Source organism: Candidatus Pelagibacter sp. HIMB1517 (assembly GCF_052047895.1).
GTDB lineage: Bacteria > Pseudomonadota > Alphaproteobacteria > Pelagibacterales > Pelagibacteraceae > HIMB114.
Window position 1 is genome coordinate 1 of sequence record NZ_JBNAIW010000009.1, and the last position, 57,671, is coordinate 57,671.

58 protein-coding genes (1 of these 58 running past the window's edge) are annotated in these 57,671 nt (G+C 30.8%); 23 read left to right on the forward strand and 35 right to left on the reverse strand.

What is annotated here, in order from left to right; translation table 11 throughout:
• Both ACTTAT_RS05020 and ACTTAT_RS05025 read right to left on the reverse strand, forming a co-directional pair.
• Positions 1-2,066 (reverse strand): tetratricopeptide repeat protein (locus tag ACTTAT_RS05020; protein ID WP_440679985.1); only part of this gene is annotated, 2,066 nt, incomplete at its 3' end.
• The gene (locus ACTTAT_RS05025) at positions 2,066-2,803 is read right to left on the reverse strand and encodes a competence/damage-inducible protein A (RefSeq protein WP_440679458.1); all 738 of its coding nucleotides are present in this window, start codon (positions 2,801-2,803) and stop codon (positions 2,066-2,068) included. The genes ACTTAT_RS05025 and ACTTAT_RS05020, both read right to left, overlap by 1 nt.
• Here ACTTAT_RS05025 and sfsA point away from each other — a divergent pair, their 5' ends adjacent.
• The 9 genes from sfsA to grxD are packed head-to-tail and all read left to right on the forward strand — an operon-like array spanning position 2,804 to position 10,009.
• Positions 2,804-3,499, forward strand: a complete 696-nt coding sequence (gene sfsA, locus ACTTAT_RS05030) for a DNA/RNA nuclease SfsA (protein ID WP_440679457.1) — start codon at positions 2,804-2,806, stop codon at positions 3,497-3,499.
• Positions 3,499-4,251, forward strand: a complete 753-nt coding sequence (gene map / locus ACTTAT_RS05035) for a type I methionyl aminopeptidase (protein WP_440679456.1) — start codon at positions 3,499-3,501, stop codon at positions 4,249-4,251. The genes sfsA and map overlap by 1 nt, the downstream gene beginning before the upstream one ends.
• 12 nt (positions 4,252-4,263) lie before the next feature.
• Positions 4,264-5,556, forward strand: a complete 1,293-nt coding sequence (gene purB, locus ACTTAT_RS05040; RefSeq protein ID WP_440679455.1) for an adenylosuccinate lyase — start codon at positions 4,264-4,266, stop codon at positions 5,554-5,556.
• Positions 5,556-6,338, forward strand: coding sequence for a phosphoribosylaminoimidazolesuccinocarboxamide synthase (gene purC, locus ACTTAT_RS05045; protein WP_440679454.1), 783 nt, complete (start codon positions 5,556-5,558; stop codon positions 6,336-6,338). Before purB ends, purC begins: the two co-directional genes overlap by 1 nt.
• A 1-nt stretch (position 6,339) precedes the next feature.
• Positions 6,340-6,579 carry a phosphoribosylformylglycinamidine synthase subunit PurS gene (purS, locus tag ACTTAT_RS05050; protein WP_440679453.1) on the forward strand — a complete coding sequence of 80 codons (240 nt, stop codon included), beginning with the start codon at positions 6,340-6,342 and terminating at the stop codon, positions 6,577-6,579.
• A complete protein-coding gene (gene purQ / locus ACTTAT_RS05055) occupies positions 6,579-7,256 on the forward strand; it encodes a phosphoribosylformylglycinamidine synthase subunit PurQ (protein WP_440679452.1) in 678 nt (225 codons plus the stop codon). Before purS ends, purQ begins: the two co-directional genes overlap by 1 nt.
• Positions 7,256-9,445, forward strand: coding sequence for a phosphoribosylformylglycinamidine synthase subunit PurL (gene purL / locus ACTTAT_RS05060; RefSeq protein WP_440679451.1), 2,190 nt, complete (start codon positions 7,256-7,258; stop codon positions 9,443-9,445). Before purQ ends, purL begins: the two co-directional genes overlap by 1 nt.
• 4 nt (positions 9,446-9,449) lie before the next feature.
• Complete coding sequence (locus tag ACTTAT_RS05065; protein ID WP_440679450.1) at positions 9,450-9,680, forward strand: BolA/IbaG family iron-sulfur metabolism protein; 231 nt, start codon at positions 9,450-9,452, stop codon at positions 9,678-9,680.
• On the forward strand, positions 9,680-10,009 hold the full coding sequence (gene grxD / locus ACTTAT_RS05070; protein ID WP_009360073.1) for a Grx4 family monothiol glutaredoxin: 330 nt from the start codon (positions 9,680-9,682) through the stop codon (positions 10,007-10,009). Before ACTTAT_RS05065 ends, grxD begins: the two co-directional genes overlap by 1 nt.
• Here the strand turns inward: grxD and rpsD are convergent, their stop codons facing one another.
• From rpsD to glmU, 7 genes are read right to left on the reverse strand one after another with little or no spacing between them, the layout of a single operon-like run.
• Complete coding sequence (gene rpsD, locus ACTTAT_RS05075) at positions 10,010-10,627, reverse strand: 30S ribosomal protein S4 (RefSeq protein WP_440679449.1); 618 nt, start codon at positions 10,625-10,627, stop codon at positions 10,010-10,012. It abuts the gene before it with no gap.
• A 38-nt stretch (positions 10,628-10,665) separates the two neighbouring features.
• Entirely contained in the window at positions 10,666-12,270 is a 1,605-nt protein-coding gene (gene cimA / locus ACTTAT_RS05080; protein ID WP_440679448.1) for a citramalate synthase, read from the reverse strand.
• Positions 12,267-13,613 carry a cysteine--tRNA ligase gene (cysS, locus tag ACTTAT_RS05085; RefSeq protein ID WP_440679447.1) on the reverse strand — a complete coding sequence of 449 codons (1,347 nt, stop codon included), beginning with the start codon at positions 13,611-13,613 and terminating at the stop codon, positions 12,267-12,269. The genes cimA and cysS overlap by 4 nt, the downstream gene beginning before the upstream one ends.
• Before the next feature lie 20 nt (positions 13,614-13,633).
• Positions 13,634-14,368 (reverse strand): NAD(+) synthase, encoded by a 735-nt coding sequence (nadE, locus tag ACTTAT_RS05090; RefSeq protein ID WP_440679446.1) that lies wholly within the window; start codon positions 14,366-14,368, stop codon positions 13,634-13,636.
• Between the two features lie 40 nt (positions 14,369-14,408).
• Positions 14,409-15,785, reverse strand: a complete 1,377-nt coding sequence (locus tag ACTTAT_RS05095) for a class II 3-deoxy-7-phosphoheptulonate synthase (RefSeq protein WP_440679445.1) — start codon at positions 15,783-15,785, stop codon at positions 14,409-14,411.
• Positions 15,786-15,830: 45 nt separating this feature from the next.
• Positions 15,831-17,651: a glutamine--fructose-6-phosphate transaminase (isomerizing) gene (gene glmS, locus ACTTAT_RS05100; protein ID WP_440679444.1), complete on the reverse strand. Its 1,821-nt coding sequence runs from the start codon at positions 17,649-17,651 to the stop codon at positions 15,831-15,833.
• 9 nt (positions 17,652-17,660) lie between these two features.
• Positions 17,661-18,956, reverse strand: a complete 1,296-nt coding sequence (gene glmU, locus ACTTAT_RS05105; protein ID WP_440679443.1) for a bifunctional UDP-N-acetylglucosamine diphosphorylase/glucosamine-1-phosphate N-acetyltransferase GlmU — start codon at positions 18,954-18,956, stop codon at positions 17,661-17,663.
• Positions 18,957-19,020: 64 nt separating this feature from the next.
• On the opposite strand from glmU, the gene ACTTAT_RS05110 reads away from it, so the two are divergent.
• Genes ACTTAT_RS05110 through ACTTAT_RS05125 form a run of 4 tightly spaced genes read left to right on the forward strand, consistent with a single transcriptional unit; the run spans position 19,021 to position 22,026 of the window.
• A complete protein-coding gene (locus tag ACTTAT_RS05110; RefSeq protein WP_440679442.1) occupies positions 19,021-19,707 on the forward strand; it encodes an HAD-IA family hydrolase in 687 nt (228 codons plus the stop codon).
• A 33-nt stretch (positions 19,708-19,740) separates the two neighbouring features.
• Positions 19,741-20,646 (forward strand): methylisocitrate lyase, encoded by a 906-nt coding sequence (gene prpB, locus ACTTAT_RS05115; protein WP_440679441.1) that lies wholly within the window; start codon positions 19,741-19,743, stop codon positions 20,644-20,646.
• The gene (locus tag ACTTAT_RS05120) at positions 20,646-21,758 is read left to right on the forward strand and encodes a bifunctional 2-methylcitrate synthase/citrate synthase (RefSeq protein ID WP_440679440.1); all 1,113 of its coding nucleotides are present in this window, start codon (positions 20,646-20,648) and stop codon (positions 21,756-21,758) included. Before prpB ends, ACTTAT_RS05120 begins: the two co-directional genes overlap by 1 nt.
• Entirely contained in the window at positions 21,748-22,026 is a 279-nt protein-coding gene (locus ACTTAT_RS05125; RefSeq protein ID WP_440679439.1) for a hypothetical protein, read from the forward strand. The genes ACTTAT_RS05120 and ACTTAT_RS05125 overlap by 11 nt, the downstream gene beginning before the upstream one ends.
• On the opposite strand, the gene ACTTAT_RS05130 is transcribed toward ACTTAT_RS05125, so the two are convergent.
• Genes ACTTAT_RS05130 through ACTTAT_RS05145 form a run of 4 tightly spaced genes read right to left on the reverse strand, consistent with a single transcriptional unit; the run spans position 22,016 to position 26,535 of the window.
• Positions 22,016-22,915, reverse strand: coding sequence for a DMT family transporter (locus ACTTAT_RS05130; RefSeq protein WP_440679438.1), 900 nt, complete (start codon positions 22,913-22,915; stop codon positions 22,016-22,018). The genes ACTTAT_RS05125 and ACTTAT_RS05130 overlap by 11 nt on opposite strands.
• Before the next feature lie 14 nt (positions 22,916-22,929).
• Complete coding sequence (locus ACTTAT_RS05135; RefSeq protein ID WP_440679437.1) at positions 22,930-23,601, reverse strand: class I SAM-dependent methyltransferase; 672 nt, start codon at positions 23,599-23,601, stop codon at positions 22,930-22,932.
• A complete protein-coding gene (locus ACTTAT_RS05140; protein ID WP_009360059.1) occupies positions 23,576-24,604 on the reverse strand; it encodes a ribonucleotide-diphosphate reductase subunit beta in 1,029 nt (342 codons plus the stop codon). The genes ACTTAT_RS05135 and ACTTAT_RS05140 overlap by 26 nt, the downstream gene beginning before the upstream one ends.
• Positions 24,595-26,535, reverse strand: coding sequence for a ribonucleoside-diphosphate reductase subunit alpha (locus ACTTAT_RS05145; RefSeq protein ID WP_440679436.1), 1,941 nt, complete (start codon positions 26,533-26,535; stop codon positions 24,595-24,597). Before ACTTAT_RS05145 ends, ACTTAT_RS05140 begins: the two co-directional genes overlap by 10 nt.
• Positions 26,536-26,721: 186 nt before the next feature.
• Between ACTTAT_RS05145 and ACTTAT_RS05150 the strand changes: the two genes are divergently transcribed.
• The gene (locus tag ACTTAT_RS05150; protein WP_440679435.1) at positions 26,722-28,179 is read left to right on the forward strand and encodes a phosphomannomutase/phosphoglucomutase; all 1,458 of its coding nucleotides are present in this window, start codon (positions 26,722-26,724) and stop codon (positions 28,177-28,179) included.
• Here the strand turns inward: ACTTAT_RS05150 and ACTTAT_RS05155 are convergent, their stop codons facing one another.
• The 7 genes from ACTTAT_RS05155 to ACTTAT_RS05185 form a co-directional block, all read right to left on the reverse strand.
• Entirely contained in the window at positions 28,180-28,575 is a 396-nt protein-coding gene (locus ACTTAT_RS05155) for an HIT family protein (RefSeq protein ID WP_440679986.1), read from the reverse strand. It abuts the gene before it with no gap.
• Positions 28,575-29,768, reverse strand: coding sequence for a CaiB/BaiF CoA transferase family protein (locus tag ACTTAT_RS05160; protein WP_440679433.1), 1,194 nt, complete (start codon positions 29,766-29,768; stop codon positions 28,575-28,577). Before ACTTAT_RS05160 ends, ACTTAT_RS05155 begins: the two co-directional genes overlap by 1 nt.
• Position 29,769: 1 nt before the next feature.
• Positions 29,770-30,549 carry an enoyl-CoA hydratase/isomerase family protein gene (locus ACTTAT_RS05165; RefSeq protein ID WP_440679432.1) on the reverse strand — a complete coding sequence of 260 codons (780 nt, stop codon included), beginning with the start codon at positions 30,547-30,549 and terminating at the stop codon, positions 29,770-29,772.
• Positions 30,550-31,833: a TRAP transporter large permease gene (locus ACTTAT_RS05170; RefSeq protein ID WP_440679431.1), complete on the reverse strand. Its 1,284-nt coding sequence runs from the start codon at positions 31,831-31,833 to the stop codon at positions 30,550-30,552.
• Positions 31,834-31,854: 21 nt separating this feature from the next.
• Positions 31,855-32,355, reverse strand: a complete 501-nt coding sequence (locus ACTTAT_RS05175; protein ID WP_440679430.1) for a TRAP transporter small permease — start codon at positions 32,353-32,355, stop codon at positions 31,855-31,857.
• Between the two features lie 46 nt (positions 32,356-32,401).
• Positions 32,402-33,391, reverse strand: a complete 990-nt coding sequence (locus ACTTAT_RS05180; RefSeq protein ID WP_440679429.1) for a TRAP transporter substrate-binding protein — start codon at positions 33,389-33,391, stop codon at positions 32,402-32,404.
• Between the two features lie 70 nt (positions 33,392-33,461).
• Entirely contained in the window at positions 33,462-34,637 is a 1,176-nt protein-coding gene (locus ACTTAT_RS05185) for a pyridoxal-phosphate-dependent aminotransferase family protein (protein WP_440679428.1), read from the reverse strand.
• Between ACTTAT_RS05185 and ACTTAT_RS05190 the strand changes: the two genes are divergently transcribed.
• Genes ACTTAT_RS05190 through ACTTAT_RS05200 form a run of 3 tightly spaced genes read left to right on the forward strand, consistent with a single transcriptional unit; the run spans position 34,638 to position 39,486 of the window.
• Positions 34,638-37,577 (forward strand): FAD-binding and (Fe-S)-binding domain-containing protein, encoded by a 2,940-nt coding sequence (locus tag ACTTAT_RS05190; protein ID WP_440679427.1) that lies wholly within the window; start codon positions 34,638-34,640, stop codon positions 37,575-37,577.
• 4 nt (positions 37,578-37,581) lie between these two features.
• Complete coding sequence (locus ACTTAT_RS05195) at positions 37,582-38,505, forward strand: nucleoside recognition domain-containing protein (protein ID WP_440679426.1); 924 nt, start codon at positions 37,582-37,584, stop codon at positions 38,503-38,505.
• Positions 38,506-38,511: 6 nt separating this feature from the next.
• A complete protein-coding gene (locus ACTTAT_RS05200) occupies positions 38,512-39,486 on the forward strand; it encodes a quinone oxidoreductase family protein (protein WP_440679425.1) in 975 nt (324 codons plus the stop codon).
• A gap of 3 nt (positions 39,487-39,489) precedes the next feature.
• Here ACTTAT_RS05200 and ACTTAT_RS05205 read toward each other — a convergent pair whose 3' ends face one another.
• Genes ACTTAT_RS05205 through dctP form a run of 6 tightly spaced genes read right to left on the reverse strand, consistent with a single transcriptional unit; the run spans position 39,490 to position 45,504 of the window.
• Complete coding sequence (locus tag ACTTAT_RS05205) at positions 39,490-40,329, reverse strand: sulfite exporter TauE/SafE family protein (RefSeq protein ID WP_440679424.1); 840 nt, start codon at positions 40,327-40,329, stop codon at positions 39,490-39,492.
• The gene (dusA, locus tag ACTTAT_RS05210) at positions 40,330-41,322 is read right to left on the reverse strand and encodes a tRNA dihydrouridine(20/20a) synthase DusA (protein ID WP_440679423.1); all 993 of its coding nucleotides are present in this window, start codon (positions 41,320-41,322) and stop codon (positions 40,330-40,332) included.
• Complete coding sequence (locus ACTTAT_RS05215) at positions 41,315-42,616, reverse strand: malonyl-CoA decarboxylase domain-containing protein (protein WP_440679422.1); 1,302 nt, start codon at positions 42,614-42,616, stop codon at positions 41,315-41,317. The genes dusA and ACTTAT_RS05215 overlap by 8 nt, the downstream gene beginning before the upstream one ends.
• Positions 42,603-43,934: a TRAP transporter large permease gene (locus ACTTAT_RS05220; RefSeq protein WP_440679461.1), complete on the reverse strand. Its 1,332-nt coding sequence runs from the start codon at positions 43,932-43,934 to the stop codon at positions 42,603-42,605. Before ACTTAT_RS05220 ends, ACTTAT_RS05215 begins: the two co-directional genes overlap by 14 nt.
• 17 nt (positions 43,935-43,951) lie before the next feature.
• Positions 43,952-44,446: a TRAP transporter small permease subunit gene (locus ACTTAT_RS05225; RefSeq protein WP_440679421.1), complete on the reverse strand. Its 495-nt coding sequence runs from the start codon at positions 44,444-44,446 to the stop codon at positions 43,952-43,954.
• 44 nt (positions 44,447-44,490) lie between these two features.
• A complete protein-coding gene (gene dctP, locus ACTTAT_RS05230; protein ID WP_440679420.1) occupies positions 44,491-45,504 on the reverse strand; it encodes a TRAP transporter substrate-binding protein DctP in 1,014 nt (337 codons plus the stop codon).
• Between the two features lie 63 nt (positions 45,505-45,567).
• Between dctP and ACTTAT_RS05235 the strand changes: the two genes are divergently transcribed.
• Complete coding sequence (locus tag ACTTAT_RS05235) at positions 45,568-46,713, forward strand: CaiB/BaiF CoA transferase family protein (protein ID WP_440679987.1); 1,146 nt, start codon at positions 45,568-45,570, stop codon at positions 46,711-46,713.
• Here ACTTAT_RS05235 and rpoZ read toward each other — a convergent pair.
• Together rpoZ and ACTTAT_RS05245 are read right to left on the reverse strand one after the other, a co-directional pair.
• Positions 46,710-47,165 (reverse strand): DNA-directed RNA polymerase subunit omega, encoded by a 456-nt coding sequence (rpoZ, locus tag ACTTAT_RS05240; RefSeq protein ID WP_440679988.1) that lies wholly within the window; start codon positions 47,163-47,165, stop codon positions 46,710-46,712. The two genes, ACTTAT_RS05235 and rpoZ, sit on opposite strands and share 4 nt — an antisense overlap.
• Positions 47,166-47,198: 33 nt before the next feature.
• Positions 47,199-48,359 (reverse strand): MFS transporter, encoded by a 1,161-nt coding sequence (locus ACTTAT_RS05245; RefSeq protein ID WP_440679990.1) that lies wholly within the window; start codon positions 48,357-48,359, stop codon positions 47,199-47,201.
• A gap of 81 nt (positions 48,360-48,440) precedes the next feature.
• Between ACTTAT_RS05245 and ACTTAT_RS05250 the strand changes: the two genes are divergently transcribed.
• Together ACTTAT_RS05250 and ACTTAT_RS05255 are read left to right on the forward strand one after the other, a co-directional pair.
• A complete protein-coding gene (locus ACTTAT_RS05250; RefSeq protein WP_009360023.1) occupies positions 48,441-49,313 on the forward strand; it encodes an NAD(P)-dependent oxidoreductase in 873 nt (290 codons plus the stop codon).
• Positions 49,314-49,317: 4 nt separating this feature from the next.
• On the forward strand, positions 49,318-49,935 hold the full coding sequence (locus ACTTAT_RS05255; protein ID WP_440679991.1) for a pyridoxamine 5'-phosphate oxidase family protein: 618 nt from the start codon (positions 49,318-49,320) through the stop codon (positions 49,933-49,935).
• 1 nt (position 49,936) lies between these two features.
• Here the strand turns inward: ACTTAT_RS05255 and ACTTAT_RS05260 are convergent, their stop codons facing one another.
• Positions 49,937-50,449 (reverse strand): gamma carbonic anhydrase family protein, encoded by a 513-nt coding sequence (locus ACTTAT_RS05260; RefSeq protein WP_440679993.1) that lies wholly within the window; start codon positions 50,447-50,449, stop codon positions 49,937-49,939.
• A gap of 30 nt (positions 50,450-50,479) precedes the next feature.
• Here ACTTAT_RS05260 and ACTTAT_RS05265 point away from each other — a divergent pair, with 30 nt between their 5' ends.
• Positions 50,480-51,031, forward strand: coding sequence for a thioredoxin family protein (locus ACTTAT_RS05265; RefSeq protein WP_440679995.1), 552 nt, complete (start codon positions 50,480-50,482; stop codon positions 51,029-51,031).
• A 1-nt stretch (position 51,032) separates the two neighbouring features.
• Positions 51,033-52,127, forward strand: coding sequence for a glycosyltransferase family 4 protein (locus ACTTAT_RS05270; protein ID WP_440679996.1), 1,095 nt, complete (start codon positions 51,033-51,035; stop codon positions 52,125-52,127).
• A gap of 224 nt (positions 52,128-52,351) precedes the next feature.
• Here the strand turns inward: ACTTAT_RS05270 and ACTTAT_RS05275 are convergent, their stop codons facing one another.
• Positions 52,352-53,272: a glycosyltransferase family 9 protein gene (locus ACTTAT_RS05275; RefSeq protein WP_440679998.1), complete on the reverse strand. Its 921-nt coding sequence runs from the start codon at positions 53,270-53,272 to the stop codon at positions 52,352-52,354.
• Positions 53,273-53,299: 27 nt separating this feature from the next.
• Between ACTTAT_RS05275 and ACTTAT_RS05280 the strand changes: the two genes are divergently transcribed.
• The gene (locus ACTTAT_RS05280; RefSeq protein WP_440679999.1) at positions 53,300-53,698 is read left to right on the forward strand and encodes a DUF6165 family protein; all 399 of its coding nucleotides are present in this window, start codon (positions 53,300-53,302) and stop codon (positions 53,696-53,698) included.
• Here the strand turns inward: ACTTAT_RS05280 and ACTTAT_RS05285 are convergent.
• The 5 genes from ACTTAT_RS05285 to ACTTAT_RS05305 form a co-directional block, all read right to left on the reverse strand.
• A complete protein-coding gene (locus tag ACTTAT_RS05285) occupies positions 53,695-54,492 on the reverse strand; it encodes a carbon-nitrogen hydrolase family protein (protein ID WP_440680000.1) in 798 nt (265 codons plus the stop codon). The genes ACTTAT_RS05280 and ACTTAT_RS05285 overlap by 4 nt on opposite strands.
• Positions 54,492-55,532 carry an adenosylmethionine decarboxylase gene (gene speD, locus ACTTAT_RS05290; RefSeq protein WP_440680001.1) on the reverse strand — a complete coding sequence of 347 codons (1,041 nt, stop codon included), beginning with the start codon at positions 55,530-55,532 and terminating at the stop codon, positions 54,492-54,494. Before speD ends, ACTTAT_RS05285 begins: the two co-directional genes overlap by 1 nt.
• Before the next feature lie 140 nt (positions 55,533-55,672).
• Positions 55,673-56,308 carry a class II aldolase/adducin family protein gene (locus ACTTAT_RS05295; RefSeq protein WP_440680002.1) on the reverse strand — a complete coding sequence of 212 codons (636 nt, stop codon included), beginning with the start codon at positions 56,306-56,308 and terminating at the stop codon, positions 55,673-55,675.
• Positions 56,308-57,357: an S-methyl-5-thioribose-1-phosphate isomerase gene (gene mtnA / locus ACTTAT_RS05300; protein ID WP_440680003.1), complete on the reverse strand. Its 1,050-nt coding sequence runs from the start codon at positions 57,355-57,357 to the stop codon at positions 56,308-56,310. The genes ACTTAT_RS05295 and mtnA overlap by 1 nt, the downstream gene beginning before the upstream one ends.
• Positions 57,358-57,671, reverse strand: partial view of an S-methyl-5'-thioadenosine phosphorylase gene (locus ACTTAT_RS05305; protein ID WP_440680004.1) — the 3' portion only. Its footprint extends 553 nt past the window's final position; only the last 314 of its 867 coding nucleotides appear in the window; its start codon lies beyond the right edge, outside the window; the stop codon is at positions 57,358-57,360.

The following is a 57,671-nucleotide window of genomic DNA, read 5'->3' on the forward strand; positions in this document are numbered from 1 at the left end:
TTATTTTCATTATTATATAATTTAAAACTATCCTTTAATTTCTCTCTAATTTTATTTAATTCCAAATTTTTTTCTGAATAGAATTTTATTTTATTTTTATAATCTTCAATCGAATTGGATATCAATTCATCCATATTTAGATTTTTTAAAAGGGAATAAGTGACTCTACTTGCATAAGAAGACCCTTGCATTGTTATTACTGGCACACCAGATCTTAGATTATCCAAAGAAATGGTATGACCATTATATGGAAATGTATCTAATGAAAAATCCATTAAACTTAATCTTTTTAAATAATCATCTCTCGTGTCAAGTCTTTGAAGAAAAAGAATCTTGCTAAAATCAAATTTTTTATTTTCACAATATTTTTTTAAATTATCTTCAACAATTTTTGAATTTCTTGGAATACATAAAAAAACATTTTTCAATTGATTTATAACACTCATCCAAATATCAAATACTTCGGGTAATAGTTTGTCTGTTCTGTTCATCGCTCCAATTAAAATAAATTTATCTGGTAAATTGAAATCTTTCCTTTTTAAATTATTAAAAAGACGCAAATCCCCTAAATCTGTAAAACAATTTTTAATATAAAGAATTTTTTCAAAATAAAAATTCTTAAAAGACTCAGGGATAATATTTGAGTCACACATAATATAATCATATGAATTTTTTGAACCCATTGTTCCAGGAAAGCCTAAATAGATAATTTTTTTCTTTGCTATTGGATATTGAAAAAATTTTGACATACTGTATTGGGTGTGACCAGCTAAATCAACGGCAATATCCAAACCTTCTTTGTCTAAAATTTCCAAAACTTCTAAATTGTTTTTGTCTTGAATGTCATAAAATTGATTAACGTTTTCTCTAATTATGTCTCTAAAATTATCTTTTCTTGAATAAGATGAAAAACACAAAACTTCAAAATTATTTCTATCATAATTTGTAAAGAGTTTTAAAGCATGGTGTGTAACAGCATGATCACCAAAATCTGGTGAAAAATATCCTATTTTAATTTTTTTATTTACTTTTTTTAAAAAGCTAAATTTAAAATTTTCATAATTATATCTTTTTTTCCAAAAAATTTCAGATGCCTTTGAGTGTATTTTTTCATCATCTATAATAAACTTTAGGCTTAATGGCTCTAGAGGAATTTCTTTTTTGACTAGTGTTGTTATTGTTTCAGAAAGACTTGCTAGCCCATCCCAATTGCAACAGTTTAATTTTGCTCTTAAAAATCTAATTGAAAGTTCAGAATAGTTTTCATCATCAAAATTTAAACTTCTTAATAAATCAATAATTTTTTCAAAATCTTTACTTTTTTTGAAGTATTCAGTGATTGCATTTAAAATTACAGGATTTTCAGGCTGTAATGTTTTGGCATAATTTAAATCTTTTTCTGCGTTTTCATTTTGATTTAAGTTTAAAAAAATATCTGCCCTTATAATCAATGCTTCAAAATCATTTTTATTATAAAAAAGAACTTTATTTATCACTTTTAAAGCATAATTATATTTTTTTAATTTATTCAAAACTAAAGAGTAATTTCTGTACAACTCATCATAAAAAATATTTTTAGAAAATATATTCTCAAACAAAGTTTCAGACTCAGAATACAGGCCATTTAAATAATATGACCATGCAAGACCATTTAATATTTTTAAATCATTATTATTTTTATTTAATTCTTTAAATAGATTTAACGCATTTTCAAACTTTTCAGATAGAATATAAACATTTCCCAAATTAATTTTGCTATCTAAAAAATTATTAATTTTAATATTTTTTTTAAAAAAAATTTCTGATTTTTTAAAATCTTTTTTATTTTTAAATAAAATTCCCAGGTTGTTTAATACATTTGGATTGTTTGAATTAATTTTTAAAGCTTTTGTTAAAAAAACCTCAGAATCATCAAATTTACCAGTTTGAAGATACAAGGTGCCAAGAAGTTGTAAGGTTTCAAAATTTTGCTGGTCTTTTTGCAAAATACCTAGGTATACTTTTTCAGCTTGAGTAAAATTTTGTTCTTTATGAAGTTTTAATGCTTGCTTTAGTTCTTCCAACATCAAGAATTTATAATATTTTCTTTAACCAGCAATCTAATTTCTTTTTCGCACAAATCTATGCTTTCTTTATTTGTTGATCTCATAACCAACACTGTTCCTGGTTTTTCTTTAAAATAAGGGTAACTCCCAACATCTACATCTTTATATTTTTTTTGAATTTCTTCCAATTCTTGAGCTATGGAACTTTCACGTAAAGAAGTATCTATTGATGCAGATAAAATTTTACTGCCAGATAAGATTAATTTATCTAAATTTACTACCATAGCCTGTAAAATTGATGGTACACCAGGTAATACAAAAACATTTTCAACATAAAAACCTGCAGCAAATGTTTTTGGATTTTGAATTAACTTGGCTTTTTCTGGCATCTTTGCCATTTTTTTTCTACCTTCATTAAAATCTTGATTTTCATAATATTTTTCTAAGATTTTATAAGCTTCTTGATGGTATTGATATTTTTGAGAAAACATTTTTGATATAGATTCAGAGGTAATATCATCATGGGTAGGGCCAATTCCACCAGTGGTAAAAACATATCCAAATGTTCTTCTTAAATGATCAACAGTGTCAATTATTACCTTTTCTTTATCGGGTATTATCCTTACTTCTTCAACGCTAATCCCCTTATCATTTAACCATGAGGATAAAAAAGATGTATTTTTGTCAACAGTCCTTCCAGATAAGATTTCATTGCCAATAATAACAATTGCTGCTGTAAACTCTTTTTGTAAATTCATATGAAAATAAGTCCTAAACTTCTACATGGTAAATTTATAAAAAGATATAAAAGATTTTTTGTTGATATTAATTTTAATAAAAAAAAAATAACAGCTCATTGCCCAAATTCTGGTTCAATGCTAGGTTTGTTAGATAGCGGTAATAATGTATGGATTTCGAAAAGTGATAACAAAAATAGAAAATTAAAATTTACATTAGAAATTATTAATGACAAAAAAAGCAATGTAGGTGTTAACACTCACAGGGCAAACCGTATTGTAGAAGAGTCTTTGATTAATAAAAAAATTAAAGAAATTAAAAACTACAACCTTTTAAAAAGAGAGGCAAAGTTTACAAAAGAAACAAGGTTTGATTTTTTATTAAATAATAAAAATAAAAAACTATTTCTAGAGGTAAAAAATGTTACTTTAAGTAGGAAAAAAAATATCTCTGAATTTCCAGATTCTGTTACAGCTAGAGGAAAAAAACATCTCGTTCATCTTCAAGAGGCAATCAAAAAAGGTTATGAAAGTTATTTACTTTTTTTAATACAAAGAGAAGATATAAAACTTATGAAAATTGCAGAGGATATCGACCCCGGTTATTTTAACGAAATTAAAAAAGCAAAAAAAAATGGTGTAAAAATTATTGCCTACTCTTGCAATGTAAATGAGAAAGAAATATCAGTCAACAAAAAGATAAAGGTCGTAATTTAATGTCTAAATTTAATAAATACTATCCAGATGAATTTAAGAAACTTAGAAACGCTGGGAGAATTTCCTCTCAATGTTTAGATTTTGTTTCAGACAAAATTAAACCAGGTATTAAAACTCAAGAGATCGATGATTGGTGTGTTAATTTTTTAAAAAAATATAATGCTGTATCAGCACCTCTTTTTTACAGAGGTTTTCCTAAATCTATTTGTACATCTGTTAACCATGTTGTTTGTCACGGAATACCTTCTGAAAAAATTTTAAAAGAAGGCGATATAATTAATGTTGATGTTACTTCTTTTGTTGATGGTTTTCATGGCGATACATCAAGAACATTTTGTGTTGGAAAAGTATCGGTTAAAGCAAAGAACTTAGTTGAAACTACAAAAAAAGCTTTGGACGAATCTATTAAAGTTCTTAAGCCTGGAGTTCATTTAGGCGATATTGGTTATGAAATTCAAAATTTTGTTGAGAAAAAAGGTTATTCTATTGTTAGAGATTTTTGTGGCCATGGAGTTGGCAGGAATTTTCATGAAGAGCCAAACATTCTTCATTACGGAAAAAGGGGGACAGGTCCAAAATTAGAAGAGGGAATGGTTTTTACAATTGAACCAATGATAAATGCTGGAAAATATGAAACTAAACTCTTAAATGATGGGTGGACCGCAGTAACAAAAGATAAGTCTCTATCAGCACAATTCGAACACACTGTGGGTATAACAAATAATGGGTATGAAATTTTTACCCTTTCATAATACAATAGCTTAATGATTCCACGATATTCAAGAAAAGAAGTGGCTCAAATTTGGGAGCCGATGAATAAATTTAAAATTTGGTTAGATATTGAAATATTTGCTGCTCAAGCAATGGAAAAATATAAAATTATACCGAAAGGGGTAGCGGCAAAAGTAAGAAAGAAATCAAAAATTAATATTAAAAGAATTGATGATATTGAAAAGAAAACAAAACACGATGTTATTGCTTTTTTAACATCTATTGCAGAAAAAGTTGGTCCAGAAGCAAAATACCTCCATCAAGGAATGACATCATCTGACGTTTTAGATACTTGTTTTAATTTGCAACTAAAGCAAGCTGGAAAAATACTTAATCAAGATATTGATAAACTTTTAAAAACTTTAAAAACAAAATCAATAAAATACAAAAATACTATTACTATTGGCAGAAGTCATGGAATTCATGCAGAGCCGGTAACATTTGGCTTAAAGCTTGCTACTTATTACGCAGAATTCAAAAGAAATAAAAAGAGATTAGAGCAAGCAATTGAGGAAATTTCAACATGTGCAATCTCTGGAGCTGTTGGAACATTTGCTCACATAGGGCCTAATATTGAAAAGTTTGTTGCAAAAAAACTTGGCTTAAAACCAGAGCCAATCTCCACACAAATAATTCCAAGAGATAGGCACGCTCACTTTTTTAATACTCTTGCATTAATTGCTAGTTCAGCAGAAAGATTAGCGACTGAGGTTAGGCATTTACAAAAGACTGAGGTCTTGGAAGCTGAGGAGTATTTTTCATCAGGACAAAAAGGTTCATCTGCTATGCCACATAAAAGAAATCCAGTATTGTCTGAAAATATTACTGGTTTAGCAAGATTGGTAAGGAGTTATTCAATTCCTGGAATGGAAAATATAGTTTTGTGGCATGAAAGAGATATTTCTCACTCGAGCGTTGAAAGGAATATTGGACCTGATGCCACTGTTACTCTAGATTTTTTACTCATTAGATTAAATAATGTAGTTGCAAATTTAGTTGTTCATCCAAAAACAATGGAAAGCAATTTAAACAAATTTAAAGGTTTAATTTTTTCTCAAGGAGTTATGTTAAAACTAACTCAAAAAGGAGTTAAGCGTGAGGATGCCTATAAAGTTGTTCAAAAAAATGCAATGAAAACTTGGGATAAAAATGAAGATTTTTATAATAATTTGAAAAAAGATAAACTAATTCAAAAAAACTTAACCGCAAAAGAACTCAAACGGTTATTTGATGTTAATTACCATAAAAGGTATATTAATCATATACTAGGAAGAGTTTTAAAATAATGAGAAGAAAAAAAATATACGAAGGTAAAGCAAAAATTTTATACGAAGGTCCTGAAAGAAATACTCTAGTTCAGTATTTTAAAGACGATGCTACAGCGTTTAATAATAAAAAAAAAGCGGTTATAGAAGGAAAAGGAGTTCTTAATAACAGAATTTCTGAATTTTTATTAAGTCAGTTAAACGATATTGGTATTGAAACACATTTAATCAAAAGATTAAATATGAGAGAACAATTAATTAAAAATTGTGAAATTCTACCAATTGAGTTTGTTGTAAGAAATATTGCAGCTGGATCTTTATCTACGAGATTGGGAATAGCTGAAGGAACAATGCTTAAAAGACCGATTATAGAATATTATTATAAAAATGATGACTTAGATGACCCGCTTGTTACTGAAGAACATATTGAAGTAAATGGATGGGCATCTACTTTAGAAATAGCTCAAGCTTCAGAGACCGCATTTAGAATTAATGATTTTTTGATCGGTTTATTTAGAGGCGTAGGTATCAAACTGGTTGATTTTAAACTTGAGTTTGGACGAGTTTGGAATACTGATGAAAGTCGAGTTATTCTTGCTGATGAAATAAGTCCTGACACTTGCAGATTGTGGGATACAAAAGATGAAAAAAAATTAGATAAAGATCGTTTTAGAAAAGGTCTTGGCGGCTTAGTTGAAGCCTACACTGAAGTTGCAAAAAGGTTAGGAATCATGCCAGAAGGCAGCAATATTATGGAAATAAAATCAGGAATATCTAAAACTATTAAACTTAAAAAAAAATAAATTGAAGTTCGAAGTATTCGTAACACTTAAAAAAGAAGTATTAGATCCTCAAGGTAAAGCGGTTGAAAACGCACTTGGTGATATTGGGCTCAGTGCTGTCAAAAATATTCGCCAAGGAAAATATTTTACACTAGAAGTGAGTGAAACTGATGAAAATAAAGCATCAGACTTAGTTAAGTCTTCATGTGAAAAATTACTTGCAAATCAAACTATAGAAAACTTTAAATTTAATAAGATTTAATGAAGGCTAATGTCATAGTTTTTCCAGGATCAAACTGTGACAGAGATGTAAAAGTTGCATTAGAAAAATTTCGAATACAAACTACAATGGTTTGGCATCAGGAAAATGAAATGCCAAAATCCGATTTAGTTGTTTTGCCTGGCGGTTTTTCATATGGAGATTATTTGAGGTGCGGAAGTATGGCTTCTAAATCAAACATAATGAACGAAGTTATTAAGCATGCGGATAAAGGTGGTTATTTAATTGGAATTTGCAATGGTTTTCAAATTTTAACAGAAACTGGTTTGTTACCTGGAGCTTTGTTAAGAAATAAAAAGCTAAAATTTATCTGCAAATATGTAAATCTTTTAATTGAAAATAACTCAACACCATTCACGTCAAAATATAAAAAAAATGAAAAAATAAAAATTCCAATTGCTCATAATGAAGGAAACTATTTTGCTGATGAAAAAACATTAAATGAATTACAAAATAATGAGCAAATTGTACTTAAATATTGTGATGAAAATTTAAATATTAACGATGAAAGCAATCCAAATGGTTCTTGTTTAAACATAGCCGGAATTATTAATAAAAATAAAAATGTAATTGGAATGATGCCCCACCCTGAACGATGTGTTGAAAATATTTTAGGTGGAACAAATGGTTCAGGTATTTTTCAATCATTATTAAATTAATGACAGAAGTAAATTTAGATTTAGCTGTTCAGCATGGTTTAACACCGGAAGAATATGAAAAAATAAAAGTTTTAATAGGAAGAAATCCAAACTTTACTGAACTTGGAATTTTTTCAGCAATGTGGAATGAGCACTGTTCTTATAAATCTTCAAAGGTGTGGTTAGGTACCTTGCCAACCAAAAATAACAGGGTAATTCAAGGACCAGGTGAGAATGCAGGTGTAATTGATATTGATGATGGTGATGTTGCTATATTTAAAATTGAAAGTCACAACCATCCATCATTTATTGAACCTTATCAAGGTGCGGCTACTGGTGTTGGTGGAATTTTGAGAGATGTCTTTACTATGGGTGCAAGACCAATTGCTAATTTAAATGCAATTCGTTTTGGCTCACCTGATCACCCAAAAACTAAACATCTTTTAAATGGTGTGGTTGCAGGAATTGCAGGATATGGAAATTGTATCGGAGTTCCAACTGTTGGTGGAGAAGTAGAATTTGATAGCTGTTACGATGGAAATATCTTGGTTAATGCAATGAATATTGGTTTAGCAAAAAAAGATAAGGTTTTTTATTCGATTGCAAGTGGAGTTGGTAATCCGGTAATTTATGTAGGCTCAAAAACTGGAAGAGATGGAATTCATGGTGCATCTATGGCATCTCAGGAATTTGACTCGGACTCAGAGTCAAAAAAACCTACAGTTCAGGTTGGGGATCCTTTTGCTGAAAAATTATTGTTAGAGGCATGTCTTGAATTAATGCAAACAGATACGATTGTGTCTATTCAAGATATGGGGGCTGCAGGTTTAACTTCTTCTTCGGTAGAAATGGCTTCAAAAGGAAATATTGGAATTGAATTAGATCTTAACAAAGTTCCATGCCGCGAAACAGGTATGACTCCTTATGAGATGATGCTATCTGAAAGCCAAGAAAGAATGCTTATCGTTCTTAAAACTGGAAAAGAAAAAGAAGCTGAAAAGATTTTTAAAAAATGGGACTTAGATTTTTCTGTAATCGGAATTTTGACTGACTCAAAAAACCTCACTTTAAAATATGACAATAAAACTGTTTGCGACATTCCAATTTCTGCATTAGCAGATGAAGCTCCAAAATATGAAAGAGAATGGATTGAAATTAAAAAACCAGAACATAGCGATCTTGAAAAAAAACTAGATAATATCAATTTGGAACAAACAATTAAAAATTTATTATCCCATCCAAACCAAGCCGATAAATCATGGGTGTGGGAACAATATGATCATATGGTTATGTGCGATACCGCTCAATTTCCAGGTGGTGATGCTGCGGTTATTAGGGTTCATGGCAATAATAAAAAGGCAATTGCAGCCTCTGTCGATTGCACGCCAAGATATTGCAATTCCCATCCTTATACTGGAGGAATGCAAGCAGTATGTGAAACGTATAGAAATTTATGTGCTGTAGGTGCTGAACCTATTGCGATTACCAACTGCTTAAATTTCGGTAATCCTGAAAAACCAGAAATCATGGGTCAATTTGTTGGTGTCATCAAAGGTATGACGGAAGCTTGTAAGAAATTAAACTATCCAGTGATATCTGGAAATGTTTCTCTTTATAATGAAACTAATGGTGTTGGCATTAATCCAACTCCAACAATTGGTGGTGTAGGTTTAATTAAAGATATTTCAAAAGTAAAAAGTTCAAGATTTAAAAATAAAAATAATAATATTTATATTATTGGTGAAACAATTGGTCACCTAGAACAAAGTATACTCTGTTATGACCTTTTACATTTAAAAAAAGGTCCTCCGCCATCTATTGATTTAAGTGATGAATTAAAAAATGGTGAAGCAATCAGATCACTAATAAATGAAAATTCAATTGAGTCATGTCATGACATATCATCAGGTGGTCTAATTTTATGTTTATTAGAAATGAGTATAGCTTCTCAAATTGGTTTTAAATTAAATACGAATAAAAAATCATTGGATAGAGTTAAATTTTTATTTGGTGAGGATCAGTCTAGATATATTGTTGAGGTTGATGATCAAAAAAAAAATAGCTTTGAAAAAAAACTTGTAGATTTAAATGTTTACTTTGAAAATATTGGCAAAACATCAGAAAAAATTAACATAGATGATGACTTGAAATTTGATTTACAAGAATTATCTAAACTAAATAAAGATTGGTTTTATAAATATAACAATTAATCTCATGGCAATAAAACAAGAAGAAATTGAAAAATTGTTAAAAGAAGGTTTTCCTGATGCAGACATTGAAATTCAAGATCTCGCAGGTGATGATAATCATTTCTCTGCAAAAATTAAATCATCGCAATTTAAAGGTAAAAACCGTGTACAACAGCATCAGATGGTTTATAAAGCTTTAAAAGGTAAAATGGGTGCTGAGCTTCATGCGCTAGCCTTAACAACAGAGGAAAAATAATGTCAGAAATTAATAAACAATTAGATGAAATAATTAAAAATAATAAAGTCGTATTATTCATGAAAGGCACCCCCGATATGCCTCAGTGTGGTTTTTCAATGGCTGTTGCAAATGTTTTAAAACATTTAGAAGTACAATTTACCGGTATTAATGTTTTGGATGACGAAGAAATTAGAAATGGAATTAAAGAATATAGTAATTGGCCTACAATTCCTCAACTTTATGTTAATGAAGAATTTGTTGGAGGTTGCGATATTGTAAGAGAAATGTTTGAAAAAAAAGAACTTCAAAAACTTTTTGAAGACAAAGGCATTAATTTTAAAAAGTAATTATCTAGAATAATATTCAACTACCAAATTTGGTTCCATTATCGCTGGGTATGGAATTTCATCAAACTTTGGAACTCTTGCTAATTTAGCTGTCATTTTTTTATGATCAGCAACAATATATTCAGGAACATCGCGCTCCTTTAATTGCGTTGATGCTAATACATAAGCAAGTTGTTTAGAAGATTCTTTAATCTCTACTTCATCTTTGTCGTTTAACTTGAAACTTGAAATATTTACTCTTTTACCGTTAACTTTTACGTGTCCGTGATTAATTAGCTGTCTAGCTTGAAAAACAGTTGTTGCAAATTTTGCTCTATAAATCACTGCATCCAATCTACTTTCTAAAAGACCTACTAAATTCTCTCCAGTATTTCCTCTTCTACGATCTGCTTCTCTATATAAATTTCTAAACTGTCTTTCATTTAAATTTCCATAATAATTTTTTAATTTTTGTTTTGCTTGTAACTGAACTTTGTAATCTGACGGTTTTGCTGAAGATCTTTGTCCATGTTGACCCGGGCCATAAGCTCTAGAATTAAATGGACTTTTTGGTCTGCCCCAAATGTTAGCCCCTAACCTTCTATCAACTTTATGCTTAGATTTTATTCTTTTTGTCATTTATAAAAACTGGAGTTATAGATATCAAAAACCTATTGTCAATTGCTACTTGAGGGAGCATTTTCCTTAAAAAGCTTGTAATCTATACTATCTAACAGAGCCTTGAATGAAGCCTCTATTATGTTTGGTGATACACCGATGGTAAACCAACTTTTGCCTTTGTCATCAGAGCTTTCAATTGATACTCGAGTTGTTGCATTTGTGCCTGTGTTTAAGATTCTAACTTTATAATCAATCAATCTTAAATCTTTTAAATAATCTGAATACTTTCCAATTTTATCAAGATTAGATCTTATTGCTTGATCTAATGCATTTACAGGACCGTTACCTTCACCTTCACAAAGAATTTCTTTTCCATCAACAATTAAATAAGCTTTGGCAACAGAGTTAATATTTTTTTTATCGGTATCTTTTGCAATTTTAACTTCATAATTTTTAATTTGTACATAATTTGGAACCTCTCCTAACAACCTTCTTGTTAAAAGTTCAAAAGAAGCATCTGCTCCATCATAAGAATAGCCTGTAAACTCTCTATCTTTAACTTCATCTAAAATAGTTTGTATTTTAGGATCGTCTTTATTTATTTGAATATCAAGCTTTTCTAATCTTGATAAAATATTTGATCTACCTGCTTGATCAGAAATTACAATTGATCTTTCGTTACCAACTTGCTCTGGCTCAATATGCTCATATGTTTTAGGATCTTTCTGAACAGCAGAAACATGCAATCCTCCTTTATGTGCAAAAGCTGATGCGCCAACATATGGAGCATGTTTATTTGAAGTTTTGTTTAAAACTTCATCCAATAACCTAGAGCAATTTGTAAGTTTTTTTAGTTTTTTAGTATCAATGTTTGTTTCAAAATTCTTATTAAAAGAATTTTTTAAAATTAATGTAGGTATTATTGAAACTAAATTAGCATTACCACATCTCTCACCTAATCCATTTAATGTTCCTTGTATTTGTCTTGCTCCCGCTAATACTGCAGATAATGAATTTGCAACTGCATTACCAGTATCATTGTGGGCATGTATACCTATATGATCATTTGGAATTATTTTTGATACATCGGATACAATTTCGGCGACTTCATTAGGTAGTGTTCCGCCATTTGTATCACAAAGAACAATCCATCTAGCTCCATTATCATAAGCAGCTTTTAAACAAGATAGAGCATAATCTTTATTATTTTTATAACCATCAAAAAAATGTTCAGCATCAAACATAAACTCTTTATTATTTTTAATAAAATATTTAGTTGTATCTTTAATATTTTCTAAATTTTCTTCTTTAGAGATACCAAGAGCAACATCAACATGATAATCCCAACTCTTTCCAACAATACATACATGATTAACATTTGCGTTTACAATTGACGATATACCAGGATCGTTTTCGCAACTTCTGCCAGACCTTTTCGTCATTCCAAAAGCAACTAGGTTACTTTTTAATTTTGGTGGTTCGTTAAAAAAACTTGTATCTGTAGGATTTGCACCAGGCCAACCACCTTCAACATAATCTATGCCAACTTCAGACAATCCATTAGCAATTTTAACTTTGTCATCCATGCTAAAATCAACACCTTCAGTTTGAGCACCATCTCTCAAAGTAGTATCAAATAAATAAATTTTTTCTTTACTCATTTATATTCCCAGGTCGTAATACCATCTTTATCTTTAATTAGAACACCTTTGCTTACTAACAAATCTCTAATTTCATCTGATGTTTTAAAATCTTTTTTAGATCTAGCTTTATTTCTCTCTGATATTAATTTTTCTATTTCCTCTGCAGTAATTTTTCCTATTTTTTTAAAGTTTTTCCATTCATCGTAGGTTTGATTAAATAAACCTAAAATTTTGCATGAAGATGATAACTGTTTAGCCGACAAACTGTCTCCAGTTTTTGCTTTTTTATATAACTCATGGATATTTGAAATCATTAAAGGTGTGTTTAAATCATCTAATAAAAATTTTAAATTTTCTTCGCTTATTTCTTCTTTTTCATCAGAATAAAATTCATACCATTTATCTAAGCTTTTTTGAGATACATCTAAAATATTTTCATTCCAATCAAATGGTTGAGTATAATGTGTGCTTAGCATAGCGAGTCTTACAACCTGTCCATTATAATTTTTTTTTAATTCATTAATGGTAATGAAATTACCAAGTGATTTTGACATTTTTTGTTTTTCAACAGTAACGTAACCATTGTGTAACCAGTAATTAGAAAATTTTTCATTTTTGTTAGCACAAACAGATTGGGCAATTTCATTTTCATGATGGGGAAAAATTAAATCTAAACCTCCGCCATGAATATCAAAATGATTACCAAGATATTTTTCAGACATTGCGGAACATTCTAGATGCCAACCTGGGCGCCCTTTTCCAAATGGAGAGTCCCAACTAGGTTCATTTTCTTTGCTAGGTTTCCAAAGAACAAAGTCTCCTGGTTCTTTTTTGTTATCAGAAACCTCAACTCTAGAACCAGAAATTAATTCTTCAATTTTTTTATTGGATAAATTTCCATATTTTTTAAATTTTGTAACTTGAAAATATATATGTCCATTAGACTCATAGGCAAAATCATTTTGAATTAATTTTTTAATTAAATTAATCATTTCATTTAAATGCTCTGTAGCTTTAGGTTCTATTGTTGGATTGAGGCATCCTAGGTAATTACAATCATCATGAAAATCTTTTGTTACTTTACTTGTAAGATCTTGAATTGAAATTTTAGATTTATTTGATGCTTCAATAATTTTATCATCAATGTCTGTTATATTTCTTACATATGTAACTTTAGAAGTTGGATAAATTTTAGATAATAATCTAAATAATAAATCAAAAACAATTAATGGTCTTGCATTTCCAACATGAGGATAATCATATACGGTTGGGCCGCAAACATACATTCTAATATTTTTTTCATCTATTGGTATAAATTTTTCTTTAGATCGAGTTAAAGTATTTGAAATTTTAAGTGCCATTAAAATAATTAATAAACACCTTAATTAAATTTACAAACAGGTATTTCCTTCATTTTATGAAGGTTATTTTCTCTAATTTTTTTATATTTTTCAAAATTTTTTGAATCTGGATTAATCATGGCTTCTTCTAAATCTTGATAAGACATGCCTAATTGATCCTCATCATTTCTTCCATCAGTCCACAAGCCATCTGTAGGAGGAGCGTCAATAATTTTTTGGTCAATTTTTAAGAATTTTCCCATATCCCAAACTTGTGTTTTAGTGCAATCAGCTATTGGAGAAATATCAACCCCTCCATCTCCATATTTCGTGTAAAAACCTACGCCAAAATCCTCTACTTTATTACCTGTTCCAACTACAATTCCATTATTTGAGCCTGCAACTTGATACAAGGTTGTCATTCTTAGTCTTGCCCTAGAATTTGCAAAAGCATGTTCGTTATCATTTGGTCCAAGAGCATTTTGAAAATTTGTAAAAACATCATCAAGATTAATATTTAGATAACTTGTGTTTTTAAATTTATTTTCTAACCAGTTACAATGTAATTTACTTAAATCATCTTGTGATTTGATTTGTCTAATTGGCATAGACAAAACAATTGTTTTAATGCCAGTCATTGAAGAAATGGTGCTTACTACTGCAGAGTCTATTCCACCAGACACACCAACAACTAAAGTTGACGCTTTTTTTGGCATGCTGTTAACATAGTCAACAATCCAATCTTTAATTATGCTTACTCTTTTTTCAACGTCCATAATTTCAGGTTATCAAGGATATAAAAAACTACAATTGCAGTTATGACGCTTCTTGTATGCCATTTTTAGAAAAATTAGCATTTTTCTTAATTTCTTCTGAAATTAAAAAAGCAAGTTCTAATGCTTGATTAGCATTCAATCTAGGGTCGCAATGAGTATGGTATCTATTCGATAAATCCTTATCAGTAATATTTTGAGCGCCACCTGTACACTCAGTTACATCTTGACCTGTCATCTCAATATGCAAACCTCCTGCAAAAGTACCTTGATCTTGGTGTACTTTGAAGAAATTCTTTACTTCACTTAACACATTATCAAAAGGTCTAGTTTTAAAACCTGTAGAAGATTTGATTGTATTTCCGTGCATAGGATCACAGGACCAAATTACATTTCGTCCAGCTTTTTTAACTTCTTTGATTAAATTTGGTAAAAATTTTGTAACTTGATCGTGACCAAATCTTGCAATCAAAGTTATTCTACCCGGTTCATTATCAGGATTCAAAACCTCAGTTAATTTTACAATTTCTTTTGGATCAGATGTAGGTCCACATTTTATACCTAAAGGATTTTTTATACCTTTGCAGTATTCAACATGTGCACCATCTAATTGTCTAGTTCTATCTCCAATCCACAGAAAGTGTGCAGAAGTATTGTGATATTCACCAGTTGTAGAATCTATTCTTGTCATTGCTTCTTCTACAGGTAGCAATAATGCCTCGTGACTTGTATAAAAATTAACAGTCCTTAATCTTCTATTGTTCTCTGAATTTATTCCGCAAGCTTCCATGAAAGCAAGTGCATCACTAACTTTTTCAGCAATTTCTTTATATTTCTTCTGTGCTGTCTCATTAACAAATGACATATTCCATAAATGTACCTTATTCAGATCAGCAAAACCTCCTTGAGAAAAAGCACGTAGTAAATTTAATGTTGCAGCTGATTGAGAATAAGCCTTTAGCAATCTTTCTGGCTGCGGGTCTCTACCTTCTTTGGTAAATTCCATTGAATTTATGTTATCACCTAAGTAACTAGGTAATTCCTTTCCATCTTTAACTTCAACTGGTGAACTTCTGGGTTTTGAAAATTGTCCAGCTACTCTACCAACTTTGATAACAGGTAGTTTTGAAGATACTGTTAATATAAGTGACATTTGTAATACCACTTTAAAAAAATCCCTGATGTTATTTGGATGAAATTCTAAAAAACTCTCTGCGCAATCTCCACCTTGAAGCAAAAATGCCTTTCCTTGAGAAACTTCGCCAAGTTTTTTCTTTAGGGATCTAGACTCTCCAGCAAAAACTAATGGAGGAAAAGTAGATAACTCTTTTAAAACATTATCTATCTTTCCCTGATCAGCATAAACAGGTTGATGCTTGATCGGTTTAGATCTCCAGCTATTTAATTTCCAATTAGTCATACAACCATGAGTATATAAACTCTAAGATGTAATTAACAAGATAAATTATTCTACGGTAACTGACTTTGCTAAATTTCTAGGTTTATCAATATCGTAACCTAAAGAATTTGCAGCGTAGTAAGCAAGTAATTGCAATGGGATCGTTACAAGAAAAGGGAAAAGATCTTCTGAAATTGTTTCAACTTGAATTTTTTTCCATAAATTTTCAGAACTTATTTCATCTGTACTTTTGTTCGATATTAATAAAACTTTACCACCTCTAGATATTACTTCCTGCATATTAGATACGGTTTTTTTATAGAACTCATCACGTGGGGCAATCACAACAACAGGCATCCCATTTTCAATTAAAGCTAAAGGACCATGTTTCATTTCTCCGGCTGGATAACCTTCGGCATGAACATAAGCAAGTTCTTTAAGCTTTAATGCACCTTCCAGTGCTATTGGGAAAGAATATCCTCGTCCTAAAAACATTGAACCTTTTGCTTTAGAAAAATCTTTAGAAGCTTCTTGAATTTCACTCTCGCATTTTAAAGTGCCTTCAATTAATTTCGGAAGCTCTAAAAGATTATCAATTTTTTTACTATAATCGTTTTTAGAAATTTCATTTCTCAAAATAGACAGTTTTAATGTTAATAAATATAATACTAGTAATTGGCCTAGAAATGCCTTTGTAGACGCGACACCAACTTCTGGTCCACAATGAATTGGCAAAACATAGTCTGAGTCTCTTGCAATCGAACTTTCAACAACATTTACAACAGAGCAAGTTTTCATTTTATTTTTTACACATAAATCTAAAGCTGCATAAGTATCTGCGGTTTCACCTGACTGAGATACAAAAATGTATAATTGTGAGTTCTTAAATTTATTTTTTCTATATCTAAACTCAGAGGCAATATCAGTTTCAACTTCAATATCAGTTAATTGTTCAATCCAATATTTAGCCATTAAACAAGAATGATAAGCGGTTCCACATCCGATTAACTTAATACTCTCTATTTTTTTACTATCCCACGGGAAATTAATGATATTGATTTCCTTGTTAATTTTATCGATATACTCTTTTAAACAAGATTTAATTGTATCTGGCTGTTCATGAATTTCTTTTGCCATAAAATGTTTAAAATTACCTTTGTCATAACCTTGATCATCAGTTGAAACCTCTAATACCTCTTTATTAACTTTTTCACCTTCAGAATTAAAAAACTCAACTTGATTTTTATGTATAAAACAAAACTCACCATCATTAAGATAACTGACTTTATTCGTCATTGTTTTTAAAGCGTAAGAATCTGAACCTAAATAATTTTCATTTGGTCCATAGCCAACAGCTAATGGAGAACCTCTTCTCGCTCCAACAATAATATCTGGAAAATCTTTGAATATAATTCCAAGAGCAAAACTTCCATGTAATCTCTTTAGCATTTTTAATATTGAAGTTTTTAAATCATTTTTTTTTAAATATTCTGTAATTAAGTGAGTAATAACCTCAGTATCTGTTTGGGATTTAAATTCATGACCAGCCCTAATTAAATGTTTTTTTAATAAAGTTGAATTTTCAATAATACCATTATGAACTACAGATACTTTTTCTGATGAATGAGGATGGGCATTAATTTGGCTTGGCTGTCCGTGGGTTGCCCATCTAACATGACCAATACCAATAGGTCCGTCATTTTTATTCTTTAAAATTATATTTTCTAAGCTCTCTACTCTACCTTCGCATTTTGTTTCGTTAATGAAGCCATCTTTAAGCGTTGCCACTCCAGCTGAATCATATCCTCTATACTCTAATTTTTTTAGAGAATTTAATATAACTCCAGTTACAGGCTTGCTGCTATTTATTCCTACAATTCCACACATTTTATTTTTTTATTTCTTTTTTCTTAAATTTCTTTGCTCAGCTCTTGTTAATGCCAAACTATTATCTTTTACACTTTTACTAATTGAAGAGCCTGCGCCAACTAAAGAATTTTTACCAATTGTAACTGGGGCAATTAATGACGTATTTGAGCCGATAAATGCTGAGTCCTTAATAGTCGTTTTAAACTTATTTTTACCATCATAATTACAAGTAATTGTTCCTGCTCCAATATTAACTTGCTTTCCAACCGAAGCATCTCCGATATATGAAAGATGATTTACTTTTGATCCATTGCCTATTTTAGATTTTTTTATTTCAACAAAATTTCCAACTTTTGAATTATCCTCTAAAATTGAACCAGGTCTTAATCTAGCGTAAGGACCAACCTCAACTTTATTTTTAATCTTTGCGTCTTCCAAATGACTAAAAGATTTTATAATTACATTGTTGCCTATGGTTACTTTTTTTCCTATCACTACAAATGGCTCTATTTTTACATTCTTTCCAATTTTAGTATCTGATGACAAATAAACAGTACTAGGATCAACAAACTTAACACCTTGTTTAATAAATTTTTTTCTCAATCTATCTTGCATAATTTTTTCTGCTTCTAGTAATTCGATTTGGTCATTTACGCCAACAGCATTTTTCTCGTTCTGGGCTAAAACTAAGTTAATTTTAAGGCGATATTGCCTCGAAAGCTTAACTATATCAGTTAAATAGTATTCTTTTTTCCTGTTTTTATTATCTATTTTTTTTACAAGATTTAATGATTGGTTATCAAAAGCTATTATTCCAGAATTGCATGTTGTTAATTTCTTTTGCCTTGAATTGGCTTCTTTAAATTCAATAATCTCACTAACTCCATTCTTATTATGAATAATAATTCCATATGACTTGTTATTTTTTTTTTCAAAACCCAATAAAACTAAATTACTTTTTTTAATCTTGTCATACATTAGTTGAATGTCTTTGCTTTCAACGAGTGGGTTATCACCATACAAAACTAACAATTTTTCACTTTTTTTAATTTTAACCTTGTTTAAAAAAACTTGAACTGCGTGGCCAGTACCTAACTGAGGATTTTGAATTAAAAAATTTTCTTTTGGAAATAATTTTTTAACAAATGTCATTTGTTTATTTATTAAAATAAAAACTTTTTTTGGCTTTAATAATTTAGACTGGTCCAAAACATGCTCTAACATTGTTTTTTCATTGAGCTTGTGAAGAACTTTTGGCAATTTAGAATTCATTCTAGTTCCCTTGCCTGCAGCAAGAATAAGGATATTTAGGTTATTTGCCATAAGTGATTGTGTAATATACTAATATGAGTCAGTATTAATTCACAAATTGTTACTTAATTAATTGATGAAAAATTGTTTAGTTTTTGACCTTGATGGTACTTTAGTAGACACCGCTCCAGATCTTATGACGGCTCATAATTATGTCATGAAAAAATATGGTTATGAAGAAAAACCACTAGAAAGTATTAGGCATTTGGCAGGTCGTGGAGCTGCAGCAATGTTAATTAGATCAATCGATGCTCAAGGAAACTTGATTAAAAAAAATCCAATTGATCCTCAAACTCACAAGCAAATGACCGATGATTTTATATCTTTTTATAGAAAAAATATTTCCGGGCATTCTACAATTAGAAAAAATGTAATCTCTCTATTAGATTGGTGTAAAGAAAAAGATATTATTTGTGCAGTCTGCACAAATAAAAGAGAAGATCTTGCAATTAAACTTTTAAAAGAAATTAATCTTTATAAATATTTTGACTATGTTGCAGGTGCAGATACATTTGATTATAGAAAACCAGATCCAAGACACCTTACTGATATTTTAGATATTTTGGATATTGATAAAAAAAATTCTATTATGCTAGGAGACTCTGAAACAGATGCAAATACCGCTAAAGCAGCAAGGGTGCATTTTATTCTAATTAACGATGGGTATACTGAACAAAAACTAGAAGATATTCATCATGATCATTTAATTGAAGATTTTGAGGTAGTTAAGCAGATAGCGTCAAATTACCTTACTATTAAATAATTATTATTAAAATTATTGTAGTATAAACCGCACATGCATTTTGTAGAAAAAAATCCTACTGAAAAAAAAGCTGAATTTGCAAACAAATTAAAAAGCGGAAAACTTTTACGTTTTCCTGGTGCTTATAATCCTTTAGTCGCAAAATTAATTGAACAAATCGGATATGATGGAGTTTATGTATCTGGTGGCGTTATGGCTAATGATTTGGGTTTTCCAGATATCGGACTTACAACATTAAATGATGTAGCAAATCGCTCACATCAAATAGCAAGAGTAACAAACCTTCCGACGATTATTGATATTGATACGGGATTTGGTGAAGCAATGAATGTCTCAAGAACTATTCAAACTATTGAAACTTTAGGTGTTTCTGGATGTCATCTTGAAGATCAAACTAACCCTAAAAGATGTGGTCATTTAGATAATAAAGAACTCGTTTCAACCGAAGATATGGTTAAAAAAATAAAAGCAGCAGTTGATGCTAGAGTTGATAAAAATTTTTTAATTATTGCTAGAACTGATGCAAATGCAGTTGAAGGCTTAGATAAAACAATAGATCGTTGCAAAGCTTATGTTGATGCTGGTGCTGATATGATTTTTCCAGAAGCCATGAAAGATGAGAGTGAATTTGCAAAAATGAGAAAAGAGTTAAAATGTTATCTTTTAGCTAACATGACAGAGTTTGGAAAATCTAAACTTTTAACAAAAGAAGAACTAGAAAACCTTGGTTATAATTTAGTTATATACCCAGTAACTACACAAAGATTAGCAATGAAAAACGTAGAAGATGGACTTAGACAAATTTTTGAAGAAGGACATCAAAATAATGTTATTGATAAAATGCAAACTAGAAAAAGACTTTATGAAGTAGTTGATTATGAAAAATATGGAGAATTTGATCAATCAGTATTTAATTTTTCACAAAAAGGACATGAATAATGAGCGATGAAATTAAAAAAGGCTTAATTGGTGTTATATCTGATGAAACAAAAGTTTCTGAAGTAATGCCTGAAATTAATTCATTAACTTACAGAGGTTATACAGTTCAAGACCTATGTGCAAAATGTAAATTTGAAGAAGTAGCTTACTTATTACTTCATGATGATCTTCCGAATTCAAAACAACTAGAAGATTTTGAAAAAGAAGAAAGAGCAAATCGACCTATATCTGAAAATTTAAAATCTATTATCAAAAACTATCCAAAAAATGCTCATCCAATGGATACGACAAGAACATCAGTTAGTCATATGGGGTTAGAGGATCCTGATGCTGCTGACAACTCTAAAGAAGCAAACATGAGAAAATCAATGAGACTTTTGGCTAAAATATCTACAGCTGTCGCAGCAAACTTCAGAGTTAGAAAAGGACAAGATATCATTGATCCTGATCCAAAATTAGGATTTTGTGAAAATTTTTTTAATATGTGTTTTGGTAAAGTGCCAAGTCCAGAAGTTGTGAAGGCGTTTGATGTTTCAATGACTTTATACGCAGAGCATAGTTTTAATGCCTCAACTTTTACATCAAGAGTAATCACAAGTAGCTTATCTGACCTTCACGGTGCAGTGGTTGGTGGAATAGCAAGTTTAAAAGGACCATTACATGGGGGGGCAAATGAAGCTGTTGCACACATGTTAAATGAGGTTGGATCTCCTGATAAAGCTGAAGAATTCATATTAAACAGAATTAAGAATAAAGAATTAATTATGGGATTTGGTCATAGAGTTTACAGAAACGGAGATTCTAGAGTCCCAACTATGACTGAATATTATCATAAAACTGCGGAGTATTATCAAAACAAAGAATTGCCTGAGATTTCAAGGATACTTGAGGAGACGATGCTTAGAGAAAAAAATATTAAGCCAAATTTAGATTTTCCAGCAGGTCCAACTTATTATTTAATGGGTTTTGATATTGATTTCTTTACACCAATTTTTATTGTTTCAAGAATTACAGGTTGGTCAGCACATATTATGGAGCAATTTGAAAATAACAAATTAATCAGACCTCTTTCAAAATATACTGGCGCACCACACAGAAAAATTGAAAAATAACACTTTAGATTTAGAAAAATACCTTTGGAAAAAAAGGTTAATACTCATAAACAAAAATCACTCTAAAATTAAAGAAATAAAAGATGAAATCAAAAATAATAAAGTTAAACTTTCTTCATATAAAATTGAAAGCATTTTCATTCAAAATGAGTTTAAATCACCGATTACATTAATAGGATTAGATGGCTTAATAAAACTTGAAGAAGAAGATCTAAACTTAAATAAAATATTTAAACTCATATCATCAATGCCAATGGCTAATTTTTGATGTTATTCTTTTTATATATTGGAGCGACTTGAGAAAATATTACTGCAAAAATAATAAGGAATATTCCAAAGATTTTAATCTCATTTAGAAATTGATCTAAAATAATCCAGCCTGCTAATGCTGCTATAGCGCCTTCCAAAGAAAAAATAATAGCAACTGGTGCTGGGCCTAAATTTTGCTGACTAAATATTTGAAGCATAAAAGCAAAGCCGCTAGATAAAATACCAACGTATAAGATTTCTTTATATTCTAATAAAATATTTGCAAAAATTACCTCTTCAAAAATGAGTGCGGGTAAAAAAGTAAAAATTGAACCAATTAGGCATTGTAGAGCCGCAATTGTAATTGGATAATTAAAAATTCTTAGAAGTTTTGAAATAAAAACTATGTGAAAAGACCAAAAAAGAGCATTAAATAATGCAATACTATCTCCTAATCTTACCACAACATTATCAAGCTCAGTTAAGAATAGACCTCCTAATAAACATGTAAAAATTGAAGGCCACACGGACCAATGAATATTCTTTGAGAAAAAAAAATAAGAAACAAATGGAACAAAAACGACATACAATACAGTAAATACAGCAGTATTTGCTACATCAGTATAAAGCAAAGCATATTGTTGAAGAGCATTGCCATAAGCAATTAAAAAACCGATAAACAAAAGATAAATAAAAACCTTTTTAAAATCATGCTTGTCTTGTTTTATTTTTTTAAAATCAATTATTATTAAAAATGGTAATAAAGTTAAAAAACCTAAAAATAATCTAGCTGAAGTAAACGTAAGTGGACCAATATGATCCATGCCCATATCTTGTGCAACAAATGCTGTACCCCAAATAAATGATGTTATTAAAGCACATAATAAAGAAAATAATTTTTTATTCATTTCGCTAAAAAAACTTACCGATCTTTAAAAATGTAAGCAAAGCGATAAAATTTTTTTTCAACTTTTAGAGTGTTTTTCTTACAAAAATCATTAATTGCAGAACTAACCTCTTTTATTTCAAAGTTTTCGCAGTAATCGTCACATAAAATATGAGAATTTTTTGGTAATTTTTGCATAAGTATATTCAAGTCACTATTTACTGTTTCATAGCTGTGACCACCATCCAAAAAAACAAAATTAATTTTTTCCAAAGGAATTGTATTTAAAGTCTCTTTTGTATCACCTTTTACTAACTGAATATTGTTTGAAAATTTTTTTAGGAATTTTGAAACACTTTCCAAAGAATTTAAATTTTCTTTAAGAATATAGTTATAGTAGATTTTTTTTAATGGGTTTGAAAAATTTTGATTTTTTAAAAATTTAGGTTCAATTTCATCAATATTATTTTGTTTTTCTGAACCAAAAAGATCTAATCCGAAATAAGAAAAGTTATTTTTATGATTTTTATTTAAAAGTTCGCAAATATTCCTTGCTGTTACTCCACAAAATACACCAACTTCTAGAACATTTTTTGGGTTAATAGAATTTAAGAAAGACAAAAACTGGTCTCCGAAAGGTTTTTTGAGACCAGTTTTTCTCCAATAATTTTTATATTTCAACTTACCTTGTGAAATCGAATGCTTCAACCCACGAACCTTTTGTAGAAGCTTTTGAATATTCTGTTGCTCTACCTTCAAAGAAGTTCATGTGCTCAACACCATTCAACATGGTATCAATCCATTCTAGTGGATTTTCTTTAACATCATAAATTTCATCCAGCTTTAACTGAACTAATCTTCTGTTTGCAATCCAACGGATGTAATCTTTAATTTGTTGAGCTGTTAATCCTTCAATTGGACCCATTTCAAATGCAAGATCAATAAAAGCATCTTCATGCTCAACAATTGTTCTACAAGCGTCTGTGATTTCTTTTTTCAAAGACTCATCTAAAAGACCCGGGTTCTCAGCGCAGAAAGTATTAAAGATTTTGATCATTGAATTACAATGCAAAGTCTCATCTCTTACTGACCAAGTTACTACCTGCCCCATTCCTTTCATTTTATTAAATCTTGGGAAATTTAATAAAATTGCAAAACTTGCAAACAACTGAAGACCTTCAGTGAAAGCTGAGAATACTGCAACTGTTTTTGCAATCTCTCTTTTATTATTTACATTAAAGTTCTGCATGTAATCATACTTATCTTTCATTTCTTTATACTTTAAGAAAGCTGAGTACTCAGACTCTGGCATTCCAATTGTATCAAGTAAATGAGAGTAAGCTGCAACATGAATTGTTTCCATTGAAGCAAATGCAGTCATCATCATTAAAACTTCTGTAGGCTTAAATACCGTTGTGTAATGTCTTAGGTAACAGTTATTTACCTCAACATCAGCTTGAGTAAAAAATCTGAATATTTGAGTTAAAAGATTTTTTTCATGAGCTGTTAGATTCTTTTGCCAATCTCTAACATCCTCAGCTAATGGAATTTCTTCCGGTAACCAGTGTATTCTTTGTTGGGTTAACCAAGCGTCATAACACCATGGATATCTAAATGGTTTATAAACTGCTTTTTCTTTTAATAATCCTTCGTTATCACAATACCCATCGTAATAACCTGATTTTTCTTCTAATTTAGGTGCTACTGACATGATAAACACTCCTCGTAATCATTTGTTTGTTGGTTTTCTTGATTTTTTTGCTTTTTAGTTTTTGCAAAACTTGTATTCACAACTTCAGCTCTTTGGATTGATTTAGATCTGCAATAATAAAGGCTTTTTAATCCTTTTTTCCAAGCTTGATAATGAATCTGGTGAAGGTCCTTTTTATGAATATCAGCAGGTATAAACACATTAAGTGATTGAGCCTGAGATATATAAGGTGTTCTATCTGCTGAATGATCAATTAACCATCTTTGGTCAATTTCAAAAGCAGTTTTAAATACATCTTTTTCATCTTGAGATAAAAAATCTAGATGTTCAACTGAACCTTGGTTTGTTGTAATTGAAGACCAAACTTCATTTGTATCTTGATTGTACTTTTGTAAGATTTTTTTCAAGTATTTGTTTCTAACATTAAAAGAACCAGATAAAGTTTTGTGCGTATAACTGTTTGCTGCTACTGGCTCAATTCCTGGCGATGCTCCTCCGCAAATAATTGAAATAGATGCTGTTGGTGCAATTGCAGTTTTATTAGAAAATCTTTCATTAATTCCATACTCAGCTGCATCAGGACAAGGTCCTCTTTCTTCAGCTAATTTTTTTGAAGCAGCGTTAACTTCTTTGTCGATGAACTGAAACATTTTTTTATTCCAAACTTTAGCCATAACAGACTCGAGTGGTATCATGTGTCTTTGCATGTAAGAATGAAATCCCATAACTCCAAGTCCAACACTTCTTTCTCTCATTGCAGAATATTTTGCGTCTTTGAATGATTCAGGTGCACGATTAATGAAATCAGATAAAACGTTATCTAACATTCTCATTATATCTTCAATAAATCCAGGTTCATCTTTCCATTCGTCATAATTTTCCAAATTTAAAGACGACAAACAACATACCGCTGTTCTATCTTTTCCGTACTTATCAATTCCAGTTGGTAGAGTTATCTCGCTGCATAAATTTGATGTCTTAACAGTAAGACCAGCAAGTTTATGATGCTGAGGTATCATTCTATTAACAGTGTCAATATAAACAATGTATGGCTCACCTGTCTCAACTCTTGCAGTTAATAATCTAATCCATAAATTTCTTGCTTTAATTGTTGATTGAACTGTACCGTCATATGGACTCTTTAAAGGCCAGTCAGCATCAGTCTCAACAGCTCTCATAAACGCATCTGTCACGAGTACACCGTGATGCAAATTTAAAGCTCTTCTATTCGGATCTCCACCAGTTGGTCTTCTCATTTCAATAAACTCTTCTATCTCAGGATGATCAATCGGAAGATAGCATGCTGCTGAACCTCTTCTTAAAGAACCCTGACTAATTGCAAGTGTTAAAGAGTCCATTACTTTGATAAACGGAATAATTCCCGAAGTTTTTCCCACTCTTCCAACTTTTTCTCCAATAGCTCTAAGGTTACCCCAGTAGCTTCCAATTCCACCACCTTTTGCAGCAAGCCAAACATTCTCGCTCCACAGATTTACAATCCCATCTAATGAATCTGCAGCTTCATTTAAAAAACACGAAATAGGCAAACCTCTTGATGTGCCTGCGTTTGAAAGTACAGGTGTTGCTGGCATGAACCATAATTTAGAAATATAATTATAAAGTCTTTGTGCATGAAGATTATCATCAGCATAAGTTGCGGCTACCCTTGCAAATAAATCTTGATAAGACTCGTTTTCACTTAAATATCTATCTGTTAGAGTTGCCATACCAAAATCAGTTAGATTAGCGTCACGTGATCTATCGATCTTGATAGTGATTCCTTCTTCGTTTTGAAATAATTCAGTGTCGTTTGAAAGGCTAAATAGGTCTGGCCTCTTCAAATCAGCGTTGATTTTGCTAGATTCTTCTACAATTTTGTCCTTGTTTTCTTCCAAAGCATTCTTGATAGCCAGAGCGATGTTATCTTGCATTTTTTAGCCTTTTTGTTACGTTTTTATGTAAAAACAACTATATGTTGTGTCTATAAAGCTTGAGTATACTAATTGTATGTTCCAAGCAAGAGAACATAATATGAACTTATAAATAAATCAATAAGAAAATTAAGGCCTGTTAATTATTGGCTTTCAAAATAACTGCTAATTCATTAATGGTTTCTTATGTCTGATTCTACTATCCACATTAATCACAATGGGTTCAGAGAATACGATGCTAGATGGCTTTATCCTGACGACATCAATCTAGCTGGAATTAAAAATTTAGGCTGCGGATTGGGTTCACAAATTATTTCAGAAACAAAAAAACAAAACCCAAGAGTTGTGGTTGGATATGATTACAGGTCTTACAGTGAAGAAATTAAAGATTCCTTAACTGAAGGTTTAATCTCAACTGGATGTCATGTTGAAGATTTAGGACTGTCTTTATCTCCAATGGCGTACTTTGCGCAATTTGAATTAGAAGCTGACGGTGTAGCAATGGTTACAGCAAGTCATAATGAAAATGGATGGACAGGAGTTAAAATGGGTATTGCAAAAGGCTTAACCCATGCTCCTGAAGAAATGCAAGATCTAAAAGAAATTGTATTAAATAAAAAATTTATATCAGGTAAAGGAAGTATTAAAAAAATAGAAAATTTTATTGATGTTTATAAAAAAAATTTAATTTCAAAAAACAAAATACAAAAAAAAATCAAAGCAGTTGTTGCATGTGGTAATGGAACTGCCGGAATATTTGCTCCAGATATCTTAAGAGGTATTGGATGTGATGTGATTGAGATGGACTGTAACCTGGATTTTACATTTCCAAAATATAACCCTAATCCAGAAGACCTTGAAATGCTTCATGCTATTTCAAAAACAGTAAAGGAGAATAATGCTGATGTTGGATTTGGTTTTGATGGCGATGGAGATCGTGTTGGAGTCATTGATAATAATGGTGAAGAGATATTTTCTGATAAAATTGGATTATTAATCGCAAGGAACTTAGCTCCTCAATATCCTAATTCAAAATTTGTAATAGATGTTAAATCAACTGGTCTGTTCTCTCACGATAAAATTTTGAAAAAAAATAATTGTGAAACTATTTTATGGAAAACTGGTCATTCGCACATAAAAAGAAAAGTTAACAAAGAAAAAGCACTCGCAGGTTTTGAAAAAAGTGGTCACTTTTTCTTTAATCAACCATTAGGTCTAGGTTACGATGATGGAATTAATTCTGCAATACAAGTTTGCCACTTATTAAATAATCAAAACAAAAAAATGAATGAAATTATTAATGAACTTCCAAAAACCTTTCAAACACCAACAATGGCTCCTTTTTGCAAAGATGAAGAAAAATACCAAGTTGTTGATGAGCTAGTTAAAAAATTTATAAAATTTAAAAATGACAAAGTATTAGTCGATGGTGAAGAGATAAAAGATGTATTAACAGTAAATGGCGTAAGATTTTCTTTAAGCGATGGATCCTGGGGTTTGATAAGAGCTTCATCAAACAAACCTTCTTTAGTTGTAGTTACTGAAAGTCCAACCTCAGATAAAAGAAAAAAAGCAATCTTTAATTTTATTGATAAATATTTGCAAGAAACTGGGAAGATTGGTGAATACGATCAAAAAATTTAATTAAATAATTTTTTTTAATTTAGATAATATTTTTTCTAATTCTTTTTTTGGATACGGCTTTGGTTTGGTAACCCAAACTGGTAATGGCCACGTTGGATCTTTTTTATGCCGTGGAATTATATGAATATGTAATTGAGGTATGATATTTCCAACTTTTTCTACGTTTAAATTATTGCATTTAAAATGTTGTTTCATTTTTTTACTACAATGTTGGATTTCATTTAAAAGTTGGATTTGATCTTTTTTATTTAAATCTAGAATTTGAGATACACTTGCTCTTTTAGGAATTAACATTATCCATGGAAATTTAGAATTATCGTGAAGCCTTACATGGCAAAGCTTTAATTCCTTAATAAAATAGCTGGTTTTATTAAATTTATTATTAAGCTTAAACACTAAGCTACAATTCCTCGTGTTTTGTAATCTTTAATTTCTGTGTCTGAATAACCAAAATTCAGCAAAACCTCGTCTGTGTGTTCTCCAAAAACAGGGGCTCCTGTACTATTTTCAATTTTTGTTTTTGAAAATTTAATTGGCATACCAATAGCTTTAGATTTTCCAGCTTTTTTATTTTCTACTTCTATAATCATCTTTCTATCTATTGTGTGAGGATCATTATGCATTTCAGTTATTGAATTAATTGGGCCGCATGGCAAACCTTCTTTGTCAAAAATATCTATCCATTCTTTAGAAGTTTTTTTTAAAATTTCTTTTTGAAGAACTTCAACTAAAGAAGTTAGATTGCTCATTCTATTATCGTTACTGTTAAATCTTTCGTCTTCTTGTAACTCTTCTTTATTTAAAGCTTTGATTAACCTTAACCAAGTTTTTTGATTAGATGCTCCAACTGTAATCCAATTATCTTTAGTTTTAAAAGCTTGATAAGGTGCTGTAAGAGGATGTGCCGAACCTAATGGGCCTGGTGATTTACCTGTTGCAACCGCAATCGCAGATTGCCAATATGTATGAACAATACCCGCTTCAAATAAAGATGTATCTACCCTTTGACCTTCTCCAGTTTTTTCACGATTAATCAACGCAGCCAAAACACCCGTTGCTCCAAGAATACCAGCGGTGATATCTGTAAGTGGAGCTCCAACCTTCATTGGAGGTTTGTCTTTACTTTCACCAGTAATACTCATCAAACCACTCATGCCTTGAGCAACTAAATCAAATCCACCTTTGTCAGAGTATGGACCTGTTCTTCCGTAACCTGATATTTCACAATAAACTATTTTTGGGTTGATTTTTTTTAACTCATCATAACCAATACCAAGCTTTTCCATCGTTCCTTTTCTAAAATTTTCTATAACAACATCAGATTCTTTGATCATTTTTTTTAAAATATTAATTCCATCTTTTTCTTTTAAGTTTATTGCAATCCCTTTTTTATTTCTATTCATCATCATATATGCAGATGCTTCACCGTTAATATCAGGTGGCAAAAACCTTCTCGTATCATCTCCACCTGGTATTTTTTCTATTTTAATTACTTCTGCTCCAAGATCTGCAAGCATTAATCCGCATGTTGGTCCAGCCATGATTTGAGCAAGTTCTAAAACTTTTACTCCTTGAATTGGACCGGGCATTTTATTTATTTTTAAATTTTGGTTTTGTTTTTGTTAAAAAAGATTTGTAACCTATTTGAAAATCTTTTGTATCATAGCATTTGTAACCAAGATTATTTAACTTACTCGTGACTTTTCCAGTTTTTAGAATCTCTTTTGCAAATTGTTTGTGCCACCTTGCTACTTTTGGTGCACCCTCACAAATTAGTTCAGCGGTTTTATACGCTTCTTTTTCAACATCTTCATCTGGAACAACTTTATTTACTAAATTTTTTTCATAAGCTTCTTTGGCGCTCAATATCCTTCCTTCAAGTAAAATTTCCATAGCTGTTGAATAATTAGTTATACCAAGTAAAGCTTGCAATTCTTTTGCTGCCATAGTTAAGCCTAGTCTTTTAATTGGAACTCCAAACCTTGAAGATGTTCCACAAACTCTCAGATCACAACATGCTGCAATTTCCATGCCACCACCAACACAAATACCCTCGATTAAAGCAACAGTTGGTATAGGACAATCCTGAATAGCTCTTAAAGTGCCGTGTAAAAAAACTCCATATGCTTTAGCTAATTTACTGTTAGATCTTTCTTTTTCAAACTCTCCAATATCATTTCCAGGTGAAAAGGATTTTCCACCTTCTCCTCTAATCACAATACATCTTAAATCTTTAATCTTACTTAATTTTTTAAAGACTTTTCCCAGCTCTTTCCACATGGGTTTGGTTAATGCATTTAATTTTTCAGGACGGTTTAGAGATACTTCTAAAATATGTTTATTTATCTTTTTTTTCTTAATTAAAGTCATTTATGATCTGTAAAAATACTCAACTAAAGTCATTGGTACTGCTGGGATATAAGTAACAACCATTAACAAAAATAATAAAACACCTATGAACATGATGTTTGCTCTTGTCACCTCCCAAATATCAGCTTTTGCAACTGAACATGCTGTAACTAATACGCTGGCTACTGGTGGGGTTTGTTGACCGATAGCTAAGTTTAAAGTTACGATAATTCCAAAGTGTACTGGATCAATTCCAACAGCATTTACTAGTGGCATCACTATTGGGACAGTTAAAATAATTGCAGCAGCAGAGTGTAAAAATAATCCAATTACTAATAAAAATACGTTTAATATCATTAAAACAAAATATTTATTATTTGTTATTCCAATAATAGATTCTGCAACTTTTTGTGGAATCTGCTCAATCGTTAAAAATTCACCAAGAAGAACAGATGCTCCAACTAATAACATTACTATTGCCGTTTGAGTTGCTCCTTCTGATGCAGCTTTATAAAAACTTTTCCAGTTTAATTCTCTATGAATAAAACCTATAACTAAAGCCGCCAAAACTGCTAACCCAGCACCTTCTGTTGCGGTAACTACACCGCCAAAAATTCCACCTAAAATTATTAATGGCAATGTAAATGCTAATCCAGCTTCTTTTGCGGTTTTTTTAAGATTTTGAATATCGAAAGCCTCTTCTACGGGTAAATCTTTTTTACGAGCATAGATATATGCTGCTAGCATCATTAAAAATCCACCTAAAATTCCTGGAATAATTCCAGCAACAAATAACTGAACAACAGAACTTTGAGCCATTACCGCATATAAAATCATTGGAATTGATGGGGGAATAATTATTGCAAGTGAAGCTGAAGATGATGTCACCGCTGCAGAAAAAGCACCAGGGTAACCTTTCTTTTTCATTGCAGGAATTAAAATAGAACCAAGAGCCGCAACATCTGCCACAGCCGAACCTGAAATTTCAGCAAAAAACATTGAAACAGCTATATTAATCATACTTAATCCACCTTTGATAAAACCAACTAAGGCAGATGCGAATGCAATTAATCTTCTTGATATACCTGCGGTATTCATAATTGATCCCGCTAAAATAAATAAAGGAATTGCAATTAAAGGAAATTTCATCGTTCCGTCATAAAGAACAATTGCGGTATCTATTAAAAATGATGGACCTTGGTTAACTACCATTGCAATAACTGTTGTAATTGCAATACCAACAGCAATTGGCACATTAATACTTAATAAAAATAACAGTATGGAGAACATAATAAGCAACATCATAATTTTATTTCTTTGCCTCCATTACTCTTCTCCTCCTACGATTTTACCTTCCATCATTTGTTGATAGCTATCTTTAAAATTTAATGTCTCAGATAAAATAAATAATATTGATGCGACTGGAATAACCGATTGAGCTAGTGGTTGCGGAAACCAATCTAGTGTTGTTAATGTTTCACCTTGTACGATGAACATCACTTTAAAACCATAATAGGTTAATAAAACAAAAAAACTGTAAACGAATAATTTTGATAAAAAGAATAAAGGTTTTCTAATGTGTAATGGGAAAGATTTTAAAATACTTGGTACGCTAATGTGGCCACCTTTTAATGCCGCATAAGCAGAGCCATAATAAGTTAACCATGCTAATTGCATAGATGCTACTTCGTCATACCAAGTCAAAGCGTGACCTGCCCATCTAAAACTAACACCCAAAATAACAACAGCAGCCATGGCAACCATCATTACAAATAAAACAAATTCTAGAGCTTTATCGTATTTTTTTTTAAATTCTTGAATGTTCATTAAAAAAAACCGGCCCTAAGAAAAGGGCCGGCTCCTTTAAAATTACTTATTTAGCTAGACCAGAAACTTTTTTAATTAACGCGTTTCCTGTTCCAACTTCGTCACCAAACTGTTTGTAAACAGCAGCACTTCCTTTTACAAAAGCATCTCTATTTGCAGTGTTAACCTTAACACCAGCATCTTTAATTACTTTTAATAAAGAAACTTCAAGTTCCGCTGCTCTTTTATATACAAACTTTTGAGTGTCTTGAGCTGCTTGTTCAACAATTTTTCTCACATCAGCTGGAACTTTGTTCCACTGATCTTTGTGAACCACAACATAAGCAGGCGTATAAACGTGGCCTGTAATAGATAAGTATTTTTGCACTTCTTGGAATTTCGCACTAGCAATCTGCGCATATGGATTTTCTTGACCGTCCATAGTTCCAGTTTTTAATGCAGTAAATACTTCAGAAAAAGCCATTGGAGTTGGGTTTGCACCGTAAGTTTTAAACATTTTCACTCTCCATTTAGACTTAGGTGTTCTTAATTTAATACCATTTAAGTCTGATGGAGTATTTATTGGTCTTTTGTTATTAGTGATATGTCTAAAACCGTTTTCCCATACAGCTAAAACTTTGTATCCAGTTTTTGCTTCTAAATTTTTGAAGATCCCTGGTAACACTTGTTTTTCAACTTTAGCCATATGGTTTCTGTCTTTGATCATGTAAGGCATATCAAATACACCAAACTCATCATGTACAGATGACATAACTGATGAAGGTAATGAGAAGTTAACAGTACCTGCTTTAACTTTTTGAAGTAACTGTTTATCTTTTCCTAATTGAGAAGATCCAAAAGTTACTACTTTACCCTTTTTTCCTAATCTTTTATTTGCAAGATTTTTAAAATGTTCAGCTGACTCATGAAACAAAGATCCTGGTTTACCAACGTGACCAAACTTTAGCTCGACACCACCGTGTCCACCTGCGTGTACCACTGAAGATAAAAAAAGAACTGAAACAATTGTCGCGAACAATGTTTTAATGTTTTTCATTATTCCCCCTATTAAATTATTTTCTTAATTTTAGTAAATATTATAGGGGATTACTAGTGATATATTTTGATTATTTGGATAAATAATCCAGAGCAGCTAATATTCCACCCTTTTTGAATGGGACTCCTGCTTTTGCTAAACCCATCTCAACTCCTGCTAAAGTTCCTGACAACATCAAGTCATTAAAGTCACCTAAATGACCTATTCTAAATACTTTACCTTTGATTTTATTTAATCCCATACCAAGAGACATGTTGTAATTATCTAAAATAACTTTTCGCAGTGCGTCAGCATCATGACCTTCTGGCATCATAACTGCTGTTAAAGAATTTGAATACTCTTCGGGATTTTTACAAAGAATTTCTAATCCCCAAGCTTTTACTGCAAGCCTTGTTGCTTCTGCATGTCTTTTGTGTCTTGCAAAAACATTTTCTAAACCTTCTTCAAGAAGCATGTTGATTGCTTCATCTAATCCGTAAAACATATTTGTTACAGGAGTGTAAGGAAAAAAACCATTTTTATTATTATCCAACATTGGTTTCCAGTCCCAGTAAGATTTTGGTAATTTAGAATTCTTATAAGCTTCCAATGCTTTTGAACTTATTGCATTAAAAGATAAACCAGGTGGTAACAATAAACCTTTTTGTGATCCTCCAACAGTAACATCTACTTTCCATTCTTCATGTTTATAATCAATAGAAGCGAGAGAAGAAATAGTATCAACCATAAGTAATGCAGGATGATTTGCATTATCCATTGCTTTTCTAATTTCGCCAATTCTACTTGCAACACCAGTTGAAGTTTCATTGTGAACTACAAAAACAGCTTTAATTTCTTTATTGGTGTCTTCTTTTAATTTTTTTTCAACGATCTCTGGGTCGGCTCCAGTTCTCCAATCACCTTCAACAAAATCACCTTTTATTTTTAATTTCTCAGCAATATCCCACCACTTGGTTGAAAACTCTCCAGTCTCAAACATCAATACTTTATCACCTTCATTTAAAGTATTAACAATCGCAGCCTCCCAAGCTCCTGTTCCTGACCCTGGATAAATAATTACTGGTTCAGATGTTTTGAAAATTAATTTAATTTTATCTAAAACTCTTTTGGCAATTTCAGCAAATTCAGGTCCTCTATGATCAATTGTTGGGTAATCCATAGCCCTTAAAACTCTATCAGGTACATTCGTTGGTCCTGGAATCTGTAAAAAATGTTTACCCGGTTGAAAAGAATTTGATTTAGGCATATGGCCTTATATGTTAAGGGAACTTATTTAGCAATTATGAAATTTAATGATCAACAAGCAGAAAAAATAGGAAAAGAAGTCCAAGGACTTGTTAAAGGCAAAGTACTCTTTGATCCGTTTTCAAGAGGTCGATACAGCACTGACTCTTCTTTATATCAGATTAAACCTATCGGTGCAGTTTTAGCTAAAGATCATAATGATGTTTTAAGGCTAATGGAATATTCTCAGAAAAATTCAATTCCTTTACTAGCAAGAGGAGGTGGAAGCTCACAATGCGGGCAAACTGTAAGTGAAGCTATTGTATTAGACTACTCAAAACATCAAAACCAAGTTTTAGAACTTAACGTAGAAGAAAAATATGTTTGGGTTCAGCCTGGAATTGTTCTCGATACTTTAAATTCTTATTTAAAACAATTTGGTCTTTGGTTTCCAGTAGATGTATCTACAAGCAGTAGAGCAACTATTGGAGGAATGACGGGCAACAACAGCTGTGGCTCAAGATCTTTATATTATGGGAATATGGTTAATAATGTTCTTGCTGTTGAAGCCATATTAGATGATGGAACTATTCATACTTTTGAGGACATTAATAAAAACTACCTTGAAGCAAAAAATGATCAAAATAGACAATATGAAATTATTAAAAAATTTTTAGATCTTAGAGAAAATGTTAAAGATGATATTTCTCAATTTTGGCCCCAAACACAACGAAGAGTTGGCGGATATAATATAGATTTAATCAATCCGGATGGCTTTAATACTTCTAATATCTTAGTCGGTTCAGAGGGAACATTATCATTATTTAATAAAATTAAACTTAAACTTTCACCAATTCCAAAACAAAAAGTTTTAGGTGTTTGCTATTTTGAAAGTTTTGCACAAGCTATGGAATTAACAAAAGAAATGGTAACATTAAAACCTACCACTGTAGAACTTTTGGATCATAATTTAATTGATCTTGCGAAACAAATTCCAATTTATGCAGAAAGTATAAAAAAATATATTTTAGGTAATCCAGAAGCAGTTCTTATGGTAGAATTCATTGATGATGATTTAGATCTTGCAAGGTCTAAATTAAAAGATTTAGAAAGTTTAGTCAGAGCGCAAAATTCAAATAACAATTACAAAAGTTATGAAGATTTATCAGACCAAAAAGAAATTTTTGAAATTAGAAAAGCAGGCTTAAATATTTTAATGTCTTTAAAAGGAGACAAAAAGCCAGTCGCTTTCATTGAAGACTGTGCAGTAACTTTAGATCATTTAGCTGATTACACATCAAGATTAAAAGATGTTTTTGCAAAATATAACACGAGCGGAATGTTTTATGCTCATGCTTCAGTTGGCACTTTGCATGTAAGGCCTGTACTTAACATGAAATCAGATCAAGATATTAAAAATATGAAAGCAATTGCTGATGAAGCATTTGATATGGTTAAAGAATACAGAGGATCACACTCTGGAGAGCATGGTGATGGAATTGTTAGGTCTGAGTTTCATGAAAAAATGTTTGGTAAAAAAATATTAAATGCTTTTGAAGAAATCAAAGATACCTTTGATAAAAAAAACTTATTAAATCCTCACAAAATTGTAAGAGCATATAAATCAGATGATAGATCTTTGATGAGATATAAATCTGATTACAAAGCAGAAAATATTTCAACTCATTATGATTGGTCTGATTGGGGTCAATTTTCTGATGCGGTAGAAATGTGTAACAATAACGGGGCGTGTAGAAAATTAGACTCAGGAGTAATGTGCCCTTCTTACAGAGTCACCAAAGAAGAAAAAGATTTAGTGAGAGGAAGAGCGAATACATTAAGGTTAGCATTATCTAATCAATTACCAGAGGGATCATTTGTTTCAAAAGGAATGTATGAAACAATGGAACTATGTGTAAGTTGTAAAGCTTGTCAGAGAGAGTGCCCGATGTCTGTAGATATGGCTAAAATGAAGAGTGAATTTTTATCACACTATTACAAAAAATTTTCAATGAGTATTAAAGATAAAGTAATTTCAAATATGCCAAAACTAATTTGGTTATTAAAAATTTCAAATCCAATTGTTAATTTTTTAAACAAAGTTCCTGTTATCAATAACATCATTGAATGGTTTGGCTTTTCATCAAAAAGATCTCTACCGATTGTTGAAAATCAAAGCCCTCTTAGAGAAATTTATAATTCTCAGCCAAATTTAGAGAAAAAAGTAATTTTGTTTGCTGATACTTTTAATATTAATTTTGAAATAAAAAATCTAATGTATGCAATTCGAGTTATAAATAAATTTGGTTATCAAGCTATCATACCGAGTTTTCAAAATGATAATTTGAATAGACCTCTTTGTTGCGGAAGAACATATATTTCTATGGGTCAACTAGATAAAGCTAGAAATGAATTAGAAAGGTTTACGAGTTATATAAATGAAAATGGATATAATGAGCTTCCAGTCATTGGTATTGAGCCGTCGTGTTTATTAACATTTAATGATGAGTTTAAATCTTTTTCAAAATTAAATGGTCGAGATAAAATCAAAAATAGTTTTTTATTGTTAGAAGAATTTGTTTTAAATGAAATGAATAATGGTAATCAAATCAAACCCAAAGATTTTGATAAAAAAGTCCTCATCCACGGACATTGTCATCAAAAATCACAAAATAGAACCAAAGGTCTTACCGGTTTGCTTAATGAATTAAACATTAAAAACTCAATGATTGATAGCAGTTGTTGTGGAATGGCTGGATCCTTTGGATATAGCTCAAAGCATTATGATGTTTCAAAAAAGATGGCGCATCTCACTTTGATACCTGCAATTAATAATTCAACAGAAGATGATTATGTTGTTGCTAATGGCACAAGTTGTAGACATCAAATATCAGATTTTTCTAATAAAAAACCAAAACATATTTCTGAACTATTATTTAATTTATTTGAAACAATAAATTAAAATCATGAAAAAAACTGTTTTCAAAATAGCGAATGACGTAAAAGAAATCTGTATTCCTTTATATAAAATTTTAATTCCATTTGTTTTTATTATTAAAGTTTTAGAAATTTCGGGAGTCATAGAGTTTTTAGCAAAATTAATTCAACCATTAATGTCTTTGGTTGGTTTGACTCCAGAACTTGGTTTGGTTTTGGTAACTGCCATTTTAGTAAATATGTATGCTGCAATTGTGTTATTTATAAATCTTATACCAATCTTAGATGTAAATGTTGCGCAAGTAACAATATTAACGACAATGATATTAGTATGTCATAATATTCCAATAGAAAGTGCGGTTTGTAAGGCTGCAGGAATAAGCTTTACTTACACAGCATTACTTAGGTTTTTTTCAGCTTTTTTATTGGGTTTTATCCTAAAATTAATTTATTTTAATTTTGAGTTATTGATGGAGCCTTTTGATACACTCGTAAAATTGGATCCATTACCAACAGAATTTTGGCCCTGGTTATACTATCAGTTTATAAACCTTGTTTATGTTTTTTTCATTGTTTGCATCATGGTAATTATTTTAGAAATCCTAAAAAAAATCGGTATTGAGAGACTATTTGAAATTATTTTTGTACCTCCTTTAAAATTATTCGGCATACAAAAGGAAGCAATGAATATTATTATAGTTGGTATGACTATCGGAATTCAATATGGAGGCGGTATTTTAATTAAAGATGTTAAGTCCGGGAAAATAGATAAGCAAAGTGTTTTTCTAGCAGTATCGCTACTAAATCTTCTTCATGCTATTATTGAAGATACTATCTTGATGGCGCTTATTGGTGGTCATATCTCAGGAATATTAATTGCTAGAGTAATTTTTAGTTTAGTCTTAAGTTATTTCATATTTATGATTTACAAAAGATACTTTAAAGCGGTATAAGCTGTTATGGTTAAAGTTGTAGAAATTACAGAATTTGGTGACCCTTCAGTTTTAAAAATTAATCAAAAAGATTTACAAAAATTACAACCAAATGAAGTTTTGGTAGAAAATAAGTCTATTGGCTTAAACTTTATTGACACTTATCATAGGACTGGCCTTTACCCGATTCCTCTTCCATCTGGTATAGGCCTTGAAGCTGCTGGGGTTGTTAAAGAAGTGGGGCCTGATGTAAAATTATTTAAAGCTGGTGATCATGTCTCACATGCATCTATGCCTATAGGGGCTTACTCAGAATTGCAAATTATGCCAGAAGCAAAATTAGTTAAAGTCCCAAAGTCAATTAACTTTGAAGAAGCAAGCGCTATTACTTTAAAAGGTATGACTTGTGAATATTTATTGCATAGAGCTTATAAAGCAAAAAAAGGAGAGGTACTTCTTTTTCACGCCGCCGCAGGTGGTGTGGGACAACTTTTTTGTCAGTGGGCAAAAGCCTTGGGATGTACAGTGATAGGTACAGTTGGATCAGATGAAAAAATTCAAATAGCAAAAAAAAATGGCTGCGATCATGTAATTAATTATTCTGCTCAAGATTTTGCTGCCGAAGTCCTTAAAATTACGAATGGTAAGGGTGCCGATGTAATTTATGATGGAGTTGGGGAAAAAACCTTTGAGAAATCCCTTGAAGCAATAAAATTAAGAGGCATGTTTATATCATTTGGAAATGCCTCTGGTCCCGTTAAAACAATAGATTTAAAAAAGCATTTAGCACCTAAAGCAATATTTTTTACAAGACCTTCAGTAATGCCATACACAGCTACTAGAGAAGAATTAGAATTGTCTGCAGGAAGAGTTTTTGAAGCAATGGAAAGTAAAAAAATTAAAATCGATATATTTAAAAAATATTCTTTGGACGAAGCTAGAAAATCACATGAAGATTTGGAATCTAGAAAACTTCTAGGGCCCGCTGTGCTAATACCTTAAAACTTAGTTTAGGTCTAAGTACTCAATAAATGATCTAATTGCTATTATAAGTAAAAAACAACCAAATATTCGGCTTAATAACTTTTTTTCAATTCTATGTACTAACCTTGCGCCAACTGGTGCCATTAACATTGTGACTGGTACAAAAACTAAAAACCCTGGAATATTCACATAACCAATACTTAGCGGTGATTTTACTTCATCAAAGATACTTCCGCTAAATGACATACTGAAAGCACCAACAACTGAAATTATAAATCCAATCGCAGCTGACGTACCAATGGCATTTCTAATGGAATAGCCAAATAATCTCATAAATGGGACAGAAATTGATCCTCCGCCAATTCCAAGAGGAACAGAAATAAACCCTATGCATGTTCCAATAAAGCTTTTAATTTTAAAAGGAATATCTCTTGGGGTTTCGCCTAATTTTTCTCTAAAAAATATAAAAAATAAACCCACGCAAAAAGCAAAAATTGAAAATATTAAAACTAATCTTGGTGTTTCTAAATTTGAAGCAAATACCGTTCCCAGTATAACGCCGCCTGCCACAAATAATCCAAATGATTTAATTAATTTAAAATCAACCGCATCAAACTTCATGTGTGTTTTGGTTGACATGATTGAAGTAGGAATAATAATTGCCAATGAGGTTCCAAGTGACAAGTGCATAATTGTTAAAGGATCAAAATGGAGGGTTTCAAATGCATAGTATAACGCTGGAACCATAATTATACCTCCGCCAACACCTAGCAATCCTGCCATAAAACCAGAAATAGTTGCAGCAATAGCTAAAACAGTGACTAAAGTAATTAATTCATTTAAAGAAATACCATCAAACATTTAAATAGCTATTTCAACTTTCTCATTATTTTGAACTACTTCTAAAATATGTTTCACTTTTTGAAAATCAGAGTCTCTTGCCATCATATTATCTGATAGATACCTCTTCCATTTACCTGCACCTCTTTGTCCATGATACAAGCCAACCGTATGTCTCATAATTTGATTAACTCTTGTTCCTTTATTAACTTCTGTATCTACATATTCGACTAATTTTTCTACGATTTGTTCTCTTGTTAGAATGTCATCATTTTTAAAAACATCTTTTTCAATATCAGCTAAAAAGTAAGGTGATTGATAAATAGCTCTCCCAATCATAACCCCATCTACCAATTTTAAATGAGATTTAATTTGATCAGTATCTGTAACTGCCCCATTGATAATGATTTCAATTTCTGGGTTTGATTTTTTTATTTCATATACCATTTTATAATTTAGTTTTGGTATTCTTAAATTCTCCTTTGGACTTAAACCTTTTAAAATTGCTTTTCTTGCATGAAGAATAATTGTTTTTACTCCTGTATTTTTAATTTTTTCTACAAATGAATTTAAATAATCGAAATCTTCAACATCGTCATAACCAATTCTTGTCTTTGCTGTAACTGGTAGTTTCGTAGATTGAACCATTGCGGAAAGGCAATCAGCAACTAGATCTGGTTCCTTAATTAAACATGCACCAAATTTATTTTTTTGAACCTTTTTACTTGGGCAACCCAGATTCAAATTGATCTCGTCATACCCAAAATCTTCAACAATTTTGCAACACTCCACTAATTCTTTTTTATTACTTCCACCAAGTTGTAATGCTACTGGCTTTTCAAATTCGCTAAATTCTAATATTTTTTTTTTATCTCCATTGAGAATTGCTCCGGTTGCAATCATTTCTGAATATAAAAAAATGTTTTTACTAATTAACCTTAAGAAATATCGATCATGACGATCTGTACAATCCATCATTGGAGCCATGGAAATTTTACGATTTAATTTAGACATATTTTTTTATTTTATCAGAATATGAAATAATACCTTTGGTAATAAAATCCTCATGAATTTTCTCTAACTTTTCTAACTGATATCCATAGTTTACCATAATGCCAAAAGACTCTTTGTATCCATAGTCGCTAATATTTCCATTAATTATAATGTTATAAATACTAGCGCCATTTCCAAGGTGAAATCTTGATACTGGATTTAGAGGTTTGTTATTAATTTTTTCATTAATTAAATAATGAGCTACTAATTTTTTAATAGCTGTTTTCTCTTCTATAATTTTAGGCTCTCCTATTTTTAAATCAGATGATCTTAAAAAATTTAATTTTGTGATGTCATAATCTTTTAATATATCTTTTAATTTTTCATCGTTTAACGATAAAAACCAATCACAAAAACCAGGTAAAGGAGAGAGAGTTCCAAAATTTTTTATTTTAGGGTTTTCCTCCTGAATTTCAAAAACAACTCTTTTTATTAAAAAATTTCCTAATGTCACTCTCATTAAACCTTCTTGGCAATTGCTGATTGAATAAAAAGTGGCAGTATCATAATTTGAATTATTATCTGTTTTTGGTTTAACAATTTCTTGTATAGAATTGCCAATGCCTTTTGTAAAAGCAACCTCAACAAATATTAAAGGTTCATCTTTTAAAACTGGATGAAAGTATGCAAAAAATCTTCTATCTTCTTGCTGCAATCTACGTTTTAAATCATTCATGTCTTTAATTTGATGAACTTTTTCATACTTTATTATTTTTTCTAATATTGCTGCTTTTGACTCCCAGGTTATTTTTTCTAGCCTTAGAAAACCAGGATTAAACCAGGATTTAAATAAGTGCCTTATATCTTCATCTAAAGTTTTAAGCTCAGGATTAATAGGTAAAAATTTTATCAAATCTTCTCTCATTGAAACGAGGAAGGGAGTTCCATTTGGAGCCATATTTAATCTTCGAATGAGCTCTTGTCTATTTCCTTCAACAGCAGTTCCTAATTCATTTAATGACTTTTCATTTTTTTCTTTAAGATATTCTGCAATTTTAATTTCAACTTTTTCTTTATTTGGTGAGAATTTTTTATTTAATTCTTTAAAAAAATTTAATTTTTGATCTGTGTTAAAAACACTATAAATCTCAGTGATCTCTCTAGCAATTGCAATACCTGAGGCAATTCCTTTAAAAGATGTTAAATCATCACATAATTGAAGTGCAGTTGGTAAATCTTTTTTAACAGTTTTTTTTCCTATTAAATTCTGACCTGCATCTGCTATTGAAGAAAAAAGTTTCTTAAAATCCAGCATCTTTACCCATTAACTTGTCTGGTAACCATGTAACAAGCTCAGGGAAAATACATAAAATCACTATGCAAATCATCATCATTACCATGAAAGGAATTGATCCTCTTAAAATTTGGTTTAAGCTAACATCAGGAGTTATACCTTTGATGATATACAAATTAAGACCTACGGGTGGTGTTATTAAGCCAATCTCCATGTTAATTGTAAATACAATCGCAAACCAATAAGGATCAAAACCAAATTCAGTAATAATTGGAAGTAAGATTGCAGACGTCATAACAATAACTGCAACTGGCGGTAAAAAGAAACCTGCGATTAATAAAAAGATATTAATATAAAAAAACAATAACCATTTGTTTAAACCCATCTCAACAATAGTTTGAGCAATAGATTGTGTTACGTATAGAGACGATAAACTAAATGCAAATATATATGAGCCAGCAATAATGAACATTATCATTACGCTCTCTTTCATTGAAACTTTTACAATATCCCATATTTTTTTAGGCTGATAAATTTTATAAACTACAGCAATCATCACAAAAACAAGAAATGCTCCAACGCCCGATGCCTCTGACGGAGTAGCAATACCCCCATAAAGAACGTAAAGGACACCTGCAACAATTGCTAAAAAAGGTAGTACTCTTGGAAGAACTTCAATTTTTTCTTTTAATGTTGGAGGAACTCTATTTCTTGCTCTTTCAGCATAAGATTTATCAATAAAGTATGAGTAAATATAAGCCCAAAGCATAAATAATCCCGCAAGCAATAAACCTGGGATCACACCACATAAAAACAATCTTCCTATAGATGTTCCTGTTGCTAAACCATAAACAATAAGAACGATACTAGGTGGGATTAAAACACCAAGAGTTCCACCAGCAGCAATACATCCAGTTGCAAGTTCTGCCGAGTATCCTCTTTTTCTCATCTCAGGAATTCCCATAGTTCCAATCGCAGCACATGTTGCTGGGCTTGATCCGCTAAGAGCTGCAAATATTGAACAAGCTCCAATATTAGAAACCACTAAACCACCAGGTAGTCTCCAAAGCCATCTATCTAAACCAGTATATAAATCTTTACCTGCAGGTGAATTTGCTACAGCCATTCCCATCAAGATAAACATTGGAATAGACAGTAAAACAAAAGAATTTAAGCCTGCATAAAAGGTTTCTGCATATACATTAAGAATTTGAAAACCTTCTGCTAAAAATAAAAAGACTAAAGATGTAAAACATAGACCAAATGCAATAGGTATTCCTGAAAACAACATGGCAACCGTAAAAAGGCCCACGATCAGACCAAGTAAAAGCGGATCCATGTTTGTAATAAATTCCATTAAAATTCCTTTAACTTTCTAAAAAGTTTTATCAGTTCAGCAATGTAAGACATTGTCATTAAGATTGCTCCAATTAACATAGATGAATATGGTATCCATAGTGGAGGGCTCCAAATTGTACCTGTGTTATGATTATTTATAAATGCATCTGCAGTGATTTCAAAACTGACATAAAATAAAATTAAGAAAAAAATTAAACACAAACTATCTGTGAAAATTTTTAATCTTGTTACATTTTTTTCTGACATGAATGTATATAAGTATTCCATATTAACATGCCCTTTTTCACTTAAAACCCATGCGCTTCCAATAAAAGTAGATGCAACAAGCAACATCGTGACTAATTCGGTTTGCCATGTGATTGCGTTTCTAAAAAGATAACGCTCAAAAACTAATTCTGTAATTAAAACTATAGACAATAACAAACAACCTGCAGCAAATATCCCACAGATTTTTGCAACTTGCTCCGTAAATTTTATAAATTTATCTGTCATAAAAAAATACCCCTGCAATGAGCAGGGGTATTAATTTTAAGCTTTTATTTTACTGCTAAAGCTTGGTCAATTAATTTTTGACCACCTGGAACTTTATCTGCAAAGTTCTTGTATGATGTTTTTTTAGCGATAGCTAACCAAGCATCAAAATCAGCTTTAGTCATGTAAGAAAGTTTAACACCAGCTTTTTTATAAGCCTTTTCCATAGTAGTGTCTAAACCAGCAGCTTCTTTAGTCATATACTTCTCCGCAACTTTTCCAGCTTTCATTAAAGCTTTTTGTTGTTTAGAAGTTAAAGAGTCAAAAGACTTTTTTGACATAAGAATTGGCTCATACATAAACCATAGACCATATTTACCTGGAGGTGTCGCACACTTAACTTGTTCGTAAATTCTGTAAGATACAAAACTTCCTGAACTTGTATTTGCACCATCAAGTACTCCAGTTTGAAGACCATTATAGATCTCAGAAGATGGCATTCCTTGAATACCAGCGCCTGCACCTTCAAGCATTTGGTTAAATGCCTTTCCTGCAGCTCTGAAAACCTGACCTTTAACTGACTCTGGATTCGTAATACAATTTTTCTTTGATACAAAACCACCTGCTAACCAAGCATCAGATAATACTACAACACCTGCATCATTGATGATTTTTTTAATTGTTTTCATCATTGGTGAGTTGTTTACTCTTAATGCATGCTTATGGTTTTTAACCATTCCAGGCATTAATGTAATATCAAACTCTGGATGGAATTTTGCTGCATAAGCTAATGGGAATGCTGAAATATCCAACTGACCAGTTGTCATTGGCTTCCATTGCTCTTTTGGTTTATAAAGTGATTTAGCTGGGTAAATTCTAATATCTACTCCAACGTTTGCTTTTTTCATTTCATCAGCAATGATTTGAACCATTTCGTGACGAACATCAAATTTACCGTCTTTTCTTTTTGTACCTGGCCATTGGTGACTTGCTTTTAATGTTTTAGCAAAAGACTCACCTACTCCAGCAAATAAGAAAACAGCAGCAAATAAATAGATAAATGATTTTTTAAATTTCATTTATGTCTCCCCTGTTTGTTAAATTATTGGCTATTGAACTATATTTTGATATCAAGATCAACAATGAATAAAGGGCCGTTATCAGGGTTATTAGTACTAGATTTAACAAGAGTCTTGGTTGGACCCTATTGTACCATGATACTTTCAGATCTTGGAGCTAGAGTGATCAAAGTTGAAGCTCCAGGTGTAGGAGATGACTCTAGAGGCTTTGGACCTTTTATTGAAGATCAATCAGCATACTTTATGTCTCTCAATCGTAATAAGGAAAGTATTGCTCTCAATTTAAAAGTTGAAGAAGATAAAAAAATTTTTGAAAAAATATTAGATAAGACCGACATTCTTGTTGAAAACTTTAAACCAGGAACTTTAACCAAATGGGGTTATGGCTGGGAAAATTTAAAAGATAAATATCCAAAATTAATTTATGCATCTGCTTCCGGTTTTGGTCAAACAGGACCTTTAAAAGAATTACCAGCATATGACATGGTGGTTCAAGGAATGGGTGGATTAATGAGTGTAACAGGTCAGCCTAATAGCGAACCTACAAGAGTTGGAACTTCAATTGGAGATATTACAGCTGGGTTGTTTACTGCAATTGGAATTAATGCTGCTTTATATGATAGACAAAAAACAGGTAAAGGAATGTATATCGATGTATCAATGTTAGACTGTCAGATAGCTATTCTTGAAAACGCAATTGCAAGATATTTGTCTAAAGGTGAAATTCCAAAACCAATGGGATCAAGACACCCGTCTATCTCTCCGTTTGAAGCTTTTAAGACAAAAGATAGTTACATTATTATTGCCGCTGGAAACGATAAGTTGTTTGAGGGCATGTGCAAAGTATTTGATTTAGAATTATATAAAGATGCAAAATTTAAAACTAATGCGGATAGAAATAAAAACATAGAAGAACTTAAAAAAATATTAGAAGAGAAACTTAAAGACAAAACAACATCTGAATGGTGCAAAGTGCTAGAGGCTAAAAGGATACCTTGCGGTCCAATTAATAATATAAAAGAAGCTGTTGAAAGCCCTCAAACTAAAGCGCGTAATATGATTGTAAGCGCAATGCATAATAAAATTGGTGAATTTAAAATGGCTGGTAATCCAATTAAAATGTCTTCATATGAGGATAAAAATACTAGAGGCGAAATACCTAATTTAGATCAACACCGTGAAAAAATATTAAAAGAATTTGGAACTTAAGAGTTTTGCTCTTCAGCAGGAGTATCGCTTACTTCATCTGCATTATCATCTGAAAAGTCATCATCTTCATCTGTAACATCATTTGCTTTCATGCTTGGGGTAGGAACTTTTCTAGATCTTTTTGAAGGCAATATAGCTTGACCAGATTTAGAAACTTCACCTTTGTAAATTTCTTCAAATGCATCTCCTTCTGGAGCATCATACTCTTCTTGTTCCATTGCATCTTCTGGATGTTCTCTTGCTCTATCTACAGTTTGTGTTTCTAAAGTCTTTTGGTCTAATAATTTGTCTCCAATTTCTCTTAAAGATAAAACTGTTTTTTTATCATTATCTTCAGAGACCATAGGTTTATCGCCTGCACCTATTTGCAAAGTTCTCTCTTTTGCTAAAATTACTAGATCATATTGATTATCTACAACTTCTAAACAATCTTCAACTGTGACTCTTGCCATTGGCGAGGCTTATAATGATTTTAGCATGAAATTTCAAGCGGTAATAACAGGCTTATAACTCTTTATTTTGAGGCAAAAAAGAAGGTTGGCAAATATTGCATATAAAACCATAAATAAAAATATTTTTTGAGCATTAAACCCATCATCAATTAAGTATCCAAATAATACAGGAGATAAGGAGGTTGAAAAAACCATAAGCGCAACTGTAACTGATCTAATTGCTCCAAGATGTTTGGTGCCGTACATTTCTGACCATGTAGATGTGATAAGCACATTTGCTGTTCCATTTGTAATTGCAATAAAAATGAAAAATAAAACTGGTGAAAGAGAAAATTGAAATAAATAAGAAATGATAAATCCTATTATCATAGGCAGGAGATAAAATGGTAATACTTTAATTGCGCTAAATCTATCTATTAAATACCCAGAAACTTGCAGAGAAATTAATGTAAAAATTGCATAAGCAGTAAAACTTGGTGCTATATAACTAATGCCCCACCCTGAACTTTCAAATAGAAAAGTCTGATTGATAAAAATACCAGTTATTAAAAATGGAGGACAAAGAACAGCTGGTAGTAAAAAATAAAACTTTATATCTTTTAAAACCTCTCCCCTTGTCCAGTTTTTAATGTTTAAATTTACTTTTAATTGATCTAGTTCTTCAGAATTATCTTTAAAGTCTCTTAAAAGATATAAAATAAGTGGCATTACAAAAATAAAAAGAAAAGTCGCAATAACGATCCAAACTTTTTTCCATATCATAAAATTTAAAAGTAAAATTACTAGACCTGGCAAAATACCTTCGCCAAATGTTAAACCAAGCCACGCAATACCAAGAGCCTTTCCTCTATTTCTATTAAAAAATTTTGCCATAGCTGTACTAGAAGTATGGCTCATTAAACCCTGTCCAAATAACCTTAAAAAAAATAATGCAAAAATAAGATGTAGGAGACTCGATAATTGACTTATAAAAATAGAAGCAAAAAATAATGATAAACAAACAAAAATTGCAAAATTCCTAAGTTTAAAATCATCTATCTTCTTACCTAACCAAATAATACTTAAACTACTCACAAGTGTTGCAATTGAATAAATTCCACCAAATTCAGAGTGGCTTAAATTTAAATCTTGTCTTATAAACGGGTTAAAAATACCTAAGAAAAAAGTTTGCCCAAAGCTTGAACAGAAAGTCATTAGGAAACCAAAAAGTAGGTATTTAAAATTTGATTTTATAAAATGAAAATTAAACATTAATAATTATAAGGAGTTATTTAAATGTCTCACAAAGTTGCTTTTATCGGTTTAGGTGTCATGGGTTTTCCAATGGCTGGGTATATATCAAAAGCTGGTCACGATGTAACAGTTTATAATAGAACTTCAGCAAAAGCTGATAAATGGACTGGTACTTACAAAGGAAAAACAGCAGCAACACCTGCTGAAGCAGCAAAAGATGCTGACTTTATTTTTACATGCGTTGGAAATGACAACGACTTAAGAGAAGTAACAACTGGTTCAGATGGTGCATTTCAAAATGTTAAGAAGGGAGCTGTATTTATTGATAACACAACAGCTTCGGCTCAAGTTGCGAGAGAGTTATTTAATACCGCGACTGAAAAAGGTTTTGGTTTTTTAGATGCCCCAGTTTCTGGTGGACAAGCTGGAGCAGAGAATGGTGCACTAACTGTAATGGTTGGCGGACAGCAGTCAGATTTTGAAAAAGCTGAACCGATTATTGATTGCTACAGTAAAAAAATTAAACTTTTAGGTAGCGCAGGAAGTGGACAGCTCGCAAAGATGGTAAACCAAATTTGCATTGCTGGATTAGTACAAGGATTATCAGAGGGATTAAGGTTTGGGCAAAATGCTGGTCTAAATGTTGAAGATGTAGTTGAAGTTATTTCTAAAGGTGCTGCTCAATCTTGGCAAATGGAAAACAGATTTAAAACAATGTTAGATGATAAATTTGATTATGGTTTTGCAGTTGACTGGATGAGAAAAGATCTTGGGATTGCAATGGAAGAGGCAAAAACAAATGGATCAAAACTTCCTGTAACTGAAATTGTAGACCAGTACTATTCAGAAGTTCAAAAAAATGGTGGTAATAGGTTTGATACCTCTAGCCTAATAACCCTGCTTCCAAAAAAGTAATCAGGTGAACGAGAAAGTTCCAGATTTTTATAACAATAAAGATTTAATCTTTGATGAAATTTGGACTCTCTTATCAAGGGGTGTAGTCGATAGATCAGAGGATTTTAGGTTACCTGTTGTCATTGTTAATAAAGGGCAAATATCAGATGGAAGGATAGTTGTTTTAAGGGGAGCTTTCAAAGATAGAAGAGTATTAAGATTTCATACTGACCTAAGATCATCTAAAATAGAAGCTTTAAAGGAAAATAATAATATTTATTTTTTATTTTATAATAAAAAAAGGAAAATACAGGTAAGGGCAAAAGGGAAAGCTACTATACATTTTAAAGATAAAATTACTGATGAGGCTTGGAAAAAAACAATGATAATCAGTAGAAAATGTTATCTTGCAACAAATGCGCCAGGATCGGTTTCTGAGAATCCTCACCCTGGTTACCCAGAAGAACTTGAAGGTAAAAATCCAAAAATTGAAGATACCGAAATAGGCTATGAAAACTTCTGTGTAGTAGAAAGTAAAATTAAAGAAATGGAATGGCTATACTTAGCTTCTCAAGGTCACCGTAGGGCAAAAATAAATATTGATGATAACGGTTCAGTTAATACTGAGTGGCTAACACCTTAGTTTATTTAAAACCTTTTTCGTAATTTTTCCAATTTGCAGAATATCTTCTTGCATTTTCTTTTATCGCTTCAATTTCTTGATCTGTTACTTCTCGTATGATTTTACCTGGAGAACCCATAACTAAAGATCTGTCTGGTATTTCTTTGTTTTCTGTAATTAGAGAATTTGCACCAATAATACAATTTTTTCCAATTTTTGCGTTATTTAAAATCGTAGCTCCCATTCCAATTAAACTATCATCTTTAATTGAGCATCCATGAAGTATCACCATATGTCCAACCGTAACACCTGAGCCAACTATACATTCACATCCATCATCAGTATGTACAACGCTATTATCTTGAACATTAGTTCCCTCACCTATTGTGATTTTTTCAATGTCACCTCTTAAAACAGCTCCAAACCAAATACTGCAATCATTTTTTAAATGAATGTCACCTATAACTTTAGCACTATCTGCAATCCAGTTCTTTCCATCTCTTTTTACGATTTTATCTCCAAGTTGATGAATCATAATTAAGGTATATATATAATAATATTTACTATGGCACTTGAAAAAACACCGATTTGTAACTTTGGGGAAAAAATTTATGATTTTAATTTAAAATCTGTAGATGAAAAAAATTATACACTTAAAGATATTGCAGGGAAAAATGGAACACTCGTTATGTTCATTTGCAATCATTGTCCGTATGTTAAGGCCATAATCAAAGAACTCAGTTCAACTGCCTTAAGTCTAAAAAAATATAACGTAAACTCAGTGGCAATTATGTCAAATGATACTGTTAATTATCCAGACGATAGTTTTGATAACATGAAAAAATTTGCACAAGAAAATCATTTTAGCTTCCCTTATTTATTTGATGAAACTCAAGAAATTGCAAAAAAATATGGAGCTGTATGTACTCCTGATTTTTTTGGATATAATTCTAATCATGAACTCCAATATCGTGGTAGGTTGAGAGAAATGAAAGATTTAGTTCCAGTTGATGGAGGTAAGAATGAATTGATGGAAGCCATGATAGAGATTTCACAATCAAAAAATGGTCCCATAAACCAATATCCAAGTATGGGATGTAATATTAAGTGGAAATAAAGTGATTATAATTACTACTCGAAATTTTCTTCCAGAAATGGGTGGAATGCAAATTTTAATGTCGGATATTGCTAAGCATTTATCTAAACATTCTAAAGTGAAAGTTTTTGCGGAAGATATAAAAAATGCACAAGAATTTGATCAAAATCAAAAATATGAAATTCAAAGAATAAAAGGTTTCAAATTTATAAGAAAGTTTAGAAAGGCAAATCAAATACAAGATTATTTTAATCAAAATAAAAACATCTCAGCATTAATATCAGATCACTGGAAGAGTATAGAAAAACTATCTAAAAATATTTGCCAATCAGTGCCAACAATTTGTTTAATTCACGGAAAAGAAATTAATCACCCCAATGGTTCCCCTTTAAATATAAGAATGAAAAATTCATTATCTAAAGCAAAGTATATAATTGCAAATTCTGAATTCACTAAAAACCTTGCTATCGAAAAAGGAATTCTGGAAGATAAGATTAAAATAATTAATCCTGGTACTGATAATGTTGATGAAGATTGTGATGAAAATGCAGCCTTAGATATTTATAACAATGCAAATCCAAAAATTATTACAGTTTGTAGATTGGAAAAAAGAAAAGGTTTGGAGCAAACACTTCTTGCCTTAAAAAATTTTGAAGCAAGATATGAAAATTTTAGATTTATTATTATTGGTGATGGTGAAGAAAAACAAAATCTACAAAAACAAGTAGAAAATCTTAATTTAAATAAAAATATTATTTTTTTAAGTGAGGCGCCTTTAAAGTTAAAAAATTCATTAATTAAAACAGCGGATTTTTTTATTATGCCCTCAATACAGGTGGGTAAATCTATTGAGGGTTTTGGAATATCTTTCTTAGAAGCGGCTAAATATGGAACTCCCTCTATTGGGGGAATAGCCGGTGGTGCAGCTGATATTATAAAGCATAATGAAACTGGTTTATTATGTGACGGAGAAAAGCATGACGAAATTTATAATTGTTTAATTAATATTATGGAAAATAATAAATTTGAATCCATGGGTGATAAGGCAAAAAAATTTTCTGAAGAATTCTTTTGGGATAAACAAATTAAAAAATATTTAGATCTTATTCAAATTTAACTTAATGAATTTTATAAAAAATAATTTAAAGTGGCTTGGTACCATCTTGGTCTTCATTGGGATATTATTGATGTACTTAAATATTTATCCATTAAATATTTTTTTTCATGGTCCAGGAATTGTAGCTTGGACTATTCATGGGTATATCCATAAAGATAAGGCGGTGCTGACAAATTTTGCTCTACAAATTCCTTTTTCGATTATTGGTTTTTACAAATATTTTTTTATGTAAAAATTTTATCTTTAACAAACTTTAATACCTGCTCAGGAGTAATTTTCGTAAGGGAGTTAGATTCAATAGCTTTAAATTTTTCTGTTTCAATACTTACTTTTTTTGCAGAAGTATGATGACCAAACAATGCAACACCCTTACACCCTAAGTGAGCAGCAATATGAGCTGGCCCTGTATCATTTGCTATAACAAAAGATGACTGCTTAATTACTTTTGTAAGTTGACCAATACTAGTAGGTTTATCATTATTTAAAATCATTTTAAGACCTATATTTTTACATTGACCAATCTCACTTGGCCCTGGCGCTGTTATTAATTCATATTGAGGTAATTCATTTTTTAATAATTGAATTAATTCTTTAAAGTATGGCCAAACTTTATGTTTTAATTTTGGAGAACTAAAAGGAGCTAAAAAAATATATTTTTGCTCTTTGATTTGAAAACTTTCTTCAATTGCCCATGAAAAATCTGGTTTCAATACATGGCTTGTGTCATTAATATTAGATCTATCTAATTGAACTTTAAAACGTTCTATAACACCTTCCTGATCAAATTGTTTTTTTGTTTCATTTTTTTGCAAAACCGTAAGTGAAGAAGACCAATTCTTAATTTTAAAATTTTTTCTGTAAAAATTAGTCCTTGAAGAATTCTGAAGGTCAAAGCAAATATCAAAATTAAAACTTCTGATATTTTTTATTAATTTTAATAAATAAAAAAAATTCCATCTTGGTAACCTTTTGTCTACTATTACCTCATCAATGAATGGACATCCTTCAAATAGATTTTTAAATTTAAAAGTTGTTAATATAAAAATTTTACTATCTTTGAATTGATTTCGAATATCTTGTAAGGCGCCCGATATCTGAACTATATCACCAAGAGAACCATGTTTAATAATTAGAATATTTGACATAGGCTGATTAAGTATTATCAATTAGTTATGAATTCAGCTAATAAAATTTTTGCCGAAATATCAGTAGGTGAGCTATTAGATAAAATAAGTATTTTAGAAATTAAGCAAAAAAATCTAAAAGACACTGAAAAAACAAAAATTGTCACCAAAGAACTTGAGAGTTTAAATAATACTTTGAAAAATGATGTAAGTATTACTGATGAAATTAAATCTTTGTACAATGATTTAAAAGCTATCAATTCAAAACTATGGGACATCGAAGATGGTAAGCGAGACTGTGAAAGAAATAAAGATTTTGGAGAAAAATTTATTGAATTAGCAAGAAGTGTCTATATCGAAAATGATAACAGAGCTAAAATAAAAAATAAGATCAATCAATTATCTGGGTCAAATATCTCAGAAGTTAAAAGTTACGATAAATATTAATCAAAACTTATACTTGGAATCTCTGACCTGATTTTTTTAACTTTCTCAATATCTATCTCAGAAATTATCAAACCAATGTCTTCTTTTTTTTCAGATAAAACAACACCATCAGGTGAAACAATCATTGAATGTCCGTAAGTTTCTCGATTATTAAAATGTTTTCCAGTTTGAGCCGGGGCTAGAACATAACAAAAATTCTCTATCGCTCTTGATCTCAGAAGAATATGCCAATGTCTTTCACCAGTGTTTTTTGTAAATGCTGATGGTACCGCTAAAAAATCAGCACCTTTTTTCATTAATTGCCTATAATGATTTGGAAATCTCAAATCATAACAAATTGATAAGCCTAAATTTCCCCATGGTAATTTTGTTACTGATAAACTTTCCCCGGCTTTAAATTTTTTAGACTCTTCATAACTTTCTCCATTTGGTAAATTTACATCAAACATATGAATCTTATCATATGTTGTAACCATCTCTCCCTTTGGACTAATTAAAACTGATCTATTAAAAATATTATTATTTTCTTTTACTGGTGTTCCACCAATTAAAAACCAAATTGAATTAGATTTTGCATATTTAATGATTTCATTAATGCAAAATCCTTTTTCATGATCTTCAGATTTTTCATTCAAAACACCTTCATCCAAAGTGAGTAGGAAAGTATTTTCCGGAGTTAAAATAATTTGAGCTCCATCTTTAACAGCTTGATCAGATAGTTTTATGACTTGATCTAAATTTTCTTTTGGCTGATCATTGGATGTCAGCTGCAAACAAGCAGCGTTAAACTTCATTATTTATTAATTGAACTTATAAAATTCCAACTACAATCAAAACTTGGAATATAGATTTCTGATATCTTTGAATTGCCAAATGCACTTTCTAAAGTTTCTTTCCAATTATTAACTTGAGATGGTTTTTTATCTTTTGATCCAACTTGAGCAGTAATAACTCCATTTTTTTTTGTAATTCTCTTAATGTCATTTATATTTTTTGCTGCAAGATCAATACAAAATTGATCATCATTTAAATCTATAAACAAATGATCGTATTTTTCATTTTCACAAGAAACTATATTTTTAAAAGCATCGCCCCAAATACAATTTACGTTATTGCTTTTGTGAATATTTTTAAAAACTTCAGGTAAATATTGTTGGCATGCATCTACAACTTCTTTATCCAATTCAAACCAATCAATATAATCAAAATTATTTTTTACACACTCTCTAGCGACTCCTCCATCGCCTCCACCTATAATTGCAGCGGTTGAGTTTTTCGAGGATAACCCAAGTCCTGATTTTACAAATGTACTTGAGTATAATTCTTCATCTTTCTCAGCTACTTGAATTTCACCATCTATAAATAATGCATTACCAAATTCTTTAAGCTTTAATATTTCGATATGTTGTCCAGCTTGAGATTTGAAGTTTTTAATGACTTCTTCAACCATATAAAACTTTTTAATGCCTTCAGAGCTATAAATATCTTTATAATGATGAACGGTATCTCTTTCGAAATCTTTTTTAATTACTGATGTATGAGGTAATTCTTTTTTTAAAATCTCTAATGATACACTTGGACTTACAGCGCCACATGTAAAAAAATCAAAACTCACAATCCCCTTTTCAGGAAAAGTATGAAAGCTCATATGACTTTCTTTAAGCAAACACAGTAAGGTTACACCTTGTGGAGTAAAAACATATTTGGAAATATTTACTATTTCTACTTTTGCAACTTCAGCAATTTTTTTAAAAATTTTTTCGTAAAATTCTGCAGAGTGATTTTCATATACTCCAAGAAAATCTAATGTGATGTGTTCGCCTACTTTATTCATTAGGCCTCCCTTCTTTCAAAAAAATTAAAGCTTGCTAAAGCTTAAACTTCAAAACCTTGTTCATCAGAGATCTCGACAAGATTTTTAGCCCCTTTTGAGGAGACGTATATATGTAAGCAATTAAATATCAACCCTGAATATTATTTTTTATAATTTTTAACTTTGGCTAAAACTTTATTCATCTCAGAATTTGTTAAAATTTTAGGTTTGCCAACTCTCAAACATTCCAGGTACTGTTCTGCTAAATGTTCAACTTCTTGGGCTAATTCAAATGCATTTTCTAGGTTATTTGAAAATGAAACCTGTCCGTGATTTTCTATCAAACAAGCTGAGCGCTCTTTTAAAGCTGTAATAATATTTCTAGATAATTGACTAGTACCATAGGTCGCATACTTTGCGCATCTAATATCTACTCCACCTGCTACAGCGACCATGTAATGAAATGCAGGTATCTTCTTTCGAATGCAAGAAAGAACTAAGGCATTTTTAGAATGGCAGTGGACTATCGCTTTGCTTTCATTTCTGTTTTTATAAATATCTTTGTGAAATTTCCATTCGGATGATGGTTTGTTTTTACTCTTATTAAACTCTCCTTTCATATTCACAAATACGATGTCTTTAGTTTTTAATTTCTCATATTTCATACCGCTTGGAGTTATTAAAAAACCATTTTTGCACCTTACTGAAATATTTCCTGATCTTAGTGGCGACAGGTTAGTTTTATTTAATAATTTTGAAAATTTAATTATATTTTTTCTTATTAATAATTCATTCATTAAAAATTTTCTCTTAATTCTTCTGGTTTAAAAATTCCCTTTTCAGTTATAAACCCTGTAACAAGTTCAGCTGGGGTAATATCAAATCCTAAATTAAATCCTTTGCTATTCTTTGGATAAATATTTATTTGTTTTAATTTTCCATCTTGATCAAAACCATTCATTAATTTTAACTCATCATCAGATCTTTCCTCAATTGGAATATCTTTTCCTTTAAGAATTTTTTTATCATAAGTTGTGCTTGGTAAAGCAACATAGAAAGGGATATTATTATCTTTTGCAGCTAAAGCTTTTAAATAAGTTCCAATTTTATTTGCTACATCCCCATTTTCACTAACGCGGTCTGTTCCTACAATGCACATATCCACCATACCTCTTTGCATCAAAAGTCCTCCAGTATTATCAGCTATAATTTTATGCTCAATTTCTTCATTTAATAATTCATAAGACGTAAGAGATGAACCTTGGTTTCTAGGTCTTGTTTCATCCACCCAAACATGAATATTGATACCAGCATCTCTAGATTTATAAATGGGAGCAGTTGCGGTTCCCCAATCTATTGTTGCAAGCCATCCAGCATTACAGTGCGTAAGAATATTTACTTTCTCTTTTTTAATTTTTTTAATTAATTCTAAACCATGATTTCCAATACTTTCTGAAATTTTGATATCTTCTTCGCAAATTTTTTTACATTCATTTAAAATTGAATTTTTAATATTTGATCTATCAATATTTTTTAAAATACGATCAGCTGCCCATGCTAAATTTACCGCTGTAGGTCTTGCGGTTTTAATATTTGTAATTTTTTCATTTATATAATCAAAATTTTCATTCTCTTTTGCGGCAAGATAAATGCTATAAGCTGCAGTCGCTCCAATTAGCGGAGCACCTCTCACAAGCATATCTTTTATTGCTACAAAGCCATCCTGATAAGTATTTAATTTTTTTATTATAAATTCAAAAGGTAATCTTGTTTGATCTATTATACAAACATTGTCTTCATTTTCATTGTGCCAAATAGTTAAATAATGCTTACCATCAATTTTCATTTAACTTTTCAAAACTCTTCCAGCAATATTTTTTAGCTCTTGTTTTGTTGTCTCTGTCCAATGTGAACGATCAGTGATTATTGCTGTATCTAAACAATTATTTGCTGGATCTTTTGGATCGATAAAGTTTTCAAAATTTTTAACAACTTCTACTATCATTTTTCTAGCGTTATCTGCATTACTCAACAATGTCTTTATAACTTGTTCAACAGAAACATCCTCGTGATCTTCATGCCAGCAATCATAATCTGTTACCATCGCAACAGATGTATAGCGAATTTCAGCTTCTCTAGCTAATTTAGCTTCTGGCATAT

Bases quoted from the DNA above. Each gene is read 5' to 3' on its own strand.
- ACTTAT_RS05025 (WP_440679458.1), bottom strand. From the start codon at position 2,803: ATGAATTTACAAAAAGAGTTTACAGCAGCAATTGTTATTATTGGCAAT.
- sfsA (WP_440679457.1), top strand. From the start codon at position 2,804: ATGAAAATAAGTCCTAAACTTCTACATGGTAAATTTATAAAAAGATAT.
- map (WP_440679456.1), top strand. From the start codon at position 3,499: ATGTCTAAATTTAATAAATACTATCCAGATGAATTTAAGAAACTTAGA.
- purB (WP_440679455.1), top strand. From the start codon at position 4,264: ATGATTCCACGATATTCAAGAAAAGAAGTGGCTCAAATTTGGGAGCCG.
- purC (WP_440679454.1), top strand. From the start codon at position 5,556: ATGAGAAGAAAAAAAATATACGAAGGTAAAGCAAAAATTTTATACGAA.
- purQ (WP_440679452.1), top strand. From the start codon at position 6,579: ATGAAGGCTAATGTCATAGTTTTTCCAGGATCAAACTGTGACAGAGAT.
- purL (WP_440679451.1), top strand. From the start codon at position 7,256: ATGACAGAAGTAAATTTAGATTTAGCTGTTCAGCATGGTTTAACACCG.
- ACTTAT_RS05065 (WP_440679450.1), top strand. From the start codon at position 9,450: ATGGCAATAAAACAAGAAGAAATTGAAAAATTGTTAAAAGAAGGTTTT.
- grxD (WP_009360073.1), top strand. From the start codon at position 9,680: ATGTCAGAAATTAATAAACAATTAGATGAAATAATTAAAAATAATAAA.
- rpsD (WP_440679449.1), bottom strand. From the start codon at position 10,627: ATGACAAAAAGAATAAAATCTAAGCATAAAGTTGATAGAAGGTTAGGG.
- cimA (WP_440679448.1), bottom strand. From the start codon at position 12,270: ATGAGTAAAGAAAAAATTTATTTATTTGATACTACTTTGAGAGATGGT.
- cysS (WP_440679447.1), bottom strand. From the start codon at position 13,613: ATGGCACTTAAAATTTCAAATACTTTAACTCGATCTAAAGAAAAATTT.
- nadE (WP_440679446.1), bottom strand. From the start codon at position 14,368: ATGGACGTTGAAAAAAGAGTAAGCATAATTAAAGATTGGATTGTTGAC.
- ACTTAT_RS05095 (WP_440679445.1), bottom strand. From the start codon at position 15,785: ATGACTAATTGGAAATTAAATAGCTGGAGATCTAAACCGATCAAGCAT.
- glmS (WP_440679444.1), bottom strand. From the start codon at position 17,651: ATGTGTGGAATTGTAGGAATAAATAGCAGCAAGCCTGTAACTGGAGTT.
- glmU (WP_440679443.1), bottom strand. From the start codon at position 18,956: ATGGCAAATAACCTAAATATCCTTATTCTTGCTGCAGGCAAGGGAACT.
- ACTTAT_RS05110 (WP_440679442.1), top strand. From the start codon at position 19,021: ATGAAAAATTGTTTAGTTTTTGACCTTGATGGTACTTTAGTAGACACC.
- prpB (WP_440679441.1), top strand. From the start codon at position 19,741: ATGCATTTTGTAGAAAAAAATCCTACTGAAAAAAAAGCTGAATTTGCA.
- ACTTAT_RS05120 (WP_440679440.1), top strand. From the start codon at position 20,646: ATGAGCGATGAAATTAAAAAAGGCTTAATTGGTGTTATATCTGATGAA.
- ACTTAT_RS05130 (WP_440679438.1), bottom strand. From the start codon at position 22,915: ATGAATAAAAAATTATTTTCTTTATTATGTGCTTTAATAACATCATTT.
- ACTTAT_RS05140 (WP_009360059.1), bottom strand. From the start codon at position 24,604: ATGTCAGTAGCACCTAAATTAGAAGAAAAATCAGGTTATTACGATGGG.
- ACTTAT_RS05145 (WP_440679436.1), bottom strand. From the start codon at position 26,535: ATGCAAGATAACATCGCTCTGGCTATCAAGAATGCTTTGGAAGAAAAC.
- ACTTAT_RS05150 (WP_440679435.1), top strand. From the start codon at position 26,722: ATGTCTGATTCTACTATCCACATTAATCACAATGGGTTCAGAGAATAC.
- ACTTAT_RS05160 (WP_440679433.1), bottom strand. From the start codon at position 29,768: ATGCCCGGTCCAATTCAAGGAGTAAAAGTTTTAGAACTTGCTCAAATC.
- ACTTAT_RS05165 (WP_440679432.1), bottom strand. From the start codon at position 30,549: ATGACTTTAATTAAGAAAAAAAAGATAAATAAACATATTTTAGAAGTA.
- ACTTAT_RS05170 (WP_440679431.1), bottom strand. From the start codon at position 31,833: ATGATGTTGCTTATTATGTTCTCCATACTGTTATTTTTATTAAGTATT.
- ACTTAT_RS05175 (WP_440679430.1), bottom strand. From the start codon at position 32,355: ATGAACATTCAAGAATTTAAAAAAAAATACGATAAAGCTCTAGAATTT.
- ACTTAT_RS05180 (WP_440679429.1), bottom strand. From the start codon at position 33,391: ATGAAAAACATTAAAACATTGTTCGCGACAATTGTTTCAGTTCTTTTT.
- ACTTAT_RS05185 (WP_440679428.1), bottom strand. From the start codon at position 34,637: ATGCCTAAATCAAATTCTTTTCAACCGGGTAAACATTTTTTACAGATT.
- ACTTAT_RS05190 (WP_440679427.1), top strand. From the start codon at position 34,638: ATGGCCTTATATGTTAAGGGAACTTATTTAGCAATTATGAAATTTAAT.
- ACTTAT_RS05195 (WP_440679426.1), top strand. From the start codon at position 37,582: ATGAAAAAAACTGTTTTCAAAATAGCGAATGACGTAAAAGAAATCTGT.
- ACTTAT_RS05200 (WP_440679425.1), top strand. From the start codon at position 38,512: ATGGTTAAAGTTGTAGAAATTACAGAATTTGGTGACCCTTCAGTTTTA.
- ACTTAT_RS05205 (WP_440679424.1), bottom strand. From the start codon at position 40,329: ATGTTTGATGGTATTTCTTTAAATGAATTAATTACTTTAGTCACTGTT.
- dusA (WP_440679423.1), bottom strand. From the start codon at position 41,322: ATGTCTAAATTAAATCGTAAAATTTCCATGGCTCCAATGATGGATTGT.
- ACTTAT_RS05215 (WP_440679422.1), bottom strand. From the start codon at position 42,616: ATGCTGGATTTTAAGAAACTTTTTTCTTCAATAGCAGATGCAGGTCAG.
- ACTTAT_RS05220 (WP_440679461.1), bottom strand. From the start codon at position 43,934: ATGGATCCGCTTTTACTTGGTCTGATCGTGGGCCTTTTTACGGTTGCC.
- ACTTAT_RS05225 (WP_440679421.1), bottom strand. From the start codon at position 44,446: ATGACAGATAAATTTATAAAATTTACGGAGCAAGTTGCAAAAATCTGT.
- dctP (WP_440679420.1), bottom strand. From the start codon at position 45,504: ATGAAATTTAAAAAATCATTTATCTATTTATTTGCTGCTGTTTTCTTA.
- ACTTAT_RS05235 (WP_440679987.1), top strand. From the start codon at position 45,568: ATGAATAAAGGGCCGTTATCAGGGTTATTAGTACTAGATTTAACAAGA.
- rpoZ (WP_440679988.1), bottom strand. From the start codon at position 47,165: ATGGCAAGAGTCACAGTTGAAGATTGTTTAGAAGTTGTAGATAATCAA.
- ACTTAT_RS05245 (WP_440679990.1), bottom strand. From the start codon at position 48,359: ATGACTTTCTGTTCAAGCTTTGGGCAAACTTTTTTCTTAGGTATTTTT.
- ACTTAT_RS05250 (WP_009360023.1), top strand. From the start codon at position 48,441: ATGTCTCACAAAGTTGCTTTTATCGGTTTAGGTGTCATGGGTTTTCCA.
- ACTTAT_RS05260 (WP_440679993.1), bottom strand. From the start codon at position 50,449: ATGATTCATCAACTTGGAGATAAAATCGTAAAAAGAGATGGAAAGAAC.
- ACTTAT_RS05265 (WP_440679995.1), top strand. From the start codon at position 50,480: ATGGCACTTGAAAAAACACCGATTTGTAACTTTGGGGAAAAAATTTAT.
- ACTTAT_RS05275 (WP_440679998.1), bottom strand. From the start codon at position 53,272: ATGTCAAATATTCTAATTATTAAACATGGTTCTCTTGGTGATATAGTT.
- ACTTAT_RS05280 (WP_440679999.1), top strand. From the start codon at position 53,300: ATGAATTCAGCTAATAAAATTTTTGCCGAAATATCAGTAGGTGAGCTA.
- ACTTAT_RS05285 (WP_440680000.1), bottom strand. From the start codon at position 54,492: ATGAAGTTTAACGCTGCTTGTTTGCAGCTGACATCCAATGATCAGCCA.
- speD (WP_440680001.1), bottom strand. From the start codon at position 55,532: ATGAATAAAGTAGGCGAACACATCACATTAGATTTTCTTGGAGTATAT.
- ACTTAT_RS05295 (WP_440680002.1), bottom strand. From the start codon at position 56,308: ATGAATGAATTATTAATAAGAAAAAATATAATTAAATTTTCAAAATTA.
- mtnA (WP_440680003.1), bottom strand. From the start codon at position 57,357: ATGAAAATTGATGGTAAGCATTATTTAACTATTTGGCACAATGAAAAT.